The organism is Paenilisteria riparia FSL S10-1204 (assembly GCF_000525995.1).
Taxonomy (GTDB): Bacteria; Bacillota; Bacilli; order Lactobacillales; family Listeriaceae; genus Listeria_A; species Listeria_A riparia.
In genome coordinates, this window is the sequence record NZ_AODL01000007.1 from 345029 (window position 1) to 402699 (window position 57671).

Here is a 57671-nt window from a genome sequence, read left to right on the forward strand (position 1 = left end):
TGTGTATTTACCATCAGCACCAGTTGTTGCTGTAGCGACAAGCGCACCTTGATCATTGTGTAGTTCGACTTTAATGCCAGCTACACCTTGTTCACCGCTATCTTGTACCGAATTCCCATCTAAATCTTCAAACATTGTATCGCTCACGCTTCCTTGACCAGCTGCGGCAACCTGTTGAATCGTATTCTCAGCTGCTGTGGCTCTGTAAGGCTGTGCTATCGGAGCTAAACTTCCGATAATAAGTGTCCCAGCAAGCAAGCCTGAACCCCATTTTTTTACTAGCTCATTCTTGTTCATTTTTTCCCCTCCTCAAATAGATAGAGATAAAACATACAGCGTCATCTCCTACGTATGTCTGATTCTTAGATGGCTTTTCGTTTACGTTTTGTTTTAGTAAACAAAAAGGCTGCTACTAACATAGCCATCGCGACTCCAATAACTGCAGCCATTAATGGATAGCCTTGTAAAAAAACCACCCCCATTACAGGACCTCCACCAGTCATTGGCACTAGTGGGTTTAAATTCCCTCCTTGACTCATAGATTAACCTCCTATCTAATGAACAATAATATACAAACATAATTCATTCCGTCTGTATATTCTCACTATATACCAAAAAATATTGTATTGTTTATATAAAATCAGCACATTTAATTGCTATATATTGCGATTCGTCTTTTTTCACAAAAATATTGGGAGGTTTTTTTTCAAATTTGAAACACTTTTTTTTATACGTTTGCTTTTTAATTGTTTTGTTTTTGATTGTAGACTTCTATACTTTTTAGATGCACACAAAAAAGATGGCCTCGATGTTATGAGAAGCCATCTTTTTGCTATTGTCTTATTTCTTGCGTCTAAATAGAAGGTAAGCCAGTGCAAGGAGACTACTTCCTAGCGCTACTACTCCTTTATTTGTTTGGTCACCTGTGGAAGGTAATTCTGCCATAATCGGGCCTTGTTCGGGTTGGCTCGGAGTTATTGTGCTACTAATCTCTACAACAGGTGGTGGGGTTTTAGTTGATGGTTGTACTGGTGGTGCCGCAACAGGAAGCACCGTAACACAGATTGTTTTTTCTGTTTGATTTCCATCGCTATCTGTGACGCGATATGTTACGTGGTAAACACCAGGTTTTGAGGTATCTACATCGTTTTGAATCACTTCTACTTGTGCTGTGAGGTCGCCATCTTCTTTGTCTTCACTTGTCACAATGGCTAACGGATCGAATGTATCATCGGTTGTTAAAACTTGATCGTTAGCTTCTATTATTGGTTTTTCATTTGATGTTATTGTTACTTGAATTGTTTTGTTACTCGTGTTGCCATCACTATCAGTTACTTCATACGTTACTTCATAGATGCCCTCTTTTGTCGTGTCTACGGTGTTTTTTACTATCTTGATTGATTTTGTTATGTCACCGTCTTCCAAGTCTGTTGCACTTACATCAGCCATTGGGTCAAATGCGCTACCTTTTTGAACGGTGTGGTCTGTTGCATCGATTTCAGGCTTGGCATTGCTTGTTACGGTTACCGTGATTGTTTTTGCGGTAGTGTTATTGTCGCTATCGGTAACTTCATACGTGATATGGTAGACGCCTTCTTTGCTTATGTCTACATCGCTTTCTTTGATTTTAATCGCTTTTGTTACATCACCGTCTTCTTGGTCCGCTGCGCTAATATCTTTCATTGGATCAAATGGTATATCTTTTTTCACTGTTTTGTCTTCGGCTGTAATGTGCGGTGCTTCGTTGCTTGTTACTGTTACTGTAACGGTTTTGAAAACGGTATTGTTATCGCTGTCTGTTACACTGTACGTAATGTGGTAGACGCCCTCTTTGTTTATGTCTACATCATTGGCTGTGATTTGAATGTCTTTTGTTAGGTCGCCGTCTTCTTTGTCTGTTGCTTTTACTTCTTCTAATGGGTCAAAATGGTTACCACGTTTGATTGTGTGGTCTTCAGCGATGATTTCTGGTACGTCATTACTTGTTACAATAACTGTAATTTTCTTTGTTGTCGTGTTGTTATCACTATCTGTTACTTCATAAGTGACCGAGTATGTGCCTTCTTTATTTGGGTCTACATCATTGGCTATGACTTTGATTGCCTTACTGATGTCGCCATCTTCTCTGTCCTGCCCGGTTACTTCAGCCATTGGATCGAATGTAGCACCTTTTTTAAACGTACGATCATTTGCAAAAATTTCAGGGGCATCATTGCTCGTTACTAGTACCGCAATGATTTTTGCTGTAGTATTGCCATCGCTATCTGTTACTGCATACGTAACGTGATAAAGGCCTTCTTTGCTTGTATCTACATCATTGGCTGTGATTTGGATGGCTTTCGTTAGGTCGCCGTCTTCTTTGTCTGTGGCACTTACTTCTGCTAACGGGTCGAATGTACCGCCTTTTTTCAGTGTATGGTCTGTTGCTGTAATTGTTGGGGCATCATTGCTCGTTACTGTTACTGTAATGGTTTTCGTCGTCGTGTTGTTATCACTATCTGTAACGGCATACGTGACGTGATAGGTGCCTTCTTTGCTTGTGTCTACGTCATTGGCTGTAATTTGAATATCTTTTGTTATATCGCCATCTTCTTTGTCTGTTGCGCTCACATCAACTGTTGCATCGAATGCTCCGCCTTTTTTCAATGTATGGTCTGTTGCTGTAATAATTGGCGCGTCATTACTTGTCACCGTTACTGTAATCGTTTTTGTTGTTTTATTATTGTCGCTGTCTGTAACGGTATACGTAACATGATAGGTGCCTTCTTTGCTTGTGTCTACATCATTGGCTGTGATTTGGATATCTTTTGTTATGTCACCGTCTTCTAAGTCTGTTGCACTCACATCCGTCAGTGGATTAAAAGTATCCCCTCTTTTTAATGTATGATCTGTTGCTGTAATCGCTGGAGCGTCATTACTTGTCACTGTTACTGTGACCGTTTTTGTTGTTTTGTTGTTATCACTATCTGTAACGGCATACGTAACATGATAGGTGCCTTCTTTGCTTGTGTCTACATCATTGGCTGTGATTTGGATGTTTTTTGTTAAATTACCATCTTCTTTTATCTGTTGCACTTACGTCGGCTAGCGGATCAAATGTACCACCTTTTTTCAATGTATGGTCTTCGGCTATGATGGTCGGAGCGTCATTACTTGTCACGGTTACTGTTATTGTTTTTGTCGTTTTATTGTTGTCGCTATCTGTGACGGCATAGGTAACATGATAAGTGCCTTCTTTACTTGTGTCTACATCGTTGGCTGTGATTTGGATGTTTTTTGTTAAATTACCATCTTCTTTATCTGTTGCACTTACGTCGGCTAGCGGATCAAATGTGCCGCCTTTTTTCAATGTATGGTCTTCGGCTATGATAGTCGGAGCGTCGTTACTAATTACTGTTACAGTTATACGTTTAGTCACTACATTCCCATCACTATCTGTGACGCTGTATGTGACATGGTACACGCCTTCTTTCGTTGTGTCCACATCATTTTCTGTTATTTTTACACTAGTTGTAAGATTGCCGTCTTCTATATCTGTAGCACTAACTCCAGTTAATGGGTTAAATGTTGCACCTTTTTTAAGTGTTTGATCAGATGCTTCGATGGTTGGTGCATTGTTTGCGATGACACTTAGCGTGACATCATTCGAGTAATTTGTATATTGTTCATCTGTAAAGCCTTTGTCTTGATGTGTGACAGTGGCTTGTGTTGTAATATTATTCGCTACAGTAGCACCTTTGACGTCAAATGTGACATGTTTTGTTGCATCTTTTTCAATGCTTCCAAGTGGAATAGACAAAATACGTGTGTTGCTATCGTAGGAACCTGTTACAGATACGCCATCAACCATTGCCGTCGGTGAATCTAATGTTACTTCTTGTGGGATTGGAATAGTTAATGTTGTATTTTGGGAAGCCATGCCGCCTTCGTTTTTAGCATCAAAAGCGTAGGTTGCTGTTTTGTCTTTTTTCACGGATGTTTGATTTACTTGTCCAGCTACTGTTATAAAAGACTGCGTTGAAAAGACGATATTATCTAGCAAATTACCATTTGTAGGGTCCCCACCAACTGCTTCAAATTGGAAGCGTGTCGTTGTTTGACCTGCTGGAATGGTATAAGTTCCCGAATATGTTTTCCACGCATCCACAGATGTTGTCATGGTATCTATTAATTTCAAATCGCCAGGAGCACCAAATTTAACGGTAGCTGTGTCAGTAGTATGTCTTCCTCGGTGTTCTACTTGCCATCTCACCGTTGCACCTGGAGTTGTTGGGATGTCTTGATACAGTGCTGAAGCTTCATATGCATTTAATTCTGCATATTGCTCTCCGTCTGCAGCGTCTCTGTTTTCATTATGATTTTGAATTTCGATTAAGCCATCGGATGCCGTCGTCTTCCAACCTGGAACTTCTGATTGATCAAACGTTTCCCATGTTCCATATTTAACTGCTGGCTGTTCAAAACTACCATTTTCCAAACTGATTACTTCGATAGGTGGCTTTGGTACTCCGTGAACGTTCGTTGTCGCTGCATGTGCAATCGGCTCTTTTAGTACGTTATACGGTAATGATGTGTTTCCAGTGAGAACTACTGATGCTATCATGGTTCCTGCTGCAATTTTAACGATGTTTTTATTCATTAAATTTACCCCTCCAATTTTCTTAATTTATGTTTCATTGTTAATTTATTAGGAAAAACCGTCTATCGGTGGTATTTCGTCATAATATAACAAATAAACTCCTTCTATGTGTATACAGAAAATATAGCCATATCAATGAAGTATCACTAAAATTTCTCGTTATACCTATGAAAAACCGTAGTTTCTCAAAATCACACGCATGCATTAATCAGCATTATTCCTTTAGAACGAACGTGTTTATTTATTTTAGAAATTAATGCTTGTCGACTAATAACAACGGGTTTGCTTATCTCTCGTTCTCCATCTATACCGTTGTATTCTCTAGTCACCAAAAAATTAATATGATCCACTTTTCGAATGACGTATTCTTCTCCTTCAAATTCACCACATCGAATATACAGTGAAGCCACGAAGTGTAACATTTCTGTGTATGACGCTTGATCTTGTAGCTCTACTTGTAAAAAATGCTCCATGGTGTCCATTTGTATCGCTCCTTATCCAATTTTCCTTGATTCATCATTTCGGTAAACAACGCCATCTACTTGCGATTCTACAAAATAAAGCGGACGATTTTTTGTCTCCATAAAGATGCGTCCAATGTATTCGCCTAATAAGCCGATGCTCACAAGTTGAATAGCGCCTATAAACAATACAACTGTAATAATACTCGTTGTACCACTCGGTGACTTACCAAGAAAAATGCTTTCAAAGAAAAAGAACAATAGCATTAGAAGACAGAGAACTATAATACTCGCACCAGCAATGGCAGACAAACGCAACGGTGCCACAGAAAATGATGTAATTCCATCAATAGCCAACTGTACCAATTTTCGATAATTCCATTTTGTTGCACCTGCAACGCGTGCATCTCGTTCAAATAAGATTTCCTTCTTCTTAAAGCCAACGAAACAAAATAAACCTTTTGTATAGCGTTGTGATTCTCGCAATTCTTTCAATGCTTCAATACATTTTTTATCTAGTAAGCGAAAATCTCCTGTGTCTTTTGGGATATCAATGGTCGATATTTTTTGTAATACCTCATAATATTTTTTGGAGGACCATTTTTTAAACCAAGTTTCCCCCTTGCGCGAAATTCGTTTGGCGTAAACGTCTTCATAGCCATCTTCCCAATATTCCAACATTTGGACAATCAGCTCTGGTGGGTCTTGTAAATCTGCATCTAGCAAAATCGTGGCATCTCCACAAGCATGATCAAATCCTGCTATCATGGCTATTTCTTTCCCGTAATTCCGCGACAAATTAACAAATCCCACGCGCTGATCCTGCCTTTGAAAGCTATGAATGATGTCTAATGTTGCATCTGTACTACCATCGTTCACAAACAAGAATGAAAAGCGGTAAGTGGCTAACTGGCTCGCTATACGCTTCAAACGCTCATAAAGATACGGCAACGCTTCTTGTTCATTATAAGTTGGTATCAAAATACAAATTTGTTTCATTTGACAAACTCCTTTTATGAATTAGATATCTTTTTCATTGCGTACTCATCTAATTTTTCCATATTTAAAATCATCCATGGTTTTGGCTTTACGCGAATAATGCCAGCCTCAATCATTTTTCGTAATAATAAGGAGACGTATTCTCTTTTTAGGTTACAGTAATCTGCTAAATCATATTGTGTAAATGCAGGTGCTATTTGTATACCTTTTTCCACATGTGTGCCAAATTTGTTTGCTAATTGTTTTAAGCACAGGCAAAGTCTCATTGGTGCGCTCCACTTATATTCATCCAGCCGTTCTAACAACTGTCGATTATAAATTTTGATGCACGATTCCATACTGATTTGGCTGATGCGCTGTTTCTCCAATTGGACTTCTGTTTTGGCGTAGAAAATAATACCCTCATTCACCAAATTTGTTAGGATGAAATCACCTGCCGCTAAATAGCTAATGATGCTCCCCGAATTGCTTCTCATGACTACAATGCCACGTTTAATGATAAAAAAGTTATTACTACTATGAAAAGCCATATCTTGTTTTTCTGAAAATGTCATTTCCGACCAATCGTGGTACATCCCATCTTCCTCCTCCAACTATTCCAAGCAGTCTACTCTTTTGAAGCGAAAGACTGGATAATCTGATCTGTTGTATATTTTTCTTTGCTCACCAATTTTCGCACTGCTATTTTTTCATAAAATGCTGCTTCCGTTAATAATCGTGTTAGCCAGTCTATAATCTGTATCTTTGAAGAACCTATAAAAACGCTTGGGCCATGACTTCCACCCATAGCCTTTACTGAGGTTTCTTGAACGACCAAGACCGGTGTATGCAATGCTTCGGCAACTTCTAAGCAATCACTACTATCAGTGATAATTAGCCATGCTCGATTCACGAATTGTTGTTTTTCTAATATGTGAAAAGGTTGCACAAAATAAATCTGTTGTTGTCCTTTCAAAATCTCATTTGCTAGTTCCATAATGGTCGCTGTCAATTTTATCGGAATTACGACAATCACTTCTTTGTGGATGTCTGTAATTTGTTTAAGTCCTTGAAATATTTTTTTAAGCACTTTTTTTTTTGATCTGTTTTACCTTGGTAGTCTACTAAAATCATCTTTTTGTGCGCACTTTCTTCAGCAAGGAAAAGGGTGTCATGTCTAGTAACAATCGTTTGTAATGATTCTTCCAAGCCTAAAATCATTTCTTGTTTCGCTAATGACCCTATTAAATCTTTACTTGTACTCCCCAAGAAAGCATTTTCGTCTTCTTGGTATATCGCTGGCCCCTTGACTTGGGTGACTGGAATACCATTGTAATAAGAGGAAAGCGTTGCTGCAAAAGCGATTCGTGTATTACCGCAAACAATTGTCGAAACTATTTTTTCACGCTTGACGATTTCAGTTAAGTCGTTCAATGCCCAACCAGTAAGCTGATCTAAGTTCTGATGCTCATCTGCGGTAATTGGTAATGTGTAATGGACCTTCACTTGAAATAATGCTAAAATGTCTTGCATCACTTGAGCCGTCTCCAGTTGCTCGGAGATAACAATGACTGGTATGACATTTTCTATACGTTCTAGTTTCTGAATCACGGGACATATTCGCATCGCTTCTGCAGGTGTATCAAATACCATCATTATTCTTTTCGTGTGGGAAACTCCATTTGTTTTCTTTAACATTTTTTTCATGATGGTCACCTTCTTTTTTAGTTACTTGATATTTGGCGATCATTTAGTTTTTGCTCTGGGCGATTGTTGCCGTCTAATTGTTTTGTCAAATCGCTTAGTTGTTGTTTCGACATTGTGATTGGTTTTTCGTATACGAACCATGACACGCCTTCTGTTGTTGCTGGTGTTGTCAATGAGCCATCATATTCATATATTTTGCTATCCGCTGTAATAAGTCCAAGTGTACTGATAGCTTGTTTCATTGCTACTGTTTTACCATTTTCAGAAGATGCAACGACACTCGTCAAATCACCTATTGCTTGATTTTTCTCGCCTTCTTTAACAAAAACGCTGATGATTGCCACTTTGTTGTCTGCCGAAACGTGTTTTAGTTGTAATTCAGCTGCGTAATTTTTACCGTCTAGTTGGTGTTCGCTAGGTGTATGAATATTGATTTCTTTTAGTGTGTAGTCTTTTTTAGCGACTGTAATTTTACTGTCAGCTCTTCCTTTTGCTGGCTGAGCGACCACTTGTACCATCTTATCTTTACGTGTCACTTTAAACATTGTTGGTTGATATTTATAGCCAATGCTTACTTTTGCTTTGTCTTCTTTAGCATCTTTTGTTTCGATATTGATTGGTGATTGCTTTTTACCTGTGTCACTAATTTTGTATTCTGGTTTGATAGAACCCCAATGTGTCGGTCCTGTGCTACCTGAATAAGACCAGTCCAGTAAAGCTTTTTCGTCCGTTTTTGCAGTATCTTTTGTTGTATCCTTTGTTGTGTCTTTTGTTGTCTCCGTTGTTTTTGTATCTTCTTTCTTTTTGTCACTGCTAGCTGTGTCTGTGTTACCACAAGCTCCTAAAACTAATAAACTACTTGTTGCTACTGCTACTAGTGATACTGCCATACTTTTCTTTACCATAAATAAAAACCTCACTTTTTTTATTACTCGGCGACACGTTCTGTTTTCGCCCAAGCTTCTTTTTTTGTTGTTTGTCTCCAAAATGCGAGCCAAATACTCGGAATCGCTAATAAATTATAGATTGGCATGAACAAACCTGCGCCAATACATTGTAAAAGGGAAATGCCATCCTGATCTTTACGACCTAGTTCATAGTGATAAATGCACCACACCAACCCTGGTCCAAAAATCAAACCAACGATAACCAATAAGGCACCCCAGTCTTGCGGTGTATTTGAAAATCCTGCACCCCAATCGACTGATCGGAAAAAGATTAGCATCAAGGCCCATGAAATAATCATGATGATACTACCTAACAAGTTAATCCATGGCTGCGCCAAAAAATAATAAATGTCCAGCTTTGAAGCGCTACTCAATGTATCGGATTTTCTTATTTCTTGCAGTCGCTTAATAGACTGAATGTTGCCTTGTACCCATCGTGCTCGTTGGCGAATAAATTTTTTGACAGATGTTAGACCTTGTTGGTACACTACTGCTTCACCAATATACTTACTTTTCCAACCTTTCAGTAAAATAGATAACCCAAGATCAAAATCTTCTAACAAACATTTCGACCATGGTGTACTGCCTAATTCAATTAGTGCGCTTAGTCGTGTAAACTGTCCGTTTCCGCCCAAGCCTACACTTTCTGTATATTCGCGACTATTTTGGATGGCTGCAACGGTAGAATAAAATTCAATATCTTGCATCATCGGCAAAATACTTCTGCGATTTGTAATGCGAATCCGTGCTTGTGCTGCACCAACAGCTGTATCTCGAAATATCCGATTTGCTTCTGTTAGCAAATTATCACTTGGACGTCCGTCGCCATCAATAACAGTAATAATAAGGTTATCCGGATTTCTATTTAAACGTCTTGCTGCTTTTGTTATTTTTGTATAGGCATAATTTAATGACTCACCTTTTCCTAATTGCGCATTTGGTTTTTTGCGTTCAATCACTCGAACATTAGGAAGTTTCATTTGACGAACAGTTGCCACTGTACTATCATCCGAATCATCGTCTATGACAATGACCATCTTCTTTTTATAAGATAAGGCTAAAATTGAACGAATTGTCTTTTCAATTACCACTTCTTCATTCAAGCAAGGAATTAAAAATACATATTCTAATTCGCTATCGTCTTCTTCACTGATTTTTTTTCTTTTTTTCCTGCAAAAGGTGGGAGTAGTAAAATTAAGCTCGTATATGAAAAATAAATAAATATGAGAAACACGCTCACTCCTGCCATAATTGCTAATAAAGCATTCATATATTTCCTCCTTCAGGTTCTTTGTGACCGTTTTACTTTGTCACAGGTTGAAGTATTACAACTTCACGACTTTGATAGCCGTCTTGTGACCTATCAAATGAGCCTGTACATGAGATGAGCGTGACTTTATTTCCTTTTGTTGTGTCCATTAACTCTTGTGGAAAGTCTTTAACTGCGTAAGAATTTTTTGGATTTTACTTGAAATTCTTTTTTTGTATTATCGGCATATCCAATCGTTACTTTTTCACCTACAGAAATATCCTCCAAGTATTTAAACAAACCTAGCTCACCACCCCAATCACGGTGTCCAGCAATGATTGCATTGCCTTTATCCCCTGGTGATGGTCCATATTTATACCAATACACGGCATCAATTCCATCAGGTACTTCCATCCTTCCATCTTTGTCCGTACCTACTGGCCGAACTGGATTTTGGATTTGTGTTTTTGTTCCTTGACGAAATGTTATTTGCACTGGTGCTATACTTTTTTGTTTCGTTTTTGGCTGATTTTGAGGGATTGTTGCTATTTCTTTCGTTTGGTTGCCTTTTGGAAGCGTTTCTGAGTTAGCATTAACATAGTCAAAAGCGATAATAGCACTGACTAAAAGTAATAGAACACATGCCGCCGCAATAATCCTTTTCCTCATTCGCCTTCCCGTCCTTTCACAGACTGATCTTTATAGAAAGCAACAAAAGCACCATGGTAAGGCAACATTCGAATGTAACCTTCACCGCTTAATTTCGTAATCGCCGCACGAATTGGTGTGCGACTCATATTTAATTCATGCGCTAAATCTTGCTGACTAACGAAATCCCCCATCTTAAATCGATTCTCTTTAATGCATTTCAAAACATGTGCATATGCGACTTCTTCCAGTCGTGGTCTTTTATCTTTCATAACATTTATTCACTCCATAAAATGAATTCCTTTTTATTGTCTTAGTCCGATATCATCTAAATTCATAGATGCTTCCGTCTTTTTCTTACCTTTTCTTGCAAAAAGCCGGTATGCTTGCCAACATCCCCACGCAGCAATGACTGAGTAGCCGATAATTAAAGGCACATGATATCTACCTTGTACTTCTACGAGAAGCCCTGACAAAGTAAATCCGACTTGTAGCAAGACGAATAAATAAATATCCGCTATCTTTCTTAAATAAAGTGCCAGTACGACAGTCAGGAAGTTAAGCCCTAACAAGATGTACATAAACACATTGCAAATCGTTAAAATAAGACCTGAATGGTACCAAATGAATGGTGCATCACTGTAAATATTCCAGTCGTATCCGTAACTCTCGTTGCTATAATTTTTCATTTTATTAACAAAATGCTCTCCTAATTTTCCATTCTTCGCCATTTCCTTGTAGCGATCTAAGCCTTGTTGCAACATAGCGCTGTCTGCTTTAGATGTATTTGTTTTGTTTGCATTGTAAAGTTTCCAAAATGTATCGGAATCTTCTTTGCTCCATTGCCCACCTGACTTTTCGTTTGATCCCACAAGTACGTTATAACCGACAGTACTATTGGCAGTTGGAATGTGGTAAACCAATTTATTGATAGTCGATTGACCAGCAAGGAAAACAAGAAATAGTACTACTACAAAGGCATATCTTTTAAGTGTTTCTTTACGATTCGGTCGAAGTAAAAATGAAGTTATAACAAAAGCAATTAGCAAAACTACTGCCAATGGTCGAATCATATTTAATGCTATCAGCGCAACTACTAGTAGTAATGACCAGAAAAAACTCGGTGCTCTTTGTTCCACTTGTTGGTATAAGAAAAGTGCCAAGACAAATAGGAACATGAATAGGGGCTCGGTCGCTAGTAACGTACTGTACATAAAGTATGCCGGCCATAATGCGAAAATAAGGCTACTGCCTACTGCGACTCCAAGTGGAAACCAGTTTTTCACGACTCGGAAAAGTAAAAATGTACCCGCTAGCATTAAGACACTATTGAATAACTGACCTGCCAAGTAACTATTTCCAAAGATATTGTAAACAACAGATAATACATTGGAAAAATTGAGAATGTGTGTAAAGTATGGTGCATAAAATAAAATTCCTTGATCGTACAACGTTTCCCAACTGTTGTTATCCGCGACATAGCTTGCAATAACATGGTAGTAATAAAAATCGGAAACAGCATGTGTTGGTATCCAAACAATCCATACGATTCTTGGGATTAAAATCAATGCAGCTAGTGCTACGTAAAAATAAACCTTTTTCCATTGATAGAGCCTAATAAAGGCCCAAGTGCATAAAGCCAAGATAAGCAAAATTCCGGCACCAATCGCCAAAAGCATCCAAATTGAGGAGAAACTTTTGTCAGACGGTTGCTGTAGTAGAATTGCTGTACTGACTAGAAAAACAATCATAATAAGTGCTGGAATCCATAAGGCAATTCCCGTTAAGCTTTTTTTAAGCACGTTGCTCCTCCTTGATACAATTTATAAAAGCTGTGGCACTCGTGATGCCGAATGTGAAGGTCCGGCCACAGCTTCTTTTTGATTACTTTGCGTGTTGTTTATAATGAATATAGCATTTTATAAATCAGCTATATTGGCCTTGATAATATCAGTCGCTCCAAACATGTGTTGTTTGATATTGAAGTATATTTCCTGTTAAATCGTCAAGAAGTAAATATCTTACTCCTTCATACGTAGCATATACTTTTACCTGCATAGTTGGAGTTGTCCAGATACCAGAACTATCGCTCACCATTTCTTGATGATATGTTCCATTTGAAGTACCAATGACTTTAGTAAACTGGAACGTACCGTATTGGTTATACGTATCTACAGAGTATACTACGCCTGCTGGTACATCAGCTACATGTGGATAAAGATAGAAATCAATTCCACGTACTCCGCTTCCACTATCAGGGTATGCACCGTCCCTACGATCATTTACAAGCTCAATATCAACACTTCCTACACGATCAGCGATACTCTTATTAACAGTGACATTGATTGTTTTCGTGATGTTTGATCCGTCTGTTGTTTTCACTGCAATTGTTGTTGTTCCTGATTTTTTCGCTGTCCAGTTTCCGTTAGCATCTACTGTAATGATGCTTGGGTCTGCTGGTGTGTAGCTCAATGTTTTGTTTGTTGCATTGGATGGTGCTACTGTTGCATCGATTTTACCTGTGTCATTTACGTTTGCTGTGATGTTTGATGCTCCTAGTGTAAGATCCGTTGCTAGAACGTCTGTTGCTGTAACTGTAAATGTGAATGAACGTACAACATTTCCTGCTGCGTCACGGATTGTTACATTCGTGCTACCAGCTTTGTCGTTATGCACAAGTGCAATTAGGTTTGGATCTGATTGGTCTGCTGCTGCAATTGTTGTGTCTGAGAAGGAAACTGTATATCCTTTTGGTTGAACCAATGTGCCAGCACTGTTGTAGAATTGAAGATCTACATGTGGTTTGTTAAATTCATTCAAGTATGTGTTTGGAATTTCAAGGATGCCGTTGTTATTGACTGGACGTGAAACGCCATCTTTATTGAAGTTCCATTTTACACTAGTGATAGCATTCGGATCTGTAACAGTAACATTGACAGTTTTCGTGATGTTAGAGCCATCTGTTGTTTTCACTGCAATTGTTGTTGTTCCTGCTTTTTTCGCTGTCCAGTTTCCGTTAGCGTCTACTGTAATGATGCTTGAATCTGCTGGTGTGTAGCTCAATGTTTTGTTTGTCGCATTCGATGGTGAGACAGTTGCATCGATTTTACCTGTATCATTGACGTTTGCTGTAATGTTAGATGCTCCTAGCGTAAGATCAGTTGCTGGAACGTTTGTCGGTGCTGTAACTGTGAACGTGAATGAACGTACAACATTTCCTGCTGCATCACGGATTGTTACATTCGTGCTACCAGCTTTCTCATTGTGAACAAGTGCAATTAGATTTGGGTTAGAGAAGTCTGCTGCTGCAATTGTTGGATCTGAGAATGATACTGTGTATCCTGTTGGTTTTACAAGTACGTTTGAACTATTGTAGAACTGAAGATCTACATGTGGTGTGTTAAATTCATTCAAGTATGTGTTTGGAATTTCAAGGATGCCGTTGTTATTAACTGGACGTGAAATGCCATCTTTGTTGTAATTCCATTTAACATCTGTTACTGCTGTTGGATCAGCGGTAATTGTGATTGTAAATGTGCGTACTACTTTGCCTGATGCGTCTTTTACAGTTACTAATGAGCTTCCTGTTTTCTCTGTATGTGTAAATGCGATGTGTGTTCCATTAGCTTTTACAGCAGAGAATAGGTCTGGATTAGATAGCGTTGTTGTATACGAGCTAGGGTCTACAATTTTATCTTCGCTATTGTAGAATGCAACGTCTACGTTGTTATTGTTGTAGCCATCTTTGTATGTGTTCGGTACAGAAATCTCGCCACCTTCAGCTAGATTAGTATCTGGTGTAAAGCCTGTGTGATAAATCCATTTTGCATTAGCTACTGCTGTTGGATCAGCTTGTGCTACAAGTGATGCGTTCATATCTGTACGTGTTTGTTCTGCATCGATATTGATGTACCCAGATACGCCATCATCACCGAATGCTGCATTCGCTAAGTTGTCATATCCTGCTGGTGGTGTTACTTTCACATAGTAAGTTCCTGGTGTGATTGTTTCGAATTTGTACAAGCCGTTAGCATCTGTTGTAGTTGTTTCGACAACAGCACCTGTGTTGCTGTAAAGTGTTACTGTTGCTCCAGCAATACCAGATTCGCCTGCTTCTTGCGTACCGTTTTTGTTCAAGTCATTGAAGACTGTAGAACGGATTTGGCCTGTTTTTTGTGCTAGTGTTAGACGTAGATTTGAGATATTGCTTGTGCCGTCAGCTTGCAAGTAGTAACTGTTTCCGTCGCTACCAAAACCTGCTGAAGATTCGAATGTGTAGCCTTCTGGAATGGAAGCTTTCACATAGTAGTTACCTTCTGAAATTCCGTCAAAGCTGAAGTTACCTTGGCTGTTTGTTGCAACAGTTTTCACAAGTGTACCGTCTACGTTGTAAAGTGATACGTTTTCGCTGACACCTTGACCACCTGGTGTGTTAATAACGCCAGAAATCGTTGTGTTGGCTTGTTTTTTCAGTGCAATCATGTAGTTAGATGATGTGTTTTGACCATCAAGTTGGATGTAGTTACTGTTACCGTCACTACCGAAACCATTACTGCTTGCAAATTCATAGTTGTTTGGAATAACTACTTTTGTATAGTAATTTCCTGCTGCTAATCCTGTGAAGTTGTAGTTACCGCTTGCGTCTGTTTGTTTTGCGTCAACTAGGTTTCCTTGTACGTCATGTAGTTCGACACGGATGTTTGCAAGTCCGTTACCTGTTGTTGCGTCTTTTACTGTTCCGCTAACTGCAGAGTTGTCTTTTACTTGTTTTTTCAGTGCAATCGTGTAGTTAGATGATGTGTTATCGCCGTTTAATTGGATGTAGTTACTGTTTCCATCACTACCAAAACCATTACTGCTTACAAAGTCATAGTCGCTTGGAATCACTACTTTTGTATAGTAGTCTCCTGCTGCTAGTCCTGTAAAGTTGTAGCGACCACTTGCATCTGTTTGCTGTGCGTCAATTAAATTGCCTTGTACGTCATGTAGTTCGACACGTGTGTTCGCAAGTCCGTTGCCTGTTGCTGCATCTGTTACAGTTCCGCTAACTGCAGAGTTGTTTAGTGTGCTTAGGCCTAAATTCAACTCGTTATGAAGCGTTTGTTCGCTAGCTACAGAGAAGTAACCTGTTGTTCCATCAGCGCCATAGTATGTGCTTGATTGGTATTTGTAGTTGGCAGGGATGTCTGCTTTTGCGTAGTATTTACCAGGTTTTACAGCCGTGAAGCTATATGCGCCTGAGCTGTCAGTTGTTGCGTCGGCTACTTTAGTTCCTGATTCGTTGTATAAAGCAATATGAACGCCGCTGATTCCAGCTTCTCCGCTGTCTTTTTGACCATTTTTATTAGTATCGTTATATACAAAGCTTTGAATCGCGCCTTGTTGTGGATAGAAACCGAAATGGAAGCCTGTGATTGTATTGCCATTCGCAATCGTGAAGTAGCTTGAGTTACCGTCTGCACCGTTGATACCTTGTGATGTATAAAGTTTCTCATCGGATGGCAATGTTGACATATCTACATGTAAATAGTATGTGCCGTCTGGAACGTTTGAAAAAGTATATCTGCCGTCTGTTCCTGTTGTAGATGTGCTTACTAGTGTTCCTTGGTCGTTGTAAAGCTCTACTTTAATGCCGGCTACACCTGTTGTTTCGTTGTTATCTTGTACGGAATTTCCGTTTAAATCTTCAAACATAACATCGCTAATAGTACCTTGACCAGATGCTTTTAATTGTTTGATTGTGTTTTCTGCTGCAGATACAGTCATGTAGGGTTGGATAATTGGTGTTAGGCTTCCTAATACCAATACGCCTGTGATAGCGCCAAGTCCCCATTTCTTCATTGTCTTCTTATACATGTTAATAATTCCTCCTGATTCTTTGAAACACTTATGATGTTTTGTACAAATTATGTCTTAGGATACTTGATTGTGTTGCTTCCGTTTATTCTTCGCAAATAAAAGAACGGCTGTTACTGCTGCTATTCCAATGCCTATGGTTGCTGCCATGAGCGGATACCCTTGGAGCATTGCCGCACCAATAATAGGACCACCTCCAGTCATTGGGACCAATGGATTTAAATTACCACCTTGACTCATTGTTTAGCCTCCTTACTACAGTTTGAGTTTTTTAACCTAGAACTTCCGGACTTAGCTGGAATCAGGTCGAGAATTGATTGTCATTTCTTAGCCTCCTAGTTAATTGTGTTTTAGATTGATTTTTCAATAAATATATTTTAGTATGGTATGCTTATGTCAGCTTTATTTAGAATGAATTGGTTTGTGTCTGCTTCGAAAATCCCGTTGTTTTCGAAATCTTTGCAGAGGTATGTCATGTGTTGTCTTGTCATGCCTAGATAATTCGAAATTATCTTTTTTGTAAAAATTTTCGGTAATATTATTTGATATTGATTTTCTTCACCGTATTGTTGTCCTAGATGTGTGAGGGTGAGGAGAAGTTGTTTTTTTTGTTTCTTCGGTTTGGAGAAGTTGTTTTTGTAGGAGATTAGCGTTGACTAGTTTCATATATTGGTAGAGGTAGAACGCGCCTTCTTGAGAATACATTAGCTTGCTCATGACTTCTTCTTTGGAAAAGCGCCAAGTCACAATGTCGGTTAGAGCGATGACACTTGTAAATGATGGTTCGTTTCCTAGTATTTCGTTGAAACCAATAATGTCGTTTTCGCCGATGAAGCTATTAATATGCTCATTTTTCCATACGCCACAAATACCAGATTGGATGAAATAGATGTAATCGTGTATTTCGTTTTCAATCACTATATAATCTTTTTTTCGGAACACTTTTCTTTCTTTATCTATAGGAAAAGATGTTTTGTCTGATAAAACGTTTAGTAATTCTGTGCTGCTAAATTCTTCTTCCATAACATCCTTATCGAATAATTCCATGTAGCTCATGTTAACAAGCTCCTTTCTCTATCGCCTTTCGATATACATATCATATCACGGTGATGTTTTTCCAGACGGAAACTATACGTCACAAAGCTCTCTTTATTTCAGAGAATTTGTGAACAATATTCGTGATACCAAAATGTTTTTTTGAACAGGATTAGTATACATTCTTTTTGGGTTTCCCTACTTTTTGAGGTGTTGGCTTGTCGTGGTACGTATGGGTTGAATATATGCTTGGGGTGTTACAAAAATCGGATTATGGTATTCTTAAATAGCTAAAAAGGTGGTTATAGAGGTTGTTTATGAACTTTTTGTGAAGAGTTAAAAAACACGAAAAAACGTAAAAAAAGACTAATCATGGTATAAAGAGGCTTTATGTATACCATGATTAGTATATAATTTAAAAAATCGGCAGGCGCCAAGTTGTTGGCTTTCCTACCGACTTTCTCGTATTACTTAGGCATTTTCTTCTGATAAATCGTCTGCAGTACTAAGTCCGATTAGACCTGCTACTGAACAAAAGGACAATTGGAAGTAGGAACATCATAGAAACGCTCATTGTGCAGGCTACTGCCGAGGCAATTAGCATAACGCCACCTTTTAGCGGAGCTTTATGCATAATCATTGCGCCGAATAAACCGACAAATGACATCGCTAGTGTTGCGAAATTAAGAATCGTAAACACTAATGAGTCTTCTTCCAAAACGCGTGCAATACTGTCTACGGAAATAACGGTTAGGCTAAGTCCCATCGCTAGCAATGCGCCAATAATCCCCAATGTTTTCTCAAAATTCATCGTAAAAACTCCATTCGATAGACATATTTATCCGTTTTCGCGTATAAGCTAACGCAAACGTGTGGATACTTTTATGTTACCATTTTTACATGCAATTTGGCAACTCAATGAAACGGACAACCGCCACGTTTTACGGGAACAATGTCTTCCCGGTGAAAAGGCGCTTCTTGATAGAAAAAATTAGGTTTGATAATTTTATTTGGATAGCGTTGATGGAAAATGTGTGTCGTGGCTGGTGAAACTGGTGGGATGAGCCATGCCCATTCTCCGGTGACTTCACGTCCTGCTTTTTGCTCGTTTGTTTCGAATTGGCCAAATTGACGGGCCGCGGTGTGATGGTCTACGATTTGGACTTTAGCTTTGTGATAGGAATCGAGGACGGCGACGTTTAGTTCGACTAATGCGCGATCCTTCCATAGAGAGTCGAGCCTCTTCGTGTTGAGACCGATTTTTTCTGCGACGGCGGTGAGTTGGTTGTAACGTCCTTCGTCAGCAAAATTGCGGGCGCCGATTTCGGTTTCCATATACCAGCCGTTGAATGGTGCGGCTTGATAGGTTAGCCCACCGATTTCGAGCTTCATTTCGGAAATGATGGGCACGGCGTACCAGCGCAAACCAAGTTCGGCGATTCCTGGATAGTCTGGATGCGCGATGGGGACTTCTAGTACAAGCTTGGGTGGGATTTCGGTGTATGTCGGAGATGACTCGTGACTTTCCTGAAAAACGAATGGCAAAATATCAAACGGTGTCCGGGCGCCACGCCAGCCAAGTTGTTCGCAGATTTTGGTGAATGCGACGGAGGCTGGGTCACCAATCACGCCTTGTTCTGTCTCGTAACCTGCGTACCGTATTAATTGGTGATTCCAAATACGAGGTCCGTCCTCACCCGGTTTAAAAATCGTGATGTATGGCCGTATTTGCCCGCCATTCGTTGCTTTTTCGATATGGGTGAACAATGCGGATTGGATTTCATGCGCCGTCACAGCATCGCGGGCATCAACGACTTGAATCCGATCCCAAAAAAGCCTACCAACACAGCGATTACTGTTTCGCCACGCCATTTTTGCCCCGATGGTTAGTTCTTCTAACGTATGCGTGTATGTACCAGTTTGCGTGATTTCTTCGTGTATCTCATCGATTCTGCTTTTGATTTCCGAGTTACTTCTGGAAAGCTCGTTATAAGCTTGCGTAATAAATTGTTCTGCTTCTTGCATATTTACTTTCATCGCTCTGCTTCCTTTCCGTTCGGTATTTCCTTTATTGTACCACGAAAAAACAAGAGAAGTTCTCTTTGCTTCCCTTGTTTTAAAATTAGAATTAGTGCGATACACGCAATTGTCCGAGACGCTTAATTTCAGCAATAATCGCGTTTCTTTCTGATTGTGTTAAGTTAGGATTATTCAGTTTTTTCTTCTCAGTAGCAATTAGACGACCTTTTTCTTCTCCCGTAATCGTGCCAGATTCTTTGTTTTGGCTGAGATTGTACGGTCTGCTTTTGTTCCGATTGTTTTGGGGCTGGTGTTGTCGTTTCTGCTTTCGGTGTTTGTTTTGGGGCTGTGCTTGTTGTCTCTTGTTTCGCTGGTGTCTTGGTCTTTGGTGTTTCTGTTTCCGCACTGGCTGTAGTTTGTTCCTGACTACTTTCTTCTTTGGCCTCAGCTTTTGCCTTGGTTTCCGCTTCTGCCCTCACTTTATTTTCCGACTCTACTTTCGCCTTTGCGTCTGCTTCAGCTTTGTGCAATGCGGCCAAATTCGCGTTAGCATCTTTCAATTCGGTGTTTTCTTCTTTGATTTTATTGACTTCTTTACTCAGCGCCTCAATCTTTTCTTCGGCTTTCTTCAAGTCTGCATTGTCCTTCTCTGCGGTGTTATCGCCACATCCAGCAAGTGCAAACGATGCTAAAAGCGCAATTCCTAGTAGTTTCTTCATACATGTAACACTCCCTTTATATTTTCCTATAGCTATTATAGTATATATAGTAGAAAAAGTAAACAAAAAGACCAATCTGCTAAAACTGGTCTTTCAATCCGTCTAATTCTCCCGCTTTGGTAATGTTGGGATGAACTTCGACGTTCTTTTAGCGTAAGCTTGGAAGTCAGCACGGTCTTTGTATTTCTTCTCAAGTAAAGGCACGCCTGAAACAAAGAGGAGAAGTAGCGTAATAATAAGCGGACCAATGAATCCCCAAAGGGTTGCGGCGCTTGTTATCGTAATTAGATAAATACCCCACCAGCTTAGCGCTTCGCCAAAATAATTGGGATGGCGCGTATATTGCCAAAGTCCAGTCGTCATCAGCTTTCCTTTGTTCTCTGGCTTCTGCTTGAAGCGACGCAATTGCTCGTCCCCACCAACTTCAAATATAAAACCAACAAGCCAAACTACAATCCCAACATAATTCCACCATAAAAATTCCGTTGCCGCAGTTGTATTCACAAGTAAAATCGGCAAGCTAATAATGTACAACAAGACACCTTGCAAAACAAAAACATTCAAATATGTTTTCAGCTTAACAGCTTTTGTACCCCAACGCTTGCGCATATTAACGTAGCGATAATCTTCGGGTTTACCGATATTCCGTTTTGCTAAGTGGAAAAATAAGCGCATGCCCCATATAAATACGAAAATGGTAACAAGCAAACCTTGCGTCGTCATTTGTCCTCCCCAGAAATACGTGTAAATAGCGACGATTACGAAGCCCGGTCCCCACGCCAAGTCAACGATGGAGTTGTTTTTTAATTTCTGTGCCCAGATGAAAATGATTGTGAAATAAATCCATAATAATAATCCTGCGATTCCATATACCATTGTGTTAATTCTCCTCCTCTAATTGTATTGCGATTGCGACACAGCCACTTCCTGCATTCATTGCGATGATAGACGATATTCCCATTACATAAGCCGGTGCTTTACCAACCAGATTTGTGAAAAGGGCGGTGTATTCTGCTGCCCGTTCTGGTGTGTTGGCATGGACAATCGCGTAATCCGCCACGCTTCCTTGCGCCATCATTTTTTTTCACGCGCTTCACAATTTTGTTAGTGCTTCCAGTTAAGCTAAACGCAATGTCACTCACTATTCCTGCACCAGTTTCCGATAAAGACACGACTGGTTTTAAATTTAGCGTATTGCCAATCGCGCCACCCTTCTCGCCGAGTCGCCCGGAACGGATCATCGCGTCCAAATTTGGAACACTAACAAAAATTTTCGTTCGTGTAATGCTTTGTTTCACAAAATGTTGAACTTCGTCAAATGTTTTCCCTGCCGCGATTTGTTCTGCTGCCGCTTTTACGATCAGACCTTGCGCACCAGAGTTTTGCATCGTGTCTATTACAGCAACATTCGCTTTTATTCCCGTCGCTGCACGCTTGATTGTTTCATACGTACCACTAAGCTTGCCCGCTACCGTCAAAACAAGGATATCATCATAATGATTCGCCAAAAACGACAGTTGATTCGCAACCGCTTTTTCGTTTGGCTGCGAAGAACTTGGATACGTCTTGCTATCACTAATGTTTGTAAGCAATGTTTCCGTCGTCATCGTCAGTTTATCTAAATAAACATTGTCATTCCACGAAATCGGCAACGGAATCATCTGAATTTGGTATTTCTCGAGTAAACTTGGTGGTAAATCAGCTACGGAATCAGTCACTAGCGCAATGCGATGTTTTCGGTGATGTATAACATCGTATTGATTTTGCATATCATCGACTTTTTGCTGAATCATTGTCCCTTGATTGCTTAAAAACTCCGACACGCTCTGCGGCTCATTTGTATGAATATGCACACGAACTTTCGTTTCATTTCCTGCTACAATTAGCGAATCTCCAAATTGCTTCAAATGTTCCGAAACGGCGTCCTGTGAAATCCCTTCTCCGCGAACTAATACTTCCGTGCAATAACGAAATGTCGGCGGCTCGTCCAATTCCTCCTGAACCGAAAAAGCTGGCAAACTTTCTACTTTTGGAACATACGCTTTATTCCCAAGTGCCAGCGTAAACCCTTCTACAAATGTGAAGAATCCTTTAGCACCAGCATCCACAACGCCTTTATCTCGTAGAACCGGTAACATTTTCGGTGTATTTTCCAATGTTTTTTTGGCATAATCCAAGGCATTCATCAGTGCATCTTGGAAGGCGATTCCTTTATTTGCAGCCTCGGAAATAGCTTCGGACCAGACTTTGATGAGCGTAATCATCGTTCCTTCGACTGGGTTTTCCACCGCATTATATGCATAATTCGCACCACCCGAAACACTTTTTGAGAAATCGCGTAAAGACATTTGTTTATCATCCGATAGATGAAAATGCATACCGTTAATGTACTGCGCGAAAATAATCCCTGAGTTCCCACGAGCGCCGAATAGTGCTGCTTCTGAAATCGTGTACAGCGTTTCTTTTACCGTGTTACCTATTTTTGAATCTTCGACAATCGAGTGCATCGTCTGCGCCAAGTTGCTCCCCGTATCCCCGTCTGCCACAGGAAAAACATTGATGGCGTTCAAGCCATCTTTTGCATGAATAACAGCTCTTGCCCCGCCTAAAAAAGCATGGTACAGCCGTTTACTATCTAAAAAATCTGTCATATCGATTCCCCCTACTATTCTTAAATATGCCAAATCTTTGCTAACCAAAATACAATACCCGATGTTGCTGCTGTAACAAATGCGCCCCATACCAAATCCAGTACCGTAATCAACACAGGCCAATCTTTCAATGTCGCTAAATTAGTCAAATCATATGTCGCATAGCAAAGCAATCCTAAAAAAGCGCCTGCAAAAATCGCAAATGAAAGGCTATCTTTAGCTAGTGCAGGTTCTATTACAAAAAATACAATCCCGCAAACAAACAATACATAAAACAATAACGCTGCACCAAATCGTACATTTCCAGCCATCAAATCCCCTAGGTAATTTCTATACAAATTTTTAGCAATCAGGCCTAGCCAAATGGCATCAATTAGCAGGAAAACAACGAAGGCGATTCCAGCTAGCTTAGCAAAGTACATAGTACCACGAACCTTTCCTATTTTATTTTCTTATGCTTGGTTTATTATAACAATCTAAAGGGGTGTTTAGCTATTTTTTTGATTTATGCGCAAACAAAGATCGGAACAAAACTCAAGACAAAGCAAAACTACCCAGCCATTTACTTTGGGCAGGACGAAAAATCTTGCTTTACACAAATTGAGAGAGAGCGTTTTCATTTAGGAAATTTGAAAAGGAATAACCGTTCACTTTGTTCGTGCTTATATTTGGGCTATGTTTCAAACTAAAAAAGACCAGTCAGGGGAAACTGGTCTAAAAAAAGGGAGTTTGTTAAGGGACAACACAATTAGAAAAAGGGGGGGGAAACTAATTGCTGTCCTTGCTTTACATTCTCTATAATACATGGCTTCGATGAGATTATGCAGGGGCATTCATTAGAATTTCATGATAGTTTACGATGTTTTCACTCATGTAAAGCTGTATTTCACCGTTCCTTGTAGTGTTACATCCTGAATCACTAAGTTTCGATGCGATATATTGTTTATATCACCGATTGCTTTAATTATAATGGCGCTTTCTGTATTTAAGTACGATAACATGATTTTTCTGTCAGATGGTTGTATTTCAAAGACAATATCCTCTGACTCCCCAATAGCTAGTTTTTTGACCGCTACTGTGGTTTTTTGCCCCTCAATATATAAAAATAATTTCTGCGCCAGTACTTGTGTTGCATTATTTTTCACTGTGATTGTGAACTGCATCTCTGCCACTCCTTATCATTAAAATTACTCCCAAACGGACAAGGTTTCGCATTTTCATAATGTCCAACCACCGTAGTTCTCACTAGAAAAGTGTCGTATTTTTGCGTGTAAGCCAGAACCATGTCAGGAACTTCCTCCGCCAAACCCAATTTCTCCATTCCTGTAAAAGTACCTAAAATAATCCCGTTCGCCTTCTCAAAATAGCCTATTTGATCAAGTTGGGCTAAAAAAGTCGCAATCTTATTCCGATTACCACTCATTGCCTCTAACAAAATCACCTCGCCATCAGGTTCTGGCAAATACTGCGTACCAGCGAGTTTCAGCAGACAACGAATGTTCCCGCCAATCACTGTCCCCGTGATATCCTGATTTTCTGAAACTATTTCATAAGGAATCTCTGCATTTTCACCCCTTACAAAAGCATTTTCAAACTGGCGTAATTGCAATTCCGTCTCATTTCCTGCCAAATGCAACAACTGATAGTTCCAGCCAGCAACTCCCGTTTTCGCAAAAATCGCGTTCAAAACTACCGTCAAATCACTATACCCAACAAACGGCTTACCCGCCTTCTCGATTACAGCAAAATCCAAATACGGCAAAATCTCATTTGCCAAATCGCCACCTGAAATATCAAAAATCGCCTTGATTTCTGGATTTTGATACATCTCCATCAAATCCAACGCACGCGCACTAGCCTCTCTATCTTCATCTTCAAAAATCGAAGTCGACCGTATCGTTTTAATCCCGAATCGCTCCAGTAATAATCGTTCCACACACACCACATCCGCCTCACGGTCTCGCGTCCGAGCGTCCGAACAACCCACCAAACCAATTACATCTCCATTATGTAACATACAAATCCCCTCCAAATCATGATAAGTGTAGCACATTTCACCTAAAGAAAATACCGATTATCGTTCCGAGACTAAATTTTCAGGAAGGTTAGCGCGTCTTACACGAGCAGGCTGCAAAACTAATTCCATCGTTATTTATATAATCCAAAAAAGTACACGCTCAATTCGAAAACTTGGGCGTGTACTCTTATCCTATTTTAGTTTTAATTTGGCAAGCGCTTCTGCCATCGGATTGTTGAATGGCTCATCTTCTTGTTTATTCTGCTTCTTCATATAATTAGCCACTTCTTTTTTGGAAACGTTTTTGTTCTTTTCGTTTCCGCGTCTGGCGTTGAATGAGGAGAGCTTTTCGCGGTAGCCGCAGGAACATGTGAAAATTTGTTTGTCACCTTCGCCGCGTAATTCCATGCGTTTATGACAATTTGGACAGCGGGCGTTTGTTGTTCTGGCAACAGCTTCACGGTGTCCGCATTCGCGATCTTGACAGACGAGCATCGTGCCTTTCTTGCCTTTGACGCGTAGCATTAGTTTGCCGCAGTCTGGACATTTTGTAGATGTGATATTGTCGTGTTTGAATTTCTTGTCGTTTTGCTTGATTTCATTCACGGCTTTTTTGGCGTAGTCGCGCATTTCGGTAGTGAATGTTGTTTTATCCAGCTTGCCATTGGCGATTTTGGATAGTTTTTGCTCCCAAATCGCGGTTAGCTCTGGGGATTTCAAGTCTGTTGGCACGAGATCAAGCAGTTGACGGCCCTTAGAGGTAATCATGATGTCTTTGCCTTGCTTCTCGATGGAAAAACTGTTGAAAAGTTTCTCGATGATGTCCGCGCGTGTTGCGACAGTTCCTAATCCGCCGGTTTCGCCGAGTGTTTTGGCAAGGTCTTTTTTGCCGCTTGTTAGGCTCGGATTTTCCATTGCGGAAAGTAGGGTTGCTTCGTTGAAACGGGCTGGTGGCTTTGTTTTGCCGGTGTGAATCTGGATGTCGCGGACTTTGATTTGCTCGCCTTTTTTGAGTTTGGTAACGGTGTCTGTGTCGTTGTCTTCATTATAGACGGCTTTCCAACCGAGTGATTTCACGACTTTGCCTTTAAGACCGAATGTTTCGTCGCCGATTTTAGCTTGGACGGCTGTTTCTTCGTACGTGAATGGTGCGGAAAGTACGGCCAAAAAGCGCTTCACAACAAGGTCGTAAATTTTGCGTTCGCGGTCGTTTAGATCGGACAAGCTTGGCGTTTCTTCGGTCGGGATAATGGCGTGGTGATCGCTTACTTTGCTATTATCGACGAACGATTTGTTGGCTTTGATTGGCTTGGATGCTACGGCACGTGCGGGTTTCGCGTAAGGACCGACACCACAAGCTTCGACGCGTTCTTTTAACGTCGGCACAATGTCATCCGAAATAAAGCGCGAATCGGTACGCGGATATGTCAACACTTTATGGCGCTCATACAAAGTTTGCATGATATTCAATGTTTCTTTTGCGGAAAAATCATAGCGCTTATTGGCGTCACGTTGCAATTCCGTCAAATCATACAAGCCTGGTGCATGTGTTTTCTTTTCCTTCACGGCCACGTCTGTAATAATCGCATCTTTGCCACGTAAGCTCCGCGCCGTTTTCTCAGCTTCCGCCTCATCAAATGTCTGCCCTTTACTCCACGAAAAACTGCCCTGTTCCGTCACAGCTGTTAACTGATAAAATTCTTTCGGCTTAAATTGGCGAATTTCTTCTTCACGTTGCGCAATCATCGCAAGTGTCGGCGTTTGTACACGTCCACAAGAAAGTTGGGCATTATACTTTGTCGTTAAAGCACGGGTAGCGTTAATGCCGACCACCCAATCTGCCTCAGAGCGAGCTTCAGCGGAACGATATAAGTTTTCGTAAGCTTTGCCTGGTTGCAGACGATTGAAACCTTCACGAATCGCCTTGTCGGTTACAGACGATATCCAGAGGCGTTTTATTGGCTTTTTGACTTTGGCATATTCAATAATCCAGCGAGCCACAAGTTCCCCTTCACGCCCAGCGTCCGTTGCAATGACGATTTCACTGACATCTTTACGCGTCATCAAACTCTTCACCGTTTCGTATTGCTTCCGTGTTTGCTTAATTGGCACGAGTTTCATTTTTTGCGGAAGCATTGGCAAATCTTCCATGTTCCACGATTTATATTTAGTGTCATAATTCTCTGGATCGGCGAGCGTGATCAAGTGACCGAGCGCCCATGTAACAATATATTTCGAGCCTTCCAAGTACCCGTTCTTCCCTTGCTTACAACCAAGAACGCGCGCAATATCTTTCCCAACAGAAGGCTTCTCTGCTAAAACTACTATTTTTGTCATTTTAAAATTCCTTTCTGGATTTGAGATACGTTTATTTTAACATAGAAAAGGATTACATGCGCATTGAGATTCTAAATACGACGCCGTACAATATTCACACTCTTTCATTGTCCATTCTTTTAAAAATAAAAGACTAGACATTTAAAATAAAATGCGTATAATAAAAAACAGAAAACGTTTTCGCAATTTTAAAAATGGAGGATTTTTTTCATGAATAAATTTATGGAGTTACTCGGAGAAAAATTAATGCCACTTGCAGCTAAGCTCGGTGAAAATCGCTATTTAGGTAGTCTACGTGATGCTTTTATGTTAGCGTTTCCACTAACAATGTTTGGCTCGATAGCCGTTGTTCTAATGAATTTACCGTTTTGGAGCGATTCTACAAAGGAGACATTACAACTTTATTTAGGTAACGCGCAAAGTGCAACGATGAGTATTATGACAGTGTTTGTCGTTTTTGGAATTGGTTATGCGCTTTCTAATTACTATAAAGTCGAAGCTATATACGGCGGGGCTATCGCGCTTGCCAGTTTTTTGATTTTAACGCCATTCTTTTTCAATAGTGAAAAGGGAGAACTGATTACTGGTGCGCTTTCGCTAGATCGTTTGGGCGCCAAAGGGATGTTCATTGGTATGATTACGGCTTTCGTTGCCGCTGAGTTATATCGCTTTTTTGTTGGTCGGAATTGGACAATTAAGATGCCTCCTGGAGTACCGCCAGCTGTTGCTAAGTCCTTTGCAGCCTTGATTCCCGCTATTTTAACTTTATCTATTTTTCTACTTATTAATATTTTCGTGCAGGTGCTGTTTAACACAAACTTGCATGATGTCATTTATACAACGATTCAAAAACCGCTCGTCGGACTAGGTTCTGGAATTGTGCCGACGTTGATTGCCCTGTTCTTCGTTCAAGTACTGTGGTTCTTCGGGCTTCACGGCCAAATTATTGTCAATTCCGTGATGGACCCGATTTGGAATACATTGATGCTCGAAAATTTGGATGCTTACAAAGCTGGGCTACCGTTGCCGCATATTATTACTAAGCCATTTATGGAAGTTTTCACAGTTGGGCTTGGTGGTTCTGGAATGACACTTGCCGTTGTTATTACGCTCGCCTTCTTTATGAAGAGTAAGCAAAGTAAGGAGATTGGTCGTCTGGCGCTTGGGCCTGGACTTTTCAATGTGAATGAGCCGATTTTATTTGGGATGCCGATTGTTCTTAACGCGACGATTTTAATTCCGTGGATACTTGCACCGCTTGTTGTTACGCTATTTAATTATCTCGTTATGGCTGCGGGTATTGTCCCACCGCCGACTGGAGTTGCCGTTCCGTGGACTGTTCCGATTATTATTAACGGGATTTTAGCAACGAATTCATGGCTTGGTGGCGCACTCCAAGTAGTCGATTTCTTCATTGTCTTCCTGATTTGGTATCCGTTCTTGAAATTGGTTGACCGCAGTAATCTTGCTCGTGAAAATGAAGCAATACAGGAATAACTCGCCTTTCTGCCCATCATGCGCTATAATTTGTCTATGTTTGACTAGACAATTAGAAAGAGAGGCGCCAAGATGACGAAATACGAAGAAATCTCTAAAGATATTCGGGACAAAATTCATTCCGGCATCTATCCTCCAGAATCATTACTGCCAGACCAGTTAACCCTTTGCAAAACATACGATTGCAGCCGCATGACGATAAAAAAAGCATTTGATATTTTGGCGATGGAAGGCTTGGTTTACAGACAACGTGGTGCAGGAACTTTTGTAATGAAAAATGCCTTAGCGAACAAGCAGGACGCGAGCTTGCGCGACTACGAAGGCTTGACCAAAATGATGGGAAAAAAACATATTTCAAGCCAAGTTATCGAATTTACGATTGGCTTCCCTAATGCAAAAGTACAGGAACAACTGCTAATAAAAAAAAGACGAGCCAGTATATTCTATTGTGCGGTTGCGACTTCTTGATAAGAAACCTTATGTTTTGGAGCACACGTTCATGCCGCTAAATGTTGTCACTGGTTTGAATGAAACGATTTTGCACGGTTCGATTTATGATTATTTAAAACAAGAGCTTGGACTAATTATGAGCGGTGCCTTCCGAAAAATTAATGCGGACAAGCCGTCTGACTACGACAAACTGTATTTGAATTGCGGTGAACACGACCCGGTTCTTGAGGTGGAGCAAGTTGTGTATTCAAAAGATGGACGCCCGATTGAATATTCTCGTTCGCGACACCGTTATGATACGCGAAGTTTTATTATGTTAGATCATCGTGAACCGTGAGAGGAAGTTGGGGTGTCTTAAAACTAATAAAGACACGCGCCCGTGATAAAAGGCTTGTTGACCTAAAAAATACGTATCAAAAATCTAAAATCAGATTTTTGATACGTATTTTTTGTAACCAGACATAATTTCCAACTTCCTTTCCTTTTGTGTTTACTTGAGAACAATATACCATTTCATTTTACTGTCTACTACCGATAGTATACATCCAAAGCGTACATCTCTATAGATAGGTTTGACCAATATAGAAAACTATTGCATAATATAGGTATAATATAACAGGGAGGATTTGTTTTGATGAATATAAATTATTTTAGAGATATAGAAACTAATATTTTGGAAAATGAGAGCTTACGAGAGCCCCAAAAACAAGCATATTATGAAGTATATGAACATTTCATTCGAAAAGAAAGTGATAAGCATGCTATTGTAGTGTTGCCAACAGGCGTTGGAAAAACTGGGTTAATGTCAATCTTGCCGTATAATATTTCTTCAGGCAGAGTGTTGATAATTGCGCCTCAATTAACAGTTAAAGATACGATAGTGAAGCAGTTAGATAGTAGTTCTTCTCAAAATTTCTTAACGAAGTTAGGGATAATAACGAACCCTCATAATTTGCCTCAAATGATTGAGTACGATGGTGAGAATACCCCTCAATCGATTTTAGATATGGCAAATATAGTGATTACAAATATACAAAAATTACAGAGTAGGAATAATTCTTCACTGCTTAGGAGGTTGCCAAAGGATTACTTTGATATGATAATTATTGATGAAGGTCATCACTCAGCAGCGAAGACTTGGTTAGAGAATTTAGATCATTTTTCTAAAGCAAAGGTTGTGAAAATAACAGCAACTCCATATAGATCAGACAATAAACCACTGAGTGGTGAATTAATATACAAATATAAGCTTAGTCAAGCAATGGCAAAAGGTTATGTTAAATCATTAGAGAAATTTGATTATATCCCCCAAGAATTGAGGCTAACAATTGATAAAAATGAAGATAAGACATATTCGGTTCAAGAAATATTAGACTTAAATCTTAAAGACAATGATTGGATAACCCGGACAGTTGCATATTCAGATGATTGCAAGAGGGACGTCGTACTTGAAAGTATAGCGTTATTAAACGAAAAAAGAAGAGGTACCACTGTGCCACACAAAATTATAGCAGTAGCTAGCAACATAGATGAAGCTATTAAGATAGAACAGATGTATAAGGATCAGGGTGTTGAAGCAGTCATTATACATAGTGATTTAGGTGAATTTGAGAAGAGGCGCGCATTTTCAGATATAGAGAATAACAGAGTCAAGGTAGTTGTAAACATAAATATGATGGGGGAAGGCTATGATCATAAATATTTATCTGTGGCAGCGATATTTAGAGTATTTAAGAATCTCTCACCCTATGAGCAGTTTATTGGCAGGATATTGCGGGTAATACCAGATAACGAGGTAGTTAAAGCGTCAGATAATATAGGAAGCGTAGTAGTCCACAAAAACCTAGGATTAGACGAACTTTGGGAATATTATAAGAGACAACTTCAAGAAAGTGATATAATAAAAGAGCTAAAGGAATTTGATGATGAGATAATTCCAGAAGATCCGAAAAAGATTGGAGAGTTAAGTGAGGCTAGGGTTTTAGATGTGGGAGGTGCTTTTGACAATGGTCAGGGCGAGTTAAGGAAGAGCTCATACTTAACTACTGAGCTAATAAAAGAAAATCAACGCGAGGAAAAAGAACGGAATGAAAAGATTAAGTCTTTACAAGAGCTGCTAAACATTTCAAAGAACGAAGCAATTCAAGTTATTGATCAGGCTGATTCGAATAATTCAGTTCACAAGCGTCCAGATTTGTTTTATAATGAGAAAAGGAAAAATATCGATGTGGATATAAGGGAAAGATATGTTCCAGAAATATTGGTAGCGGCAAATTTGGAGTTAGATGGTAGTGAGCTAAAAGATAATCCCATATTCAAGGCTAACAATTATAGGTGGATTCCCCAACGTATTAAGGTAAACGGAGGAATGTTAGCCACATATTTTAATCATTATTTGAAAACACAAATTGGTGCGGCAAAAAAAGATTGGACTTTGGAAGATTACGATCAAGCATTTGGCTTACTAGACCAACAGGCGGAATATGTTAAGACATTTCTAGCGTGTGAAGGAGAGGATTAAGATGGATAAAAATGTAAAAAAAAATATACGACTTAATGTATAGTCCAATATTAACCCCATATAATTTATTGGAAAATATAAGATTGGACAATTATGAATATGTAAATTACAGAAAAGAAAAGGAATTAGTGGTTTGTGAGATGAAAGTAAAAGTAGGTAAAGACACAGTTATTTTTGCATATTACTTTAATGAGGATAACCACTTGCAATTTGCTGACGCGAGTAATTTAAATGATGATAGCGTTATGGTTATTTTTGATTAGAGAGAGAAGTATTACAGATGCTGTTAATGAATTTGATAGCAATATGATTCGTTGCTTTTCGGTTGTATAAATTTTTTTAACCAATCAGCGGGGCGGGGGGCGAAACCCTCACAACCCATCATAGAGCCTCAACAGATTTCGTGTCTGTTGGGGCTTTTAAATTTACCGGATAAATGACTTCATATCCGAACATCCACTCACCTAAAGGGATATTTTTCATTTTAATCAAATACAAAAAATTTATGGGAATTGTAAAGAGAGCTTCTGTGTTTTACATATTGAAAAATACCTTTATTGTTAGGATTGCTGGCTAATCATGCCACTATTCTTATTATATTCAATAATGCCTGAAATTTTTTCATCAGGACCGTATTTATAAACGACTTTTTCCTCATTTTCGTACTCTTTTGTCATGATAATGAAAACAGCCATTGTGTCACTCCTAATTTACAAATCCCCTGACTCTGCCAGCTCATCAATTAGCTCTTTTTCAAAGGAGTCTAAACGTGTATATTCTTTGAGGGAAGCCAAATCAATTCCCAATTTTTTTAAAGTAGCTAAGGCAAAATCTCCGACTGTATAAAATCCTAACATTTTATTTTCCAATGTTTGCTCTCTTCTTCCAGAAATACTAATAAGTTTTTGAATTATAATTGGATCAGTAATTTTTTTATCAATAATCTCATGCATCGTGTTGTAAAGTACGATGGCATTCCCTGTGCTAAGATAGTTCTCTAAATCACCTATCTCGTATTGACCATTATTAAGTTTTTCAATTATTGTCATATTAGTTTCCTCACTTCAAATGATTTGTGATGTGTTGCCTTTCGACCAGATAGTTTTCGAATAGTTGATTCGCAATATCTTTTCTCCCTATACTATCTGCCCAATGTATTTCTTGCATATACACATCGAATTCCATTTTAAGCCTCGCTTTTGGTTATCTTTTTTAATTCGTCAATAATCATTGTGAATGCCACTACCATAAATAAAATAAATAGAATATAAATTGCTTTTCATTCATGCAATAAATTGAATATATTCTCCATCAGAAAACGGTTCTGTAATTTCTCCTTGATCTAGCAATTCTTTTTCTCTAGATTGCAGTAAAGATAAAAGGTAGGTGTTGGTAAAAGCGTAGAAAAGAGCGTCCATTCTATCTAAAATTTGGGACTCATCTAAAATCTGCATATTTGAGTTAACAAAACAAATTTTCCAGTCCGTTTCATTTATATTATTTAGTAGAATACTCATTGGCTTTAAATTTATTACTCCGTTAGAGAAAAATTTCTCGATTTTTAGTCTTTCAATAGCTGCTATTAAAAGTGGTAAGTCAAATAACTCTCCACCAATGTCTAAATCATTTTGTTCCTGTATAAGCTTTCGGACATATTTTTTTGAATAAAACGATGAAAGACGATTTATATAAAAATATATTGCCGCAGAATCTTCTGAGGTGAATGTAGCTATTTGTTGGTGCACTGGTGTATTTTGATGGTCCACAACGACCAAATTAAGTATCCAATTATCCCCTACTTTACAAATCTCATGATAGTTGCTATATGGAGGGAGTATTTCTTTTATTATTTCACCGTTGTAGCGTGTTTCTTTCCCTTCATCCGTTAGTAATCTTGCTACTTGTTCCAAATTCATGCTTATCATCCTTTTTCTATTTTATTTGACGAATATAATTATTGGCCAGCAAATTCTCAACTGTAGCATCAATAAGTTGCCCCTTTTTATTGAGTATTTTAGTCTCTCCAGAGAAATATTGAATACCTCCACCGACTCGATCAAACCAAGGAAAATAATTGCATTGTCTTCTAAAAAACGGGACATATAACATAAACAAAACCACAAAAACCCCACCTACGCCAAAACGCAAATGGGGCTTTTCATCCTAACTTCTCAACCCGCGGCCTCTCTCAATCAAATACCAACAAGCAATATAAAGCACGAGGCTAAATAAAACAAGAATCGCGATGGAAACCATCACGGGAATGTCGGTCTTGCCAAGAAAACCGTATCGGAATCCGGAAACCATGTAAACAATCGGGTTTACTTTGGAAACGGCTTGCCAAAATGGTGGTAACATCGAAATGGCGTAAAATACTCCGCCAAGATACGTTAGTGGCTGCAAAACGAAGGTCGGAATAATCGACACGTCGTCAAAGGAACGCGCGAAAAGACCGTTTAGCAAACCTGCTAACGAGAACAGAATGGCTGTCATGAGCAATGTAATAACGACGATTAGCCATGAGTGTACGTAAAGTGGTACGAAGAATAGAGAAACAACGGTGACAAGTGCACCAACGAGAACACCTCGGCCAAGTCCACCGATGACGAATCCCCAAATGATAACGTGTGTTGGCACTGGGGCAATCAGTAGTTCCTCAATATTTTTCTGGAATTTTTGCGAGAAGAAGGAGGAGGCTACGTTGGAATACGAGCTTGTGATAACGGACATCATGATCAGTCCGGGTACGATGAATTCCATGTAAGAGAATCCGCCTACTTGCCCGATTCGACTGCCGATTAGGTTGCCGAAGATGACAAAGTAAAGCATTGTTGTGATAACTGGCGGTACTAGCGTTTGGACCCAAATACGCATGTACCGGTTTGTTTCTTTGACTGCTAGGCTTTTTAAGGCCGTGAAATAAAGATTAGACATTTTTCCCCTCCACTTGATGTGTGTCTTCTGTGATTTTCAAAAATAGTTCTTCTAAACGATTCGACTTGTTGCGCATCGAAAGAACTTGTATCCCCTGTTTGGTGAGCTGTTCGAAAAGCTCGTTGACGCCTTGATTTCGCTCGACTTCAACGGCAAGCGTTAGATCGTCTTCAAATTCGTATTTGTATCCTGCAATCTCCGGTTTTGTGCTGTATGGCGCGAGGTCAAAGATGAATGTCTCAAACTGCAATTTCCCTAAAAGTGCTTTCATGCTAGTGTTTTCAATAAGTTCGCCAGATTGAATAATTCCGATGTTGCGGCAAAGCATTTCGGCTTCTTCGAGGTAGTGGGTCGTTAGGATGATTGTTGTGCCTTTTATGTTTAATTCTCTTAGGAAATCCCACATTTCGCGTCTTAGTTCGATGTCTACGCCGGCTGTTGGTTCGTCTAAAATAAGTAACCGTGGTTCATGCATCAAGGCCCGGGCAATCATCAATCGCCGTTTCATCCCGCCTGAAAGCATTCGTGCGCGAACATCTCGTTTTTCCCACAGGTTTGATTGTTTTAAGTATGTTTCGCTACGTTTTAGTGCTTCTTTACGAGAAACGCCGTAGTAGCCAGCCTGATTAACGACAATTTGTTGGACTGTTTCGAATGGGTTAAAGTTGAATTCTTGAGGCACCAAGCCAATTTGTTGTTTTGCGCGGACTAAATCAGTATCGATATCGTAGTCGAAAACTTTTACTTTACCCGATGTTTTGTTGACAAGTGATGTGATAATCCCAATTGTTGTTGATTTTCCGGCGCCGTTTGGACCGAGTAATGCGTAAAAATCGCCTTCTTCTACTGTTAAATTAATGCCGCGTAATGCTTCAACGCCTGTTGCATATCTTTTTTTCAAGTCTGTTATTTCGAGTGCATATGTCATTTAATAACTATCCCCTTACTGTGTTTGATTCTGTTCTTTATTACTGGAAAGTAGCTGGGTCATGGAATCCATAAAATCACTTACAAAGTCCTCCCGTAGCGCGTAATAGTGCCATTGACTTCGTTTTGTTACCGAAACTATTTCCGCTTTCTCCAATGCCTTCATATGATGCGAAAGAGTTGGTTGTGTGAAATCGAAGTGCTTCAACACATCGCACGCGCACAAACTACCAGACGAAAGAAGATCAATGATTTTCATTCTTTTAGGGTCAGCCATAGCCTTAAGCACCAATGAGGTTCTTTCATAGTCCATTTTCATTCCTCCTCTTACATCAATGGCTACCTATGTTTAATATAGATTATCATAAATGTAACAACAAGTCGAACAATAAAAAAGAAGCCCTAATTCAGAGCTTCTTCGCCTGCTTATTTCTCATCTTCGTCCTTATCTTTTTTCGATCGTTTTCCTAACCAGAATGCTAAGAAAATAAGTAAAATTACTGCTAATGCCCCACCGGCAACGTACCACCAAGTGTAGTCCTTTTCAAGGTCTACTGCGGTTTCATTGTATTTCTTAGCGTCATCGCCTTTAATGGTGAATTCTTCGTCCCATTTCCACGTTTTATCGCCGGATGTTGCGACCATTTTCAGACGATATTTCCCGGCTTTTAGTGGCTGGTTTTCCCAATCAATCGCATAATTGAAATTGGAATTTGGCGCCATTCGCAAACCATCACGTTTCGCTTGGTGCAACACTTGGTCGTCGCCTGATTTGTAAACTTTCGCGTCAATCGCAAGCGGTTTTATGAGTGTCGCTTCTGGATTTTGCAGGTTCGCTGTCACTGCGTTGCGGTAATTAATTTGTTGCGCTTTGATTTCGTGCAATTTCATGTCCGGTTCAACGACGGTATCATTTTCCGATAGTTGCACACCAACTACGTATGCGTAACGGTTCTTGATTTGCACGCCTTCCCCGCTATCATTTTTCGCATCATCGCCTTCTTTTTCAATGAATTGCAAGCCGCCTAAAATGATGCCATCAAAAGATTCTGCAGGCATCGTTAAGATGACTTTTACTATTTTGCTACTGTTTTTTGGAAGCACAATTTCATCATCCGTTTTTGCAATCGATGAAAATGGTATTTTTAAAGATTTGTCTAGTTTCGGGTCAGTCTGGCTGTAATCGACAATCCCATTATCGTTCGTAACTGCTGTATTTGCATTTGTTTCAACAGTGATTTCTTTATCTGTATCATTTTTGAGTACAACTGCTAAATTTTGCTTTTGGCCTGGCTTCATACGCAAATCGAAATAGGTTTTCGTTTTATCTATTTGGTTATTCGGAATAACCGCCGTTACGGAAAAATTCGCGGCCGCTTCTGGGCTCAATGGGTGAAATAACACCCCTATTAAAACGATTGGCAATACTAAAAGTAACATAATTTTCTTCACAAAAAACCCAACTCCTCTCCATTCTCTCTTTTAAAAAGTTTATATACCTCATTTACAAGTACCCGAAGATCCGATTTTAAAAACAAAGATGAGCTTGTTTTTTGTAATTAATGCGTAAGGCTCCTAAATCAAAATAACAACAATAAAAGCAGTATCTGGGTTTAAATCACGCCCAAATACTGCTTTTTCTTTACGCCTGTTCTTGCAATACAGCTAAGAATTCCGCGCCGTACTTCTCTAATTTATTCATGCCGACGCCTTTAATTTCAAGCAATGCGTCTTCGTCTTGCGGTAAATACTCGCACATTTGACGCAATGTTTCATCGGAGAAGATGATATATGGCGGTACTTTGTGTCTGGACGCCAATTCACGGCGCACCTCACGCAATTCGCCGAACAAGCCTTCATCAACATTAATCGCCACTTTCGTAACTTTACGAGCGGTTTTCCGCGTCACTTTCTCTTCCCCTCGCAAAACTGCAACCGCCTCATTTGTCAGTTTCAACGACGGGAATTGGCTGTCCGTGTAGCTCAAATACTTCTCAGCCGCCAAATAATCAATCAGTTGCAAAACATCTTTTTGCGAGCGGTCCTTCATCAAGCCGTGCGTCGAAAGCTCCTCGAAATGCCACTGCTGCACCTTCTGGTCTTTAGAGCCTGTCAAAACTTTGGCCACCATCACTTTGCCGAACCGTTCTTGCATTCGTTTAACACATGAAAAAACTTGTTGGGCTTCGACTGTAATATCTTGCGCTTCCCGCGTGTCCAAGCAGTTCCCGCAACGTCCACAGTTCTCGCCTTCCTCGCCGAAATATTGCACAATGTATTTCTGCAAACAAATTTCCGTGTAGCCGTAGCCCGCCATTTGACGTAGTTTGGCATATTCATGTTGTTTGCGTTCCTCATCCATTTCCGACTGATCAATCAAGAAATGCTGAATATGCGTGTCTTGCGGGCCGAAAAGCAAAATACAATCACTTGCGACACCGTCACGCCCAGCACGTCCCGCTTCCTGATAGTACGCCTCAATATTTCGCGGTAAATTATAATGAATCACGTAGCGCACATTGGACTTATTAATCCCCATACCAAACGCATTCGTTGCAACCATCACACGCACATCATCATATAGAAACTTCTCCTGCCAATCATTCCGCTGATTATCAGACATCCCACCATGATATTTCCCCGTCGGAATCCCTTGCTTCGTCAGCATCTCATATAGCCGCTCGACCTCTTTACGCGTCGCCGCATACACGATTCCCGACTGTTCACCGTTTGTTTTCACATAATCGAGCAAATAACGATCGCGATCTTGCCCTTTCACAACCTGAAATGCTAAATTCTCTCGCGCAAAACCAGTCTGCACAATGTTGTCCGAATGAATATCGAGCAATTTCATAATATCTTCCGAGACCGTTGGCGTCGCCGTTGCCGTTAACGCAATAATCAACGGACGCGGATGAATCCGATCCAGCGTATCGCACAGCGTCAAATAACTCGGACGGAAATCATGCCCCCAATGTGAAATACAATGCGCCTCATCAATGGCAAACAACGCAATATCCGTCGTATCTACCAATCGTTGAAAACTTGCCGTATCCAAACGTTCCGGAGCCACATAAAGCAATTTTACCGCCCCATTTTCCGCATCCCAGAGCCGATTATCAATCTCATTTCCCGTCAACGTACTATTAATATAAGTCGCCGCAATCCCCTGCTCATTTAGCGCATCGACCTGATCTTTCATCAATGAAATGAGCGGCGAAACCACAATCGTCAACCCATCAAAAACAAGTGCAGGAATCTGATAACAAAGCGACTTCCCGCCTCCCGTTGGCATAATCGCTAACGTATCCTTACGCGCAAATAAGTTCCGCAACACGTCCTCTTGTCCATCCCGAAACGTCGAGTACCCGAAACTCTCCTGTAAAACTTGCTGTGACCTGCTCCAATATTGCTCAATCACTTACCAACACCTACCTTTATGTCCCGTACAAACATTTTCTATCTCTTCAGTATACCGTTTTTCGCAAAACAAAAGAAGTCTTTTCGCCAAATACGTTTTTTTAAGACCTTCCCACCTAGCAAAAAATCATTTTCAAGCACTATTTCGCAACAAAAAAGAGTACCAGCAAAAATTCATTCACTGATACCCTCGTGTTTTATCTTGTTTTCTTCGTTCTATATAGGAATAAGGAGCCCATCGCGATAAGCAATAAACCAAGACCTACAAAGTCGAGTGGAAGTTCGTCACCAGTAACCGGTAAATTGCTATCTGATACTGGTGTTACATCCGCAGGAACCACTGGAGCTGGCGGCGTAACTGGCTTCACTGGACTGTTCGGGTCATTCGGTTTAATCGGCGTTACCGGGGCAATTGGAACAACAGGCGTAACTGGATTAACCGGATCTAGCGGTGGCACTGGCTGAGGAGTCATTGTATTTTCCTTCTCCACACGAACCGGCTCGCTATTCTCACCCTTCAAAATTTCAAAAGTAACTGGCGAACTATCTAAGTCATAACCGGCTGGTGCCGCTGTTTCGACCAAACTATACGTTCCTGGTTTCAAGTCCGAAACAGCCAACTTACCATCCGCATCCGTTGTCAAACCGTTTTGCAGCACAGCTCCTGTATCATCTAGCAGGCTGAAAACTGCTCCTTCTAAAACAATATTATGATTTGCACTGTCCACTTTCGTCAATTCCACCGAACCTGTTTTCAGTGTATTCTCTTTTTCTAAACGAACTGCCTCTGTATTCGCACCTTTTACGATTTCAAAAGTAACTGGCGTCTCATCTAGCACATAGCCCTCTGGCGCTGTCGTCTCAACCAGACTATACTTCCCTGGTTTCAAGTCCGAAACAATCAACTTACCATCCGCATCCGTCGTCAAACCACTCTGCAAAACAGCTCCCGTATTATCTAGCAGACTGAAAACTGCTCCTTCTAAAACCGTATCATGGTTCATACTGTCCACTTTCGTAAGCTCAACCGCACCCGTTTTCAACGTATTAGCTTTCTCCACACGAACTGGCGTCGTATTCGCACCCTTCACAATCTCAAAAGCAACCGGCGTCTCATCCAACATATAGCCTTCTGGCGCTGCCGTCTCAACTAAGCTATACTTCCCTGGTTTCAAGTCCGAAACAATTAATTTACCATCCTTGTCTGTCGTCAAACCGGTCTGTAAAACAGCTCCCGTATTGTCTAAAAGGCTAAACGTAGCACCTTCTAATAAAATATCATGATTCGCGCTATCCACTTTCGTTAACTCGACCGAACCCGTTTGCAGTTTATTCACCGTCTGCGTCACAATCGGCGTCGTATCACTGTCCGTTACCGCCACAGTAATCGGTGTGCTATCCAAAACATACCCTTCCGGTGCCACAACTTCCGTCACCGTGTACGTTCCTAAATTCATCGCACTCGTCACTAGTTTACCGTCCGCATCCGTCGTACCTTGGAAAACAACAGCACCCGTACTATCTTTCACTTGATATTGCGCACCCGCAACAGGTTTCCCGAAATTATCCGTCTTCACAATCTCCACACGGCCGTCATATTTCTTAGTCGTCACCGAGTTAGACTGAATCGTATTGTTATACACTTCCATGTATGCCGAGTTCGGCAAGCTTTCGCCAACTTTCAATTGCTCTACATTGGCTTGGAAGCTCCACTGCACCGAATCGTCTTTAACAATATCAACCAGCGTCGTAATCGTCACTTTGCTATCTTCGACTTTAATATCGAAACGCGTTTTGTCATAATCAAGAATCGATGTCACATGAATTTTCGAATCAAGCGGGTCTGTAATCACCGTGCCTGCAGGAATATCCGCGCCATCAAGCAACGTCAATTTTAGCGTGTATGTCAATGTATTTTCATCATAGTTAATTACTTGCTTATCCACGCTCTTGCTTAGAACATAGCTAGTTCCGTAGTAATCGCTCACTTTCACTGGGAAAACCTTCGTAATCGTAGCCATATTTGAAGACGTGAAAGTCGCCGTATTAGCTTGGTCGCCCATATTCACATCATCTACATCCAAAGCATACTCAATAAAATAAGTATCCGTAGGTGCCATATCTCCTAAAGCTACTTCAAAATGTCGCGTACTAGCATCATAACTAATTTTATCTGCAAACTTATCCGTCACATATTCAAAGCTAGTAGCAGTGCCGTCCGCGTCAAATGTCTTCGCCTTCAAGATACGAATATTGTCTACCGTCATTCGATCTCCAGTAATGGCCGAGTTCGGGTTAGAGGCAATTAATGATGTACCTTCTGGCAACGTGTCCGACACAACAACATTATTTAGTTGCGATTGTCTATAATTCACAACTAACTGAAATCTATTATTCGTAGGCGTTTTCGTATTTAAAATCGCTACATTGTTCTCATCTAAGTCACCTTTATACCATTTATCAAAAACGGATTTAACGATTGGTGTCTTCTTCACAACATCGACAGTCACTGCATCACTTTTCCCTGCATAAGCTACTGTAAAAGTTTGCGTGTCATGATGCGCATCACCAATGGTCAAAATCGGTGCACCAAATTTCACTTGGAAAACACCGTTAAAAGCATCATTCGAATCAATCATTGAAGTGTCTATAGAAAAAGTTAGTACATAGTTATCTGAATCTGTCGTCACATTTTCCAGTTTAAAAGGTAACGGAACGACCAATTTCGTCGTGAAATCAGAAGCATCATACACAATATCTTTAGGAACAGTCACTTTCACGTCCCCGTTAGACGCTGTAAAAGCACCCGCACTTCCTGAAATATTGATTTGCAACGTCACGCTCTCACGATTTGTAATTTCACCTGTCGGCACTGAAATCGATGTTTTAATACTATCTGTAGAATTAGCTGCAGCAGCAACTTTTGGCGAAATAATCGCCGAACTAACCAACTGTAAAATCATTACTAAAGTCATCAACACGATTAAGTATTTTTGTTTATTTTTCATTACTTGTCTCCCCGTCTTTTATATTATTGATAGAATCGTTTTATACGCGTTAAATATAAATCATTACTTATATTTATACACAGAAGAAATTATGGCGCCTCCTTAATGATTTTCTTATTTTTGGTATTTTTCTTTTACGATTTCAAATTCTATCACACCCGAATTAATGTTGCAAAGAAGGTATTTACTAGGTATCTCAGACTCTGTATTTTATTCCAAAAACAGTTAAATTCTATAGTTATCCAGCCGAAAAAAGTGATTTTTTATACATCGATATTGTTTTTGCGAGTGAATAATCTGTTAACTATATAAAAAAATCCCTTTTACATAATGTATTAGGATAAAATATGCTAAAATTTCTTACATTTCGTATACTTTTATATGCTATTGTTTGTCGAAATTATGAATTTTATGATTGGACAAAAAAAACTGCCTACACCGTAGTGTAAACAGTCTCACTTTATTTTAGGAAATACTATAGTTTGGCGCTTCTTTTGTAATTTGTACATCATGTGGATGTGACTCACGTAAACCTGCACCAGTCATACGAATGAACTGTGCTTCTTCGCGTAAATGGCGTAAATCAGGTGAACCGCAGTAACCCATACCAGAACGAATTCCACCGATTAGTTGGAAAAGCACGTCAGCAACGGAACCTTTGTAAGGAACACGACCCTCGATACCTTCTGGAACTAGCTTCTTCGCGTCTGCTTGGAAATAACGATCTTTAGAGCCTTTCTCCATTGCAGCCAAGCTTCCCATACCACGATACGTTTTGAAACGGCGGCCTTGGAAAATCTCTGTTTCGCCAGGACTTTCGTCTGTTCCAGCAAACATACTACCGAGCATAACCGCGTGACCGCCAGAAGCAATTGCCTTCACAATATCTCCAGAATACTTGATTCCACCATCTGCAATAATCGTCTTGCCATATTCGCGAGCCACTGTCGCGCAATCATAAATCGCTGTAATTTGAGGAACACCAACACCAGCAACAACACGTGTTGTACAAATCGAACCAGGCCCAATACCAACTTTTACAATATCTACTCCAACATCAAAGAGTTCACGCGTAGCTGCTGCCGTCGCCACATTTCCGGCCACGATATTGACCTCTGGGAATGCCGCACGAATTTCGGCAATTTTATTTAAAACACCTTGAGAATGCCCGTGTGCCGTATCAATTACGATAGCATCCGTACCAGCTTTAATCAGTTTCTCCGCACGATATAGCGTATCATGTGTCACGCCAACCGCCGCTGCAACAAGCAGACGACCGTGAGAATCTTTCGCTGAATTCGGGAATTCTATCACTTTTTCAATATCTTTAATTGTAATGAGACCTTTTAAAACACCGTTATCGTCCACAATTGGAAGCTTTTCAATACGGTGCTTTTGTAGGATGTTCTCAGCTTGCTTTAAGGTCGTACCAACTGGCGCAGTGACAAGATTATCTTTCGTCATCACATCCGAAATCACAATCGAATAGTCTGTAATAAAACGCAAATCACGATTGGTCAAAATCCCAACGAGAATTCGATCTTCTTCATTATTGACAATCGGCACACCTGAAATACGGTACTTCGCCATCAAATGCTCCGCGTCTAATACTTTATGATCTGGCGTTAAATAGAAGGGATCGATGATAACACCACTTTCCGAACGTTTCACCTTCTCAATCTCTTCTGCTTGTTGATCTGCTGTCATGTTCTTATGGATAACCCCGATACCGCCTTGGCGCGCAATCGCAATCGCCATTTTCGCCTCCGTAATTGTATCCATACCTGCACTGAAAATCGGCACATTCAACTTAAGTGTTGGCGTCATTTCCACTTTCAAACTTACTTCATTTGGCAGTACATCCGATTTAGCCGGTACCAACAATACATCATCAAAAGTAAGACCTTCTTTTGCAAACTTAGTCTCCCACATGGGTCGCAACACTCCTTAAATTTAATTTGGCATCACATTCGAAACTCCGGAACTCTTTTATCATAGAAAAAACTACTCCGAAATCATCGCCTGATTCGCCGATAGATTTTGCTAATTGTATAAATGCTACAAGAAATATCAGCTTATGTCAAGAGTTCGATAATTATCAGTTTTTTCTGAACGAATTTGACTTTTACACTATCATGCATAAATACATAGTTATATTTTGATATGAAAGGAGTTTGCCTCCCTTTTTATATTGTTTCACTAATAGGTATATAGACCTTATGTTTCACGTGAAACAATTGCTTTTCGTTTTTTCGATGCGTAGGAATAATTCCCGCCATACGACACTATTTCTCCATTTTCCAGCCAGAGTGTGCGATTACAAATCTGATTCATGAAAAAACGGTCATGCGAAATTGTAATAATCGTTCCCTCAAAATTACGTAACGCTTCTTCTAACACTTCTCGTGACGCAATATCCAAATGGTTTGTCGGTTCATCCAGTAGCAACGTATTTACTGGCTGATTCATAAACTGCGCCAAACTAAGCCGCATACGCTCTCCACCACTCAAGTTAGCCACTTTTCGGAACACCATCTCACCATAGAATAAGAACGTTGCTAGCATATTCCTCGCGTCGCCTTCAACAACAGCAACCTTATCGCGAAATGCCTCCAACACTGTCTGATTCTCATCACCCACATCCATATGTTGCGACAAGTAAGCAATGTCCACACTCGGCCCAACATGCACCGTTCCAACATCTGGGGTCACCTCACCTAGTATCATCTTGAGAAACGTCGATTTTCCCGCGCCATTATTGCCGACAATCGCAACCCGCTCTTTCTGCCTTATATGACAATCAACCCCATCAAACAAAACACGATCCCCGAACTTCTTCCAGACCGCATCAAAAATCACGACATCTTCCCCACTACGCTTCGATTCTTCAAACTCTAAACGCATATTTTTCTGTTCCAATGCTGGTTTTTTCAGTACATCAATGCGGGCTAGCGCCTTCTCCATATTTTTTGCACGTCGAAACAATGCATCATTCGGTGGATTTGCCTCCATCGCCCATTGACGCAGCCTTTTTATCGCTTGCTGCATCTTCTTAATTTTCTTTTGTTGGTCCTTGTAATCGTGGAACTCCTTCAGCAGCCGTTCTTCTCGCTCTACTAAATAACCTGAGAAATTTGTATGGTACGTAATCAATTCCTTGTTTTCTAGCTCCACAATTTTTTGCACGACCTCATCTAAAAAGTAGCGATCATGCGATACCACAAGAACCGTCCCTTTATACGCTCGCAAAAACTGTGTCAACCAATCCACGGCTTGTAAATCCAAATGATTCGTTGGCTCATCCAGTAACAACAAATCAGGCTCTTCTAACAACATTTTGGCAAGCGATACCTTCGTTCGCTCCCCACCACTAAGCTGTTCCCAAGACTTCTTAGCTAAATGCGAAATTCCTAGCCCATGCAAAATTTTATCCATATTTGTATCTAAATTATAACCACCTAAATCAATGAACCGCGCCTGTTTCTCGCCATATTGTGTCAACAGTCGCTCGCTCATATCCGTCGTCATTCGCTGCTCAAGCTCAGTTAATTCCACCTGTAAAGCCAGCACATTGGCAAATGCGGTCCGTAAATAATCGCGAACAACAGCATTTCCCAACATGTTGGGCATTTGATTTAATAAGCCTACTGTCGCGCTTCTTTTCACAGAAACAATCCCATCATCCACTGTCTCAAGCCGTGCGATAATCTTCAAAATCGTACTTTTACCTTCGCCATTGCGCCCAATTAAACCAATCCGCTCGCCCTCTTCCACTTGCAAATTAATTTTTTCTAAAATCAAATCACCTGTAAACCGTTTCGTTACATTATTTAAAGCTACAATCGTCATCATTTCTACTCCTCTTCATTATCCGAGAAGCATTTCAGCCGCAATACATTGCCACGCAAGCTTTTAACTCACTAATGTTTCACGTGAAACAATGTTTTTTTGTATAGCAAAAAAGCTTGAGCAACTTCTCGGTATCCTGGCAAATAAAACGTTACAAAACGCCTTACTCAGAATTCGAGACAAATGCCCAAGCTTCTTATCTTCTTTATTTCAACGTGGGAATCCATGCTTCTCTTATTTTCCGATATTCAGTTACTGAAATTGGGCAGACTTGTACCCTGTAACTGACATAATGGAAAAAACGGCACGGATGATACTGCATAAATTGCTTACTAACTTCAAACGCGCTATCGAGAATTTCATGGATTACTCACCTCTTTTCGTTTCTAATATGATTTCATGATACTAGGTTTATAACTATTTGTCCACCGCTTACTTCTTCTTTTCAAAAATATTCAAAATCAAATCAATTACAATTAATAGCGGGGCATGGTGATGTTTGAATACATCTCCATCAAATTCCTCGCTCGAAGCGTATATCACTGTTTCTACATATTGAGAAATAAGTGCGTTCGGATTGTTCACTATTGCCACCACATTCGACAGGTTATACTTCAAATGTTCCGCCAGCGACAGCGTATTTGCTGTATTGCCACTCTCTGAAATGATAATAATTAAATCATCTCTCTCCACAATTTGAGGAAGAATATCAATAATAAAAGAATCGTACGTAAATACCACATTCTTCTTAGATGTCACAAGGCTTTTGGAAAAATATTCACCGAGGGTTTTTGTCATACCAAGACAAGCAATATAAATCTTAGACGCATAGACGATTCGTGTAGCCAACTGCTCAATTTCTTTCCTCGGAAGCTGGCCTACACCCGAACGAATCGTTTCTAAAAAAGTCATCGCGTAGTCTTCTGAATGACTTTCTGGTCCCGTTTTCGAAGGTTGCAGTAAAAATTTAAGTTCGGAAAAACCTGATAGCTTGAGTTTGTGGCACATTCGAATCACGGTGGTAGTACTAACATTCGTTGTTTCAGCAAGTGAGACGAGTGTCATCTTCTCAACATCTGAAATATGATTATCAATATAGAAAAAAACTTGTTTTTCTGCTGGGCTTAAAAGCTCTATTTTCTTTGCAAATAAACGATAAAGCGAGATGGACGACATGATTTCCCCTCCATATATTCAATTCCCTACAACTTAGTATACATGAATTGAAAGAAAACGGATACATCTGCCGTACAATTATACGTTTTTCGTACTTTTATAAAAAATAAAATATGCTATAGTAAAAGCAACCTAGGTAAACGATTACAAATAAAGGAGCGGATAGCGTTGAAATTAAGCCAAATAACATCGGAACAACTCGTCTTTTTAAATCAAGACTGGCGTATGAAAGAAGAAGTTTTCGATGCTTTAATTGATGCTTTGTATAAGCAAGGAGCTGTAAATGATAAAGTAGAATTCAAAAAAGCGGTTTTAGAACGTGAAAATATCTCTGAAACAGGCTTAGAAAAAGGTTTTGCAATTCCACATGGTAAATCGAAAGCCGTCCAAAAAGCCACGTTTGCTTTTGCACGGTTAAACCAGCCTATCGAAAACTGGAAAAGTATTGATCCCACAAACAAAGTGAAATACATCTTCTTGCTTGCCATCCCGGAAGCGGAGGCTGGATCTACACACTTAGAACTTTTAGCAGAATTAAGTAAGCGGTTACTTGACGAATCATTTATAACAAGCATCCAACAAGCCACGAGTGTCACTGAATTTATGAACGTCCTAGATAGTGCACAAAAAGAAAGTACAGAACAACAATATTCCAGAAAAATCGTTGCGATTACAGCCTGCGCGGCGGGTATTGCTCACACATATATGGCCGCAGAAGCCCTCGAACAAGCAGGAAAAGAACTCGGCATCCAAGTCATTGTCGAAAAACAAGGCGCGAACGGCATTGAAAATCGCATTACGCCCGAAGTTTTGCAAGGTGCGGAGGCTGTTATTTTTGCGACAGATATTGCGGCAAAAGACAAGCATCGCTTTAACGGCATGCCTTTTATTCAACGGCGTGTTGCCGATCCACTTCGAAATGGGAAGGAAATGATTGAAACCGTATTAAGCAAACCTGATGGTCGTGTTAGCGCTGATGACAATGGCGGAACCTCTTCTGACAGTGGCAAAAGCAGCTTCTTCTCGCAAATTTATCGTGGGGTTCTCACGGGGATTTCGTACATGCTTCCCGTTATCGTTGCTGGAGGTTTGATGATTGGAATCGCCCAACTTGGCGCAGCAGCGTTTGGTCTGCAAAAAGTCATTGCGAATCCAGAATTTGCAACTAACTCTAACCATCTCGTTGTTATTTTCCATTATCTCGGTCTATACGGAAATATGATTATGAAATTCATGTATCCTGTTTTTGCGGCCTTCCTAGCTTATTCTATTGCGGATCGTCCTGGCCTTGCCCCTGGTTTTATCGGCGGAGCTTTTGCCGCTGGGTTGCACTACACCTTTTGGAGCGTTGATGGCGGAATTCCGTCTGGTTTTTTTGGAGCTTTGATTCTCGGTATTGTTGCTGGATTCGTTGCCAAATTCCTAAACGAAAAAATCCACCTGCACAAAAATTTGCAAGCCATGAAACCGATGTTTCTCATTCCAGGAATAACCGTTCTTGTCATTTTCTTCGCTAATTATTACGTAGTTGATCCTGTGTTTGGTGGCTTAAATGCTTGGCTACAAGATCTTATTATTCAAAACAAGAACGCTAGTGATGTTGTACTTTCCACTATCATTGCCTGTCTCACAGCGTTTGATTTAGGCGGACCAGTCAACAAGGCTGCTGGGGCTATTGCGATTGGCCTTGCAGCAGACGGTATTTTCCCGCTAACAGCTCGTGTTTTAGCCATTGTTATCCCACCAATCGGTATTGGCTTGGCTACTGTTTTAGACAAATATATAGTGAAACGCCGTGTGTTCGATGCTAATTTACGTGTAGCAGGTACAACTTCTATTTTCCTTGGTTTTATCGCTATTGGAGAAGGTGCGATTCCATTTATGCTACAAAATCCGCTTATCACGATTCCGATTAATATGATCGGGGCATCTCTCGGGGCGGTAACAGCTGTATCTCTCGGCGCCGTTCAATGGCTTCCACTTCCAGCCATCTGGGGTTGGCCACTTGTTGAGAACTTCTGGGCGTATGCGATTGGTCTCATCGTCGGTATTGCCTTTATAACTTTTGCCAACATTTTCGTTCGTTACGCTTTAATACGCAGAAAAGAAAAGAAAAACAAGTAAATCGAAAAAAAAAGCAAGCAGACGCTAGGTCTACATCCGCGGCGTCTGCAACTTGAAAGAGGTTAGGTATGATGAATAAAAACAAAATAGTTCACGTTGTGGCACACTCTCATTGGGATCACGAATGGTATTTTACGATTGAAGATTCCAATATTTTATTAATTCGAAATCTGGATTATCTACTCGACGTTTTAGAAACAAAAGAATCGTTCACGAGTTACTCCTTCGACGGTCAAATGTCTGTGATAGAGAGATATTTAGACATCCGTCCGCAAAATAAAGCACGCGTGGAAAAGCTCATCCAAGACCGCAAACTATTTGTTGGTCCTTGGTACACTCAAACCGATTCTCTCCTAGTAAAAACAGAAGCAGTTATTCGCAACTTGCTTTATGGCTACAAAATGGGTGAGGCGTTTGGACATAGTATGAGCATCGGTTACTCACCTGATATTTTTGGCCAGCATGCTTATCTTCCTGCTATTTATAAGTCTTTCAACATGGCCCACAGCATTTTCCAACGTGGCGTTTACAATGACCAAGTGAAAACGGACCTCCACTTCAACTGGACTTCACCGGATAATCAGTCGATTCCAACGAATAATATTTTCTTCGGGTATGGTCCTGGGAAATTTTTAAGTAGTGAGAAAAATTATGTCGAGACGCGACTTTTGCCTATTTTAGATAAGCTTGCTGCGATGAATACACATACGGATGTCTTACTTCTGCCGGCTGGCGGCGATCAAGTGCTTGTCCGCAAAGACTTTCCTGAAATTATTGAAGAACTGAACGCGATGAATTTAGGCTACACATTTGTGCTTTCTGACTATGAAACGTTTATGAAGGACGCATGGGCGAACAATCCCTTCCCGAATGAAATTAGCGGCGAACTGCTTGCTTGTCAAAAATCGCGGATTCACAATACGTGCCGTTCCGAGCGTTACGATATAAAACGACTGAATTACATCGTCGAAAACAAAATCGTGAATATCTTAGAACCGCTTGCAATTATCGCAAAAGACGCTGGGCTTGAATACCCGCAACCTTGGCTGGACATCATTTGGAAGAAACTCTTTGATAGCCACGCGCATAACGGTATCGGTGCCTCCAATTCTGATGATGCGAACCATGACATTGTGGTCAGACTTACGAGCGCTCTGCGGATGACAGACGATCTCATTAACCTTTTGAAAAAGCAAATCGCCAAAGCAATCAGCAATGACTCGGAAAATGAAAACATCGCAGTATTATTTCATACGAACCCTATCGTCGCGCAAAACGTCGCAAAACTTGTCGTGTTTACCGCAGAAAAAACCTTCAAAATGACTGCAAACGGTGAGGAAGTTCCATTTAGCGTCGTTCACCAAGAAGAACTTGATGGCGGTCGCAAAATTATTGTCACTGCAAACGGTGAAAAAGAAGTTGCCGTCCCATCCTATTATCGCACAGAAGTTTTTTTACAAAACAAGGAGATCCCTGCACTAGGATATACAACCGTACAAATTAAGCCAACCGATGCAGCCATGAATTACCTAGCTACAACTGCTACATCTCAAATCGAAAACGACAATATTAGCGTCCAATTTGATGATGGAAAAATCAATCTTTTGAATAAGAAAACACAGAATCACATTAAAAACCTTATTCAATTCGAAAATGTGGCAGACGCTGGTGATTCCTTTGACTTCTCACCACTCGCCGATGACGAAACGATTTATATCACATCAACCAATCTGCAAACCGTTGAAAAAAGCGATCTATACAGCAAAATGACCCTAAAACACACTGCAACGATTCCAAAAGATTTAGATGCTAGAATCGCGAAAAACCGCACAGAAGCCTTTGAAATTTTAACAGAGATTGAGTTAATTGATGGGGAGGAATTTGCTCGTATTCGCCATAAAATTGATAATCATATCAAAGATCACCGCGTAAGAGCATTGATTAAAACAAATGTCGAAAAACCTCAGTTTTCTTATGCCGATCAAGGCTATAGCTTGATGAAACGCAGCGTGACCAATCCTTATTTAAACAACTGGCGCGAAGACGGATTTGTTGAAGCACCCGTCCCGATTTATCCGCTAGAAAACATTGTCGCCGTGTCCGAATCCCAGAAAACGGTTGCGCTACTCGTTGGTGGTATGAAAGAATATGAAGTTTTACCAGCATCAGCGGAAATCGCTCTGACCCTTTTCCGAAGTAACGGTTTGTTAGGAAAAGACGATTTAATGTGGCGTCCTGGCCGAGCTTCAGGTATCAATAACAAAGCCGTGCCAACACCGGACGGGCAAATGCTTGAAGAAATGGTTTTCGAATACGCTGTTTACATGCAAGATAAGGCACTGAACGCACGCGATCTTTTCGCACAGTCCAACGCTTTTGAAGGCCATATCGCGACATATCAGTTGCAGTCACTAAATACATTTGAAGAACGGTTAGAGCGTTTCGAGATTGATTATCCCGTACAACAACTGCCAGCACACACATCCCTTTTCGAAATCGACAACCCAAACATCTTCATGAGCACCTGCAAACAAGCATGGGACGGCGAAGGCACTATCATCCGCCTATTTAACCCAACCGAAAACGATGAAAAAGTTCGCCTAACCACTTCACTGAGCGACTCCAGCTGGCTCGTTTCACTAGCCGAAAGAAAAAATCGCCAAAATCGAAGACGAATCCATTCACATTCCGCCAAAAGGCTTCGTTACAATTTTACTAGGAGGAAAATAAATTGCGTACAGAACTAGAAGCAAAACTAAAAAAGATTTATCAAGACGCCTATCAACCATCCTATCTAAAAAAAATAGACCTGTGCATTCAGCCATACATCGGTGCTTCCAGAAAATCAATCGCGCCCATATCTGAAAAAAATATTTACCTTATTGCTTACGGCGACAGCATTTTTGAAGAAGGCAAGGCACCATTACAAACACTACACGCATTTCTAAACCAACACGCATCTGACACCATTACCGATGTCCATCTCTTGCCTATTTTCCCGTACACATCCGATGACGGCTTTTCGGTAACTGATTATAAAACCATCGATGAAAAACTTGGCGACTGGAGTGATGTCCAAGCAATGTCTACAGACTTTCGCGTCATGCTGGATTTTGTCGCTAATCACATTTCAAAATCAAGCGACTGGTTCAAACACTACGACCATTTTTTCATTAAAAAAGAGGAGACATTCGACTACCGTAACGTTATCCGTCCAAGAACCTCCCCGCTATTCCACACCTACGAAAATGGCAGAGAACTTTGGACAACATTTAGCGAAGACCAAGTAGATTTGAACGTTCAAAACATTGATTGCCTTGCCGCCTTGACTGACGTGCTTCTATTTTATGCATCCCAAGGTGCCACGAGTATTCGGCTAGACGCCATCGGATTTTTGTGGAAAACTTCTGGCACAACTTGCATGCACTTAGAACAAACCCATGAAATCATCTCACTTTGGCGTTTGTTAATTGACGAGCTCTATCCGAATTTGCAGATTATCACCGAAACAAATGTGCCACACGAAGAGAATATTAGCTACTTCGGAAACGGCGAAAACGAAGCCAACATGGTCTACCAGTTCCCGTTACCACCCCTTGTTTTGCACACAATGACCTGCCACAATTCCGAGCAGCTTTCCAAATGGGCAAAAAGCATCGCACCGATTTCAGAAACAGCGACATATTTCAACTTCCTAGCAAGCCACGACGGCATCGGCATGCGCCCAGCAACTGGCCTGCTATCCGAGCAAGAAATCGACAATCTGGTTCAAAAAACAGTACAAAACGGTGGTCAAAATTTCCTATAAAGACAATCCCGACGGCACACAATCCGTTTACGAACTCAACATCAACTACGGCGAGGCCTTAAAGAACCCTGAAGAAGACACAACAGACCAACTCGTCATCCAGAAAATCATCGCCGCACATAGCATTTTACTTATGTTCCAAGGCGTCCCAGCGATTTACTACCATTCCCTGCTAGGCTCCAAAAACGACATCGCTGGCTACGAAAAATCAGGCATTAACCGCCGTATCAACCGTGAAAAACTAGAAATTAACCAGCTCACGTCCCAACTTGAATCAGACCCATACCGCAACAAAATCTTTACATCATTAACAAATTTGATTCAAATCAGGCGCGCACATCCAGCATTTTCGCCATTTTCTAAGCAGGAAATCTTAAATCTAGGTTCCGAAGTTTTTGCTTTGCGAAGAAAATCAGCAGACGAATGCATTTACGGAATTATTAATGTTACCTGCGATGAAATCACGAAAGAAATTCCGTTAAACGGTGTGAACCTGCTCAATGAACAGCGGGTTTCTGGCAAAGTAATGCTTTCACCTTACGAAGTTTTATGGATATTACAGGACTGAAAAAGACTCAAATCACATCTTGTTGCGAACTAGAGATGCTAAAATTCACAAATTGGCATTAAAATAGGTTCTACAGTAACAGCCAAGCTTACTACTGTAGAACCTATTTGCTTTACATACCTTTTCTACGCAACACAACAAGCGATGTCAAAATCGCCAATGCTCCAACAACTACAGGCCATTCACTCGAAGCTTTATCCCCTGTTTGTGGAAGTTTTGAAGTCTCTTCTGTATTTTTCACTACTGGTGCTGGCTTTGCTTTTACTTCTTCAACGGCGGGCTGATCATTGTCAACGGCCGGCGCTGGTTTCGGTACGGGTTTCGCATAAATATACGTAACGCTTTGTCCTGTTTCCGTAAACGTGCCACGCTCTAGCCCCTTCACTTCTTGCAATGTATAATTCGGAATATCTTTTTGCGGTGCTTTATAGCTACCTCCAAATTTGCCCGTAAGTTGCACATCCTCCGTTAGTTTTTGTCCATCAGCGTCTTGATAGCTCACTGTCACTGGTTTTGGAACAGCCGCGATGCTGTTTAAAAGTTCCTCCACGGCTTGATTCACTTCAGATTCCGAATACTTCTTCCCGCCAATAAGGTTTTCTAAAGCTTCCTTGGTGTTTTTCAATGCCTCGATGTCCGCAGGGCTCGTTTTGACTTTAGATAGAATCGCGTTAGCTTCGTCGAGCGCGCTGAATGCTGATGTGAGGTAAATCGATGTTAGTTTTTGCTCTAAAATTGGGTCGTAGCTTGGGTTTAGCGCTGTTTCGAAATTCGCACCTAGAATCGCAACATTCACCTCATACAAGTTCGTCGCCTTATCGATAGCACTTTCCACTTCCACTACTTGTTCACTCGTCAGATTTCTGCTGTACTTGATCCGCTGTAAATGGTGTTTTGCCAACGCTTTTGCAGTATCAACAAAATAACCGTTCACTTCTAAAATCGCCGTTTTTGTCCACAGAAGGTTCGAAGGTGAAACACTGTTTATGTCAGGCTCATTGTAGGTTTTTCCATCACGATCGAAGGCGTACAAGAACATTCCCGCCAAGTCATTCTCCCGAACATGCTTTGCGACTTGATAAATGTTCGAATCCTCATACGGAAGCCGCGTATCATACCACCGATTCCGATCCTGCTCCTCTGGAAAAGTAAGCCCCGGCAAAAATTGCGACTTCGGCAAGTACGGCGCATAAGCATTCGCCGCCATTTCCGTCCTGCTCGGCCCACTGCCATACTGCTGATACGCAAGCAAATCAAAACTATCACTCACATTTTTGAACGGATTCATATTTTGCGCATTCGTGTCATACAAAAAGAGCGTGCCATTGTTGGCTTTTGGACCAATATATTTCGACAACGCCTTCACGACACCGTCAGAAATCTTCACCTCGTCTGCAGTTGGATACGTTTCCATATCGATATCCAAGCCATCCAAACCCCACGGTATCATTAGCTCATCCAGCAAAGCCTTCGCATAACTATCAAATTCCTGCTCCGTCGGGAAATCCCCCGCATAAGGAATAGCCAGCAATTTCGAATAATCAAAACCACGAATCAACTTCACGCCCCGCGCATGCAATTCCGGCTCATATTCCGCTTTTAACTTATCAAAAAACGGTTTTGCCAACTCCTCCTGACCAGGTGGCACATAACTAAACACGTTCACAATGTTTATCCCATACGGAATATCACTCATACTAATCCAATTCTCGTCCGGCAGACTCGTGTTAACCCCTTTCATCTCCACATCCCGCCAAGCCCGATAATAAATCATGAAATTCTTATTCGTGCTTTCCTCCGCCTGAACAGCCCGCGACGGCAAAGCAAACATCGGTACCAAACTGATACACAAAGCAACAACAATCGCGGCAATAAAGCTTTTTTTACGCATGCAAAAACCCCTTTTCCTCATTTTCTAAAACTTCCTTCACCAAATTCTCTGTTTATTCGAGTTAACTCACTAAAAAAGCGCTTTCAAAATTATTCTAACATAGATAGATTTGGATTATATAGACAAATTAAAGGTAAAACTATACAAACCATTGTTTCATAAAAAAATAGGCTCCCGAGTAAACAACCAATATTGGCGCTTACCATAGAACCTATTTGACTATTATTTTTCACTCACCGCAATGAAAAGTGATGCATCTTGCTTCATGAAAACCTGCTTGCCATGGTGGAAAACTTGAATGTCCGTCGACTCAAAACCTGTATCCGTAAGCAAGGCCGTTAATGCTTCAAAATCGAAGCCATTGTGTACTTTTGGATGACTAACATTGGGATTTTTTTCGAAATCGATAATGATTAGCCGACCGCCTTTGTTCAGCGTTTCGTAGAGGCTTTTGAGAATCGTTTTTGTATCGGGAATATGGAGCAGAACGAGCGAAACGACGATGATATCAGCTTTTAGATTTAGCGTATCTGTCGTGAAATCAGCAACCAATGTTTCAACATTCGTGATAGGATGATTAGCGATTTTTTCACGGATAATCTTGACCATGTTTTCAGAAGAATCTATGAGCGTAGCAGATTTCACAAGTTCCGCAAGCTGCAAACCAACCAAACCAGTGCCGCTACCGTAGTCAATCAGCGTTTTGTCTTCCGCATCAAGCAATTCCTCTTTCACCCTGTTCGCCACAATATTCGCAAGCGCAATCCGATCCGGCGAATCATACTTCTCTGCCATCCGTTCGAAAACATTTTCTTCCATATTTAGTTCCCATCCTTTATTGTTTAGTAGGTTAACATTATAGGTGAAACGGCGGGGATTGGCAAGCTATGCGAGTTGCCGGTAAACATCGCAGAAATCACGCTTCATAAAAACCATCTCATGATACACCGCGCTAACTCCAGTATAGCCTTCCGTGTCGATGAGCGAATAGTCCAGCCTTTCCAACTGTTCATTAAACTCGGCGATCCCTTTGCCATCCCACGCGAATAAGTGATTATTTTGGTAGAACGAAGCACCATAATACTCAGAAACCGGATAAAATTCGCCTCGCTTCGTTTGCATCTGATATTTCAAGCAAAATTTTCCGCACTCCTCTTCAAAATCCCCATAATAAAAGATATACAAGTTCCCTTTTTCATCCGCACAAAACGAGTTCGCATCTACGATTAGTTCGAGAAATATGTCCGGCAGCACTTGCTCCATCTTGTTCTCCGCAGGATTCCATTTCAGTAATACATGCCTGCTGTAGCCATTCAAAGCGTTGTCACCGTTCTCGTGAAACAAGCCTTCCTCATGATAAAGCAGGTATGCTTGCCCATCAATGACTTTAAAATCAGTAAATCCATGCCCTACTATATCGCGCGCACAAGCCGTTTCGCTCAAAAAAAGAATTGCCAGCGTTTCCGTTTCTGAAAACCCATCAATAATTAGATACACCTCGTTATTCTCAGTCAGAATAGCATTGTATATTTTGAGTTGAGGATAGTCAAATATATATGCCAAAGAGAGATTCTGATTTCCAAATGATATGTTAATTTTCTCATTTTGGATAGTATAAGTAGCTACAAAACCGCCATTTGGGCTATGTATGTAGAATTGCGATTGCGTTAGTTGAATTTGATTCATGTTCAATTGTACTCACTCCTTATGGTAAAATCGTTGTATCACTGAAAGGATGTTGAAAATGAAAAAATATGCTGATTTAAGTGTTACTTGTAAAACTGGTGTTTTGCCTCAAGATTTGGTGGACGCCGAGCAGCTTCTGGGTGTTCAGCTTGATTCACAATATAAAGAGCTTTTTCAGCTGGTGAATGCACCTGAATTTGGCGAGTGGCTGTTTTATCCTGTGAAAGATAAGCGGAATTTGCGAAAAACATTTGATGATATTGTGAGAAATACGAAAATCGCGCGGGAATCTGGGTTACCTGAAGCTTTTGTTGTGATTGCGGAAGATGGAACTGGTGATTTTTTGTGTATGAGGAGTGGCCAGCCTCAAGTTTACTATCAAAACCATGAACAGGATTCTGCCGAGGTGATTGCGAACGACTTGAAGGCATTTATTGAACGCGTAGCTTAGTCTAGATATTCATTCAAAACCTCTTTTATCGAGACTGGAAGTTCCCGGTTTTTCAAGTTGTGAAGTGCTGATAAAATGGCATCTTTGTTAGCCGCGTT

The 57671-nt window shown here is 40.5% G+C and carries 48 protein-coding genes and 3 pseudogenes (2 of these 51 running past the window's edge); 8 read left to right on the plus strand and 43 right to left on the minus strand.

Features of this window, described 5'->3' with window-relative positions:
• The 26 genes from PRIP_RS16215 to PRIP_RS06555 all read right to left on the minus strand — a co-directional run.
• Positions 1 to 297, minus strand: partial view of an SdrD B-like domain-containing protein gene (locus PRIP_RS16215; protein ID WP_052008765.1) — the 5' portion only. 3279 nt of this gene lie to the left of the window's left edge; 297 of the gene's 3576 nt are visible here — the first part of the coding sequence; the start codon lies at positions 295 to 297; the stop codon falls past the left edge of the window.
• A gap of 65 nt (positions 298 to 362) precedes the next feature.
• Positions 363 to 539: a hypothetical protein gene (locus tag PRIP_RS17140; protein WP_159101523.1), complete on the minus strand. Its 177-nt coding sequence runs from the start codon at positions 537 to 539 to the stop codon at positions 363 to 365.
• 301 nt (positions 540 to 840) lie between these two features.
• Positions 841 to 3075 carry an immunoglobulin-like domain-containing protein gene (locus PRIP_RS06435; RefSeq protein WP_052008766.1) on the minus strand — a complete coding sequence of 745 codons (2235 nt, stop codon included), beginning with the start codon at positions 3073 to 3075 and terminating at the stop codon, positions 841 to 843.
• Complete coding sequence (locus tag PRIP_RS16220) at positions 3050 to 4639, minus strand: immunoglobulin-like domain-containing protein (RefSeq protein WP_052008767.1); 1590 nt, start codon at positions 4637 to 4639, stop codon at positions 3050 to 3052. Before PRIP_RS16220 ends, PRIP_RS06435 begins: the two co-directional genes overlap by 26 nt.
• A gap of 191 nt (positions 4640 to 4830) precedes the next feature.
• On the minus strand, positions 4831 to 5121 hold the full coding sequence (locus PRIP_RS06450; RefSeq protein ID WP_036100220.1) for a hypothetical protein: 291 nt from the start codon (positions 5119 to 5121) through the stop codon (positions 4831 to 4833).
• A gap of 12 nt (positions 5122 to 5133) precedes the next feature.
• Positions 5134 to 6099, minus strand: a complete 966-nt coding sequence (locus PRIP_RS06455) for a glycosyltransferase family 2 protein (protein WP_036100221.1) — start codon at positions 6097 to 6099, stop codon at positions 5134 to 5136.
• A gap of 14 nt (positions 6100 to 6113) precedes the next feature.
• Positions 6114 to 6674, minus strand: coding sequence for a Crp/Fnr family transcriptional regulator (locus PRIP_RS06460; protein WP_036100223.1), 561 nt, complete (start codon positions 6672 to 6674; stop codon positions 6114 to 6116).
• Between the two features lie 32 nt (positions 6675 to 6706).
• Positions 6707 to 7168 (minus strand): UDP-N-acetylglucosamine 2-epimerase, encoded by a 462-nt coding sequence (locus PRIP_RS06465; RefSeq protein WP_077912927.1) that lies wholly within the window; start codon positions 7166 to 7168, stop codon positions 6707 to 6709.
• Complete coding sequence (locus PRIP_RS06470) at positions 7111 to 7785, minus strand: glycosyltransferase family protein (RefSeq protein WP_036100226.1); 675 nt, start codon at positions 7783 to 7785, stop codon at positions 7111 to 7113. Before PRIP_RS06470 ends, PRIP_RS06465 begins: the two co-directional genes overlap by 58 nt.
• Positions 7786 to 7802: 17 nt before the next feature.
• Entirely contained in the window at positions 7803 to 8690 is an 888-nt protein-coding gene (locus PRIP_RS06475) for a carbonic anhydrase family protein (protein ID WP_036100229.1), read from the minus strand.
• Positions 8691 to 8713: 23 nt separating this feature from the next.
• The gene (locus PRIP_RS06480) at positions 8714 to 10018 is read right to left on the minus strand and encodes a glycosyltransferase (RefSeq protein WP_077912928.1); all 1305 of its coding nucleotides are present in this window, start codon (positions 10016 to 10018) and stop codon (positions 8714 to 8716) included.
• A 152-nt stretch (positions 10019 to 10170) separates the two neighbouring features.
• The gene (locus PRIP_RS16225; RefSeq protein WP_052008768.1) at positions 10171 to 10650 is read right to left on the minus strand and encodes a class F sortase; all 480 of its coding nucleotides are present in this window, start codon (positions 10648 to 10650) and stop codon (positions 10171 to 10173) included.
• On the minus strand, positions 10647 to 10901 hold the full coding sequence (locus PRIP_RS06490; RefSeq protein WP_036100232.1) for a GntR family transcriptional regulator: 255 nt from the start codon (positions 10899 to 10901) through the stop codon (positions 10647 to 10649). Before PRIP_RS06490 ends, PRIP_RS16225 begins: the two co-directional genes overlap by 4 nt.
• A gap of 33 nt (positions 10902 to 10934) precedes the next feature.
• On the minus strand, positions 10935 to 12431 hold the full coding sequence (locus PRIP_RS06495; protein WP_036100233.1) for an ArnT family glycosyltransferase: 1497 nt from the start codon (positions 12429 to 12431) through the stop codon (positions 10935 to 10937).
• A 148-nt stretch (positions 12432 to 12579) separates the two neighbouring features.
• Complete coding sequence (locus tag PRIP_RS06500) at positions 12580 to 16485, minus strand: SdrD B-like domain-containing protein (RefSeq protein ID WP_036100235.1); 3906 nt, start codon at positions 16483 to 16485, stop codon at positions 12580 to 12582.
• Between the two features lie 57 nt (positions 16486 to 16542).
• On the minus strand, positions 16543 to 16725 hold the full coding sequence (locus PRIP_RS06505) for a hypothetical protein (protein WP_036100237.1): 183 nt from the start codon (positions 16723 to 16725) through the stop codon (positions 16543 to 16545).
• 318 nt (positions 16726 to 17043) lie between these two features.
• Positions 17044 to 17541 carry a Crp/Fnr family transcriptional regulator gene (locus PRIP_RS06510; protein ID WP_036100239.1) on the minus strand — a complete coding sequence of 166 codons (498 nt, stop codon included), beginning with the start codon at positions 17539 to 17541 and terminating at the stop codon, positions 17044 to 17046.
• 484 nt (positions 17542 to 18025) lie between these two features.
• Positions 18026 to 18331: a hypothetical protein gene (locus PRIP_RS06515; protein WP_052008769.1), complete on the minus strand. Its 306-nt coding sequence runs from the start codon at positions 18329 to 18331 to the stop codon at positions 18026 to 18028.
• A gap of 104 nt (positions 18332 to 18435) precedes the next feature.
• Positions 18436 to 19557: a nitric oxide synthase oxygenase gene (locus PRIP_RS06520; protein ID WP_036100241.1), complete on the minus strand. Its 1122-nt coding sequence runs from the start codon at positions 19555 to 19557 to the stop codon at positions 18436 to 18438.
• A 188-nt stretch (positions 19558 to 19745) separates the two neighbouring features.
• A complete protein-coding gene (locus PRIP_RS06525) occupies positions 19746 to 20258 on the minus strand; it encodes a hypothetical protein (RefSeq protein ID WP_036100243.1) in 513 nt (170 codons plus the stop codon).
• 102 nt (positions 20259 to 20360) lie between these two features.
• Positions 20361 to 21134: a DUF1295 domain-containing protein gene (locus tag PRIP_RS06530; RefSeq protein WP_036100244.1), complete on the minus strand. Its 774-nt coding sequence runs from the start codon at positions 21132 to 21134 to the stop codon at positions 20361 to 20363.
• A 101-nt stretch (positions 21135 to 21235) separates the two neighbouring features.
• On the minus strand, positions 21236 to 22909 hold the full coding sequence (locus PRIP_RS06535) for a DAK2 domain-containing protein (protein ID WP_052008770.1): 1674 nt from the start codon (positions 22907 to 22909) through the stop codon (positions 21236 to 21238).
• Positions 22910 to 22929: 20 nt separating this feature from the next.
• Positions 22930 to 23331: a DUF2177 family protein gene (locus tag PRIP_RS06540; RefSeq protein ID WP_036100246.1), complete on the minus strand. Its 402-nt coding sequence runs from the start codon at positions 23329 to 23331 to the stop codon at positions 22930 to 22932.
• Positions 23332 to 23778: 447 nt separating this feature from the next.
• Positions 23779 to 24072, minus strand: a complete 294-nt coding sequence (locus tag PRIP_RS06545) for a hypothetical protein (protein ID WP_036100248.1) — start codon at positions 24070 to 24072, stop codon at positions 23779 to 23781.
• Positions 24051 to 24926 (minus strand): LD-carboxypeptidase, encoded by an 876-nt coding sequence (locus tag PRIP_RS06550; protein ID WP_052008771.1) that lies wholly within the window; start codon positions 24924 to 24926, stop codon positions 24051 to 24053. Before PRIP_RS06550 ends, PRIP_RS06545 begins: the two co-directional genes overlap by 22 nt.
• A 192-nt stretch (positions 24927 to 25118) precedes the next feature.
• Entirely contained in the window at positions 25119 to 27263 is a 2145-nt protein-coding gene (locus PRIP_RS06555; RefSeq protein ID WP_036100249.1) for a DNA topoisomerase III, read from the minus strand.
• Positions 27264 to 27473: 210 nt separating this feature from the next.
• On the opposite strand from PRIP_RS06555, the gene celB reads away from it, so the two are divergent.
• The 4 genes and pseudogenes from celB to PRIP_RS06575 all read left to right on the plus strand — a co-directional run bounded on the left by celB (position 27474) and on the right by PRIP_RS06575 (position 31994).
• Positions 27474 to 28760: a PTS cellobiose transporter subunit IIC gene (gene celB, locus PRIP_RS06560; protein ID WP_036100251.1), complete on the plus strand. Its 1287-nt coding sequence runs from the start codon at positions 27474 to 27476 to the stop codon at positions 28758 to 28760.
• A 72-nt stretch (positions 28761 to 28832) separates the two neighbouring features.
• Positions 28833 to 29547, plus strand: a pseudogene (locus PRIP_RS06565) (GntR family transcriptional regulator).
• Between the two features lie 297 nt (positions 29548 to 29844).
• Positions 29845 to 31731, plus strand: coding sequence for a DEAD/DEAH box helicase (locus PRIP_RS06570; protein ID WP_036100252.1), 1887 nt, complete (start codon positions 29845 to 29847; stop codon positions 31729 to 31731).
• Positions 31732 to 31814: 83 nt separating this feature from the next.
• Positions 31815 to 31994, plus strand: a complete 180-nt coding sequence (locus PRIP_RS06575) for a hypothetical protein (protein ID WP_036100254.1) — start codon at positions 31815 to 31817, stop codon at positions 31992 to 31994.
• A 297-nt stretch (positions 31995 to 32291) separates the two neighbouring features.
• Here PRIP_RS06575 and PRIP_RS17935 read toward each other — a convergent pair whose 3' ends face one another.
• The 13 genes from PRIP_RS17935 to PRIP_RS06635 form a co-directional block, all read right to left on the minus strand.
• Entirely contained in the window at positions 32292 to 32426 is a 135-nt protein-coding gene (locus PRIP_RS17935) for a hypothetical protein (protein ID WP_277620081.1), read from the minus strand.
• 15 nt (positions 32427 to 32441) lie between these two features.
• Positions 32442 to 32780, minus strand: coding sequence for a hypothetical protein (locus PRIP_RS06580; RefSeq protein WP_052008772.1), 339 nt, complete (start codon positions 32778 to 32780; stop codon positions 32442 to 32444).
• 234 nt (positions 32781 to 33014) lie between these two features.
• The gene (locus PRIP_RS06585) at positions 33015 to 33647 is read right to left on the minus strand and encodes a hypothetical protein (RefSeq protein WP_036100256.1); all 633 of its coding nucleotides are present in this window, start codon (positions 33645 to 33647) and stop codon (positions 33015 to 33017) included.
• 16 nt (positions 33648 to 33663) lie between these two features.
• A complete protein-coding gene (locus PRIP_RS06590; protein ID WP_149023776.1) occupies positions 33664 to 33879 on the minus strand; it encodes a hypothetical protein in 216 nt (71 codons plus the stop codon).
• A 15-nt stretch (positions 33880 to 33894) separates the two neighbouring features.
• On the minus strand, positions 33895 to 34665 hold the full coding sequence (locus PRIP_RS06595; RefSeq protein WP_036100259.1) for an ABC transporter permease: 771 nt from the start codon (positions 34663 to 34665) through the stop codon (positions 33895 to 33897).
• A complete protein-coding gene (locus PRIP_RS06600) occupies positions 34658 to 35593 on the minus strand; it encodes an ABC transporter ATP-binding protein (RefSeq protein WP_036100260.1) in 936 nt (311 codons plus the stop codon). Before PRIP_RS06600 ends, PRIP_RS06595 begins: the two co-directional genes overlap by 8 nt.
• Before the next feature lie 15 nt (positions 35594 to 35608).
• A complete protein-coding gene (locus PRIP_RS06605; protein WP_036100262.1) occupies positions 35609 to 35905 on the minus strand; it encodes an ArsR/SmtB family transcription factor in 297 nt (98 codons plus the stop codon).
• Between the two features lie 113 nt (positions 35906 to 36018).
• Positions 36019 to 37032: a WxLIP family cell surface protein gene (locus PRIP_RS06610; RefSeq protein WP_036100560.1), complete on the minus strand. Its 1014-nt coding sequence runs from the start codon at positions 37030 to 37032 to the stop codon at positions 36019 to 36021.
• 202 nt (positions 37033 to 37234) lie between these two features.
• Positions 37235 to 39013, minus strand: a complete 1779-nt coding sequence (gene recQ / locus PRIP_RS06615) for a DNA helicase RecQ (protein WP_036100264.1) — start codon at positions 39011 to 39013, stop codon at positions 37235 to 37237.
• 196 nt (positions 39014 to 39209) lie between these two features.
• Entirely contained in the window at positions 39210 to 42020 is a 2811-nt protein-coding gene (locus PRIP_RS17940; protein ID WP_052008773.1) for a SpaA isopeptide-forming pilin-related protein, read from the minus strand.
• Between the two features lie 465 nt (positions 42021 to 42485).
• Positions 42486 to 43952: an IMP dehydrogenase gene (gene guaB / locus PRIP_RS06625; protein WP_036100265.1), complete on the minus strand. Its 1467-nt coding sequence runs from the start codon at positions 43950 to 43952 to the stop codon at positions 42486 to 42488.
• A 285-nt stretch (positions 43953 to 44237) separates the two neighbouring features.
• Positions 44238 to 45869: a ribosomal protection-like ABC-F family protein gene (gene abc-f, locus PRIP_RS06630; RefSeq protein ID WP_036100564.1), complete on the minus strand. Its 1632-nt coding sequence runs from the start codon at positions 45867 to 45869 to the stop codon at positions 44238 to 44240.
• Positions 45870 to 46301: 432 nt separating this feature from the next.
• On the minus strand, positions 46302 to 47045 hold the full coding sequence (locus PRIP_RS06635; RefSeq protein WP_036100267.1) for a MurR/RpiR family transcriptional regulator: 744 nt from the start codon (positions 47043 to 47045) through the stop codon (positions 46302 to 46304).
• A 168-nt stretch (positions 47046 to 47213) separates the two neighbouring features.
• Between PRIP_RS06635 and PRIP_RS06640 the strand changes: the two genes are divergently transcribed.
• The 3 genes and pseudogenes from PRIP_RS06640 to PRIP_RS06650 all read left to right on the plus strand — a co-directional run bounded on the left by PRIP_RS06640 (position 47214) and on the right by PRIP_RS06650 (position 53545).
• Complete coding sequence (locus tag PRIP_RS06640) at positions 47214 to 49169, plus strand: fructose-specific PTS transporter subunit EIIC (RefSeq protein WP_036100269.1); 1956 nt, start codon at positions 47214 to 47216, stop codon at positions 49167 to 49169.
• A 71-nt stretch (positions 49170 to 49240) separates the two neighbouring features.
• Positions 49241 to 51899: pseudogene (locus PRIP_RS06645) on the plus strand (glycoside hydrolase family 38 N-terminal domain-containing protein).
• A gap of 1 nt (position 51900) precedes the next feature.
• Positions 51901 to 53545, plus strand: a pseudogene (locus PRIP_RS06650) (sugar phosphorylase).
• Between the two features lie 112 nt (positions 53546 to 53657).
• On the opposite strand, the gene PRIP_RS06655 reads toward PRIP_RS06650, so the two are convergent.
• From PRIP_RS06655 to PRIP_RS06665, 3 genes are all read right to left on the minus strand, one after another.
• Positions 53658 to 55436 (minus strand): EndoS/ChiA family endoglycosidase, encoded by a 1779-nt coding sequence (locus tag PRIP_RS06655; protein WP_077912931.1) that lies wholly within the window; start codon positions 55434 to 55436, stop codon positions 53658 to 53660.
• Positions 55437 to 55658: 222 nt separating this feature from the next.
• Positions 55659 to 56255, minus strand: a complete 597-nt coding sequence (locus tag PRIP_RS06660) for a class I SAM-dependent methyltransferase (RefSeq protein WP_036100271.1) — start codon at positions 56253 to 56255, stop codon at positions 55659 to 55661.
• 66 nt (positions 56256 to 56321) lie between these two features.
• Positions 56322 to 57128, minus strand: a complete 807-nt coding sequence (locus tag PRIP_RS06665; RefSeq protein ID WP_036100273.1) for a hypothetical protein — start codon at positions 57126 to 57128, stop codon at positions 56322 to 56324.
• Positions 57129 to 57180: 52 nt separating this feature from the next.
• On the opposite strand from PRIP_RS06665, the gene PRIP_RS06670 reads away from it, so the two are divergent.
• Positions 57181 to 57573 (plus strand): SMI1/KNR4 family protein, encoded by a 393-nt coding sequence (locus PRIP_RS06670; RefSeq protein ID WP_036100274.1) that lies wholly within the window; start codon positions 57181 to 57183, stop codon positions 57571 to 57573.
• On the opposite strand, the gene PRIP_RS06675 is transcribed toward PRIP_RS06670, so the two are convergent.
• Positions 57570 to 57671 carry the final stretch of a HEAT repeat domain-containing protein gene (locus PRIP_RS06675; RefSeq protein ID WP_052008774.1) on the minus strand. The gene runs 555 nt beyond the window's last position, so 102 of the gene's 657 nt are visible here — the last part of the coding sequence; its start codon lies off the right edge, out of view; it ends in the stop codon at positions 57570 to 57572. The two genes, PRIP_RS06670 and PRIP_RS06675, sit on opposite strands and share 4 nt — an antisense overlap.

What these genes read in the sequence shown, in the direction of transcription:
- PRIP_RS17140 (WP_159101523.1), bottom strand. Translation starts at nt 539, where the DNA reads ATGAGTCAAGGAGGGAATTTAAACCCACTAGTGCCAATGACTGGTGGA.
- PRIP_RS16220 (WP_052008767.1), bottom strand. Translation starts at nt 4,639, where the DNA reads ATGAATAAAAACATCGTTAAAATTGCAGCAGGAACCATGATAGCATCA.
- PRIP_RS06450 (WP_036100220.1), bottom strand. Translation starts at nt 5,121, where the DNA reads ATGGACACCATGGAGCATTTTTTACAAGTAGAGCTACAAGATCAAGCG.
- PRIP_RS06455 (WP_036100221.1), bottom strand. Translation starts at nt 6,099, where the DNA reads ATGAAACAAATTTGTATTTTGATACCAACTTATAATGAACAAGAAGCG.
- PRIP_RS06460 (WP_036100223.1), bottom strand. Translation starts at nt 6,674, where the DNA reads ATGTACCACGATTGGTCGGAAATGACATTTTCAGAAAAACAAGATATG.
- PRIP_RS06470 (WP_036100226.1), bottom strand. Translation starts at nt 7,785, where the DNA reads ATGAAAAAAATGTTAAAGAAAACAAATGGAGTTTCCCACACGAAAAGA.
- PRIP_RS06475 (WP_036100229.1), bottom strand. Translation starts at nt 8,690, where the DNA reads ATGGTAAAGAAAAGTATGGCAGTATCACTAGTAGCAGTAGCAACAAGT.
- PRIP_RS16225 (WP_052008768.1), bottom strand. Translation starts at nt 10,650, where the DNA reads ATGAGGAAAAGGATTATTGCGGCGGCATGTGTTCTATTACTTTTAGTC.
- PRIP_RS06490 (WP_036100232.1), bottom strand. Translation starts at nt 10,901, where the DNA reads ATGAAAGATAAAAGACCACGACTGGAAGAAGTCGCATATGCACATGTT.
- PRIP_RS06500 (WP_036100235.1), bottom strand. Translation starts at nt 16,485, where the DNA reads ATGTATAAGAAGACAATGAAGAAATGGGGACTTGGCGCTATCACAGGC.
- PRIP_RS06505 (WP_036100237.1), bottom strand. Translation starts at nt 16,725, where the DNA reads ATGAGTCAAGGTGGTAATTTAAATCCATTGGTCCCAATGACTGGAGGT.
- PRIP_RS06510 (WP_036100239.1), bottom strand. Translation starts at nt 17,541, where the DNA reads ATGAGCTACATGGAATTATTCGATAAGGATGTTATGGAAGAAGAATTT.
- PRIP_RS06515 (WP_052008769.1), bottom strand. Translation starts at nt 18,331, where the DNA reads ATGAATTTTGAGAAAACATTGGGGATTATTGGCGCATTGCTAGCGATG.
- PRIP_RS06520 (WP_036100241.1), bottom strand. Translation starts at nt 19,557, where the DNA reads ATGAAAGTAAATATGCAAGAAGCAGAACAATTTATTACGCAAGCTTAT.
- PRIP_RS06525 (WP_036100243.1), bottom strand. Translation starts at nt 20,258, where the DNA reads ATGAAGAAACTACTAGGAATTGCGCTTTTAGCATCGTTTGCACTTGCT.
- PRIP_RS06530 (WP_036100244.1), bottom strand. Translation starts at nt 21,134, where the DNA reads ATGGTATATGGAATCGCAGGATTATTATTATGGATTTATTTCACAATC.
- PRIP_RS06535 (WP_052008770.1), bottom strand. Translation starts at nt 22,909, where the DNA reads ATGACAGATTTTTTAGATAGTAAACGGCTGTACCATGCTTTTTTAGGC.
- PRIP_RS06540 (WP_036100246.1), bottom strand. Translation starts at nt 23,331, where the DNA reads ATGTACTTTGCTAAGCTAGCTGGAATCGCCTTCGTTGTTTTCCTGCTA.
- PRIP_RS06545 (WP_036100248.1), bottom strand. Translation starts at nt 24,072, where the DNA reads ATGCAGTTCACAATCACAGTGAAAAATAATGCAACACAAGTACTGGCG.
- PRIP_RS06550 (WP_052008771.1), bottom strand. Translation starts at nt 24,926, where the DNA reads ATGTTACATAATGGAGATGTAATTGGTTTGGTGGGTTGTTCGGACGCT.
- PRIP_RS06555 (WP_036100249.1), bottom strand. Translation starts at nt 27,263, where the DNA reads ATGACAAAAATAGTAGTTTTAGCAGAGAAGCCTTCTGTTGGGAAAGAT.
- celB (WP_036100251.1), top strand. Translation starts at nt 27,474, where the DNA reads ATGAATAAATTTATGGAGTTACTCGGAGAAAAATTAATGCCACTTGCA.
- PRIP_RS06570 (WP_036100252.1), top strand. Translation starts at nt 29,845, where the DNA reads ATGAATATAAATTATTTTAGAGATATAGAAACTAATATTTTGGAAAAT.
- PRIP_RS17935 (WP_277620081.1), bottom strand. Translation starts at nt 32,426, where the DNA reads ATGGCTGTTTTCATTATCATGACAAAAGAGTACGAAAATGAGGAAAAA.
- PRIP_RS06580 (WP_052008772.1), bottom strand. Translation starts at nt 32,780, where the DNA reads ATGACAATAATTGAAAAACTTAATAATGGTCAATACGAGATAGGTGAT.
- PRIP_RS06585 (WP_036100256.1), bottom strand. Translation starts at nt 33,647, where the DNA reads ATGAATTTGGAACAAGTAGCAAGATTACTAACGGATGAAGGGAAAGAA.
- PRIP_RS06595 (WP_036100259.1), bottom strand. Translation starts at nt 34,665, where the DNA reads ATGTCTAATCTTTATTTCACGGCCTTAAAAAGCCTAGCAGTCAAAGAA.
- PRIP_RS06600 (WP_036100260.1), bottom strand. Translation starts at nt 35,593, where the DNA reads ATGACATATGCACTCGAAATAACAGACTTGAAAAAAAGATATGCAACA.
- PRIP_RS06605 (WP_036100262.1), bottom strand. Translation starts at nt 35,905, where the DNA reads ATGGACTATGAAAGAACCTCATTGGTGCTTAAGGCTATGGCTGACCCT.
- PRIP_RS06610 (WP_036100560.1), bottom strand. Translation starts at nt 37,032, where the DNA reads ATGTTACTTTTAGTATTGCCAATCGTTTTAATAGGGGTGTTATTTCAC.
- PRIP_RS17940 (WP_052008773.1), bottom strand. Translation starts at nt 42,020, where the DNA reads ATGAAAAATAAACAAAAATACTTAATCGTGTTGATGACTTTAGTAATG.
- guaB (WP_036100265.1), bottom strand. Translation starts at nt 43,952, where the DNA reads ATGTGGGAGACTAAGTTTGCAAAAGAAGGTCTTACTTTTGATGATGTA.
- abc-f (WP_036100564.1), bottom strand. Translation starts at nt 45,869, where the DNA reads ATGACGATTGTAGCTTTAAATAATGTAACGAAACGGTTTACAGGTGAT.
- PRIP_RS06635 (WP_036100267.1), bottom strand. Translation starts at nt 47,045, where the DNA reads ATGTCGTCCATCTCGCTTTATCGTTTATTTGCAAAGAAAATAGAGCTT.
- PRIP_RS06655 (WP_077912931.1), bottom strand. Translation starts at nt 55,436, where the DNA reads ATGCGTAAAAAAAGCTTTATTGCCGCGATTGTTGTTGCTTTGTGTATC.
- PRIP_RS06660 (WP_036100271.1), bottom strand. Translation starts at nt 56,255, where the DNA reads ATGGAAGAAAATGTTTTCGAACGGATGGCAGAGAAGTATGATTCGCCG.
- PRIP_RS06670 (WP_036100274.1), top strand. Translation starts at nt 57,181, where the DNA reads ATGAAAAAATATGCTGATTTAAGTGTTACTTGTAAAACTGGTGTTTTG.